Source organism: Planctomycetia bacterium, from assembly GCA_021413845.1.
GTDB lineage: Bacteria > Planctomycetota > Planctomycetia > Pirellulales > PNKZ01 > PNKZ01.
On record JAIOPP010000015.1, the window covers coordinates 1 to 54641 of the forward strand.

Consider the following 54641-nt stretch of genomic DNA (forward strand, 5'->3'; position numbering starts at 1 on the left):
ATGCGAACTATATTGCTCGCTTATTTTGCGCAGTTTATGACTTGCCGATTGCCTAGACCCTAATTGCGGTGTAGTTATTATCTCCACGTTGAGTTTTTCGGATCGGCAAGATCCGTCGGCTCGACGATCGGACACCGCACCCGGTTCTAGGCGTCACAGGCGGCGATTGCCTACGTTCGTCGGTTCGTTGCGGCTCTGTCTCTCGTTCCGGTTCTTCTTTGCGCTTCGCTTCGACCATTCCCCGTCGATGCGAAGCTATTCGAGGTTTGCATGTCGATCCGAGTCGCCCTTCATCATCACACGCGCTACCACTACGATCGCCCGATTCAGATCATGCCGCAGGTCGTGCGGTTGCGCCCCGCGCCGCATTGCCGCACGCCGATCGTCGGCTACTCGCTAAAGGTCACTCCGGAAAAGCACTTCATCAATTGGCAGCAAGACCCGCACGGCAACTTCCTGGCGCGGCTTGTGTTTCCCGAGAAGTCGGATGTGTTCAGCATCGAAGTCGACCTCTTGGCCGAGCTGACGGTCGTGAACCCGTTCGACTTCTTCTTGGAGCCGAGCGCCGAAAAGATTCCGTTTAAGTACGACGCCAACTCGTCGGAAGATCTGCGACCTTATTTGGTTACCGTTCCGCTCGGCCAAAAGATGGCCCAGTTCTTGGGCACGATCTCGCGCGAAGAAATGCGCACCGTCGACTATCTCGTCTATCTCAATAGCTTGGTCAACAAACGCGTCGAGTACGTCGTGCGTATGGATCCGGGCGTGCAAACTCCCGAAGAAACGCTGACGCTCGGTAAAGGCTCCTGTCGCGATTCCGCTTGGCTGCTCGTGCAAGTGCTGCGCGAGCTCGGTCTCGCCGCCCGTTTTTGCAGCGGCTACCTGATTCAACTCACGGCCGACGTGAAATCGCTCGATGGCCCTTCCGGCACCGAGGTCGACTTCACCGATCTCCACGCCTGGACCGAGGTCTTCTTGCCCGGCGCAGGTTGGATCGGGCTCGACCCAACCTCGGGCCTGTTCGCCGGCGAAGGCCACATCCCGCTCGCGGCGACTCCCGACCCGAGCTCGGCGGCCCCTGTGACCGGCTCCGTCGAGCCGTGCGAGACGACCTTCGACTTCGCCATGACGGTGACGCGCATTCACGAAGACCCGCGCGTCACGAAACCGTATACCGAAGAGCAATGGGCCACGATCGAAAAGCTCGGCCATCAGGTCGATGCCGAGATCGCCGCCAACGATATGCGTCTGACGATGGGGGGCGAGCCGACGTTCGTTTCCATCGACGACGTCGAAGGAGACGAATGGAATACGGCGGCGATGGGCCCGCTCAAGCGCAAGCTCTCCGGCCAGCTCATTCGCCGCCTAGCCGATAAGTTCTCGATCGGCCCGTTGATGCATTACGGCCAAGGAAAATGGTATCCCGGCGAACCGCTTCCGCGCTGGTCGCTCAGTTGCTATTGGCGCAAAGACGGCCAAAAAATCTGGAACGATCTCAGCCTGATCGCGGAAGATGAAGCCGGCTTGAAACATACGGAAGCCGATGCCCAAGCGTTCGTCACGGAGCTCGCCGGCCGGCTCGGCGTCGACGCCGACAACGCGGAAGCCGCTTACGAAGACGCTTGGTATTACATGTGGAAGGAACGCAAACTTCCGAGCAACGTCGATCCGCTCAAGTCGAACTTGGCCGATAAGGTCGAGCGCGATCGATTAGCCAAGGTCTTTACGCAAGGCTTGAATAAGGTCGTCGGCTACGCGCTGCCGCTGGCGCGCAACGCGTTCGGCACCGCGCCGGGCTGGCGTAGCGGATCGTGGTTCCTGCGCGACGAACATATGTATCTCTTGCCGGGCGATTCGCCGATGGGCTATCGCTTGCCGCTCGACTCGTTCCCTTGGGTCGCGCCGAAGGACTTCCCGCATGTACTTCCGTCCGATCCGTTTGCGGATCGGGGACCGCTTCCCGGCCGGCTCGATCTTCCGGGGAGCGAGAATTGGTTGAAGGCTTATAAAAGCGCCGGCCAAAACGGCACCACGAACGGCTACGGCGGCCACGCGCCGTTTCCGCAATCACGTGAGTTTCTTGCCCCCGGCATGACCAACTACGCCTCGACCGTCATTCGCCGCCAGATGAACGGCGACGGCGGCTTGGGCGAGCATGGCGCAGGAGCAGGCAACGTCGCACTCGAAACGCCGCGCCTGGCGGAATCGCGTACGTTGCCGTGGCCGCAGAACGCGACGATTCCCGAGAACGTCGTGCTGCTCGAGCAAGGCAAATCGGCGCAGAGTATCGTGCGTACGGCCCTGTGTGTCGAGCCGCGCAACGGCAAGCTCCACATCTTCATGCCGCCGCTCGAGCACGTCGAAGACTATCTCGACCTCGTGGCGAAGCTCGAACAAACGGCCGAGCATCTCAAGCTGCCGATCGTCATCGAAGGCTACTTGCCGCCGCACGATCATCGCTTGACCTACTTGCGAGTGACCCCTGATCCGGGCGTGATCGAAGTCAACTTGCAACCGGCCGCCAGTTGGGACGAGCTCGTCCGCAACACGACCGTGCTCTATGACGAAGCGCGCCAAACGCGGCTCGGCACCGAGAAGTTCATGCTCGACGGGCGTCACACCGGCACCGGCGGCGGCAATCATATCGTGCTCGGCGGGCCAACCGCGGCCGACAGCCCGATCTTACGACGACCGGATCTGCTCCGCAGCTTGGTCGGCTACTGGAACAACCATCCGTCGTTGTCGTATCTGTTCTCGGGCTTGTTCGTCGGACCGACGAGCCAAGCACCGCGTATGGACGAAGCACGCCATGAGGCGGTCTACGAGCTCGAAACGGCGTTCCAACAACTTCCCGACGCGCCGAACTGTCCGCCTTGGATGACCGACCGGTTGTTCCGGCACTTGCTCATCGACGTGACGGGCAACACGCATCGGGCCGAGTTCTGCATCGACAAGCTCTTCTCGCCCGACTCCAGCACCGGACGGCTCGGGCTCGTCGAACTGCGAGCCTTCGAGATGCCGCCGCACGCCCGAATGAGCCTGACGCAGCAGCTTTTGTTGCGCGGCTTGCTCGCCGAGTTCTGGAAGCGGCCTTACCAAAGCCCGCTCGTTCGCTGGGGAACCGGCCTGCACGACCGCTTCATGCTGCCGCACTTCATCGCCGAAGACTTCGTCGACGTGATCGACGACTTGAAATCGGCGGGCTTCGATTTCCAACAAGATTGGTTCGACGCTCACTTCGAGTTCCGCTTTCCGTTCTGCGGAAAGATCGTGCAGCGCGGCGTCGAAGTCGAAATTCGCCAAGCGATCGAGCCGTGGCATGTGTTGGGCGAAGAGTCGAGCGCGTCGGGCACTTCCCGTTTCGTCGATTCTTCGGTCGAGCGGGTGCAAGTGAAAGTCTCCGGCCTGATCGATCCGCGCCACGCGATCACCTGCAACGGACGACGCGTTCCGCTACATCCGACCGGCAAGCTCGGCGAGTATGTCGCCGGAGTTCGCTATCGTGCGTGGCAGCCGCCGTCGTGTCTGCATCCGACGATCGGCGTTCACGCGCCGCTCACGTTCGACGTCGTCGACACCTGGTCGCAGCGTTCGATCGGCGGCTGCATGTGGCACGTCGCGCATCCCGGCGGCTTGAGCTATACGACTTTTCCGATTAACGCCTATGAAGCGGAGACGCGGCGAACATCGCGGTTCTTCGCGATGGGGCACACGCCCGGAAAAATCACGGTGCCGCCCGATGAGCGCAATAAGGACTACCCGATGACGCTCGATCTTCGTCGCGATCCGGTTCGCGAATTCCCGGTCTGAGCGACGCAGCGCGGAAGCGCGAATTTACTTTCCCCGTGAAAGGGATTCGGCACCCCGCTCGCCGGCGTCGTGGTTTACACTCCGGGTCGTAAAGATTAGATTAGTGGGATGCTCGAAGAAGACGTGCGAGCCTTTCCGGTGCAGGAAGTACCGACGGGAGAGGCGGCCCAACTCGTCTTCGTTCGAACGCCGTTCGAACGATCCGGTTTCGGAGGCGGCGATAGGTTCCGAGGCGGCGATTGGAACTCGAACGACGACACGGTAGGCGGAAGATATGAGCGTTTCGACCGAAGCCGCACCGACGCGGCCTCCGGATGACATTCTCGCCGGATACACTCCGCCGGCCGGTGTCTTCGACGAAATGGTCGACGGCTTCGGGCAGTTGCGCCCTTCTTGGAAGCGCTTCATCTCCGCGCTTGGCGAGTCGGGCAGCGAAGGGATGGTGCGCCAAGCCGACCAAGCCCGACGGTTGCTGCGCGACAACGGCGTCACTTACAACGTCTACGGCGAGTCGCACGATGCCGAACGGCCGTGGGAGCTCGACTGCGTTCCGCTGCTGATTTCCAGCAACGAATGGAATACGCTCGCCGACGGCCTCACGCAACGAGCCACGTTGCTGAACCTAATTTTGATCGACCTTTACGGTCGACAAGATTTGCTGAAGCAAGGCCTGCTCCCGGCGGAGCTCGTGCTCGGGCATCCCGGCTACTTGCTCCCCTGCCGCGACTTGCGCGTGCCGAACGATTGCTATCTTCATCTCTATGCGGCGCATCTCGGCCGCCGCTCCGACGGCAGTTGGCTCGTCCTCGCCGACCGGACGCAAGGGCCTTCCGGCGCCGGCTATGCGCTGGAGAATCGACTGGTCGTCTCGCGTGTGTTGGCGGAAAGCTTTCACGAAGCGCGCGTCCGCAGGCTGGCTTCGTTCTTCAAGACGTTGCGCGAGTCGCTCTTCTCGATCGCCACGCGACACCGCGAAAATCCGCGCGTCGTGCTACTTACGCCGGGGCCATCGAGCTCGGCATACTTCGAAGACGCTTATCTCGCGCGCTACCTCGGCTACACGCTCGTCGAAGGGGGCGACCTCACGGTTCGCGACAACTCCGTGTTTCTCAAGACGCTCGGCGGGCTGCTGCCGGTCGATGTCGTCTTGCGTCGCTTACAAGACAACGATTGCGATCCGTTGGAATTACGCAGCGAATCGATGTCGGGAGTCGCCGGGCTGCTGCAAGCGGCGCGTTCGGGCAACGTCGTCATCGCGAACGCGCTCGGCAGCGGCATGCTTGAAGCTCCCGCGCTCGCCGCGTTTCTACCGGAGCTTTGTCGTCGGGTTCTCGGCGAAGAATTGAAACTCTCCTCGGTGCCAACCTGGTGGTGCGGCCGCGAAGAAGACCGCCGTTACGTGCTCGACAACATGTCGAGGCTGCTGATCAAGCCCGCACTGCTGCACCGCAATCGCAAAACGATCCACGGCGGCCAGCTTTCGCCCTCGGAACGGGAACGCTTAGCCGAACAAATTCGCCGCCGTCCGCATGCCTACGCGGCGCAAGAACTGATCGACCGCTCGTCGGCACCGGTCTGGACGCGCGGTGAGCTCCAGCCGCGGCATGTCGCCCTGCGCACGTTCGTCACCGCGGCCGGCGACCACTACGATGCGATGCCCGGCGGCTTGATTCGAGTCTCGGGCGACTCCAACTTGCTCGGCACCTCGATGTCGGCCGGCCAAGGCAGCAAAGACCTGTGGATCTTGTCGGACGGGCCCGTCACGCCGGTCACGCTGCTCCGCGCTCCCGACGTACCGGTCGACCTGCGCCGCAGCGGCAACGATCTACCGAGCCGCGTTGCCGACAATATGTTTTGGTTGGGCCGGCAAATCGAACGGGCCGAAGGAATCGTGCGGCAATGGCGCAGCGTTATTACGCGCTGGATCAGTGAATCGGAACCGGGCGGGATGTCGGAGATTCCGATCTTCTTCGACGCGCTGCTGGCCGACTGGCACGACGAAGAGCCGGCCCGCGTTACCGCGAGCGATCCCTACCATGTCCGGTTTCAAGAGTTGCTGCGGCTGCTCTACGACGAGTCGCGCGCCGATTCCCTGCGCTCGACGATCCACTCCGTACATCGCTTGGCGTCGATCGTCCGCGATCGGCTCTCGGTCGACAGCTACCGCATTCTCAGCCAGCTGGAACGAGAGATCGGCAGCGGCAGGATTCCCGAGCAAAACACGCTGAACGAAGTGCTCGTGCAGCTCAATCAATTGATCTTCCTCCTCTCCAGCTTCAGCGGGATGGGAATGGAGAGCATGACCCGCGGCCCAAGCTGGCGGTTCCTCGACATGGGCCGGCGCATCGAACGGGCGCAGCATACGGTTCGCCTGCTGAAAGGGACACTCGTTCGCAAACTCGTCGAGCCGGTCCCGGTGATCGAAGCCTTGATGGAAATCGCCGACAGCGCGATGACGTATCGAGCTCGCTACCTAACCTCGATTCAGCTCGCACCGGCGCTCGATCTGGTGATGACCGATGAATCCAATCCCCGTTCGGTGGCGTTTCAACTTGCGGCATTGGCCGACCATGTGAAAGGCTTGCCGCACGACGAAGGGAAGCCGCAATCGACGCGCGAACAGCGTGTTATGCTGGCCGTACAAACGGAGCTGCGCCTCACCGATGTCGAAGCCTTATGCTCCGCCGCCGACAACGATGGAGATCATAGGGAACTAGGCGAGTTGCTCCAACGACTCGAAAAGCATCTCACGGCCTTGGCCGAAGCGATCGCCCACACCTATCTCGTTCACGCCGGGCCGTCGCGGCATCTCGGTCGCATCACCGTCTCCGGCGGGAACTTGCCATGAAATATCGAGTGCGCCATTCCACGACCTACAGCTACGACGACACGGTGCCGATCTGCCAGAACGAGGCGCATCTCAAGCCCCGCTCGTGTGCGAATCAAAAGTGCTTATCAAGCACCCTGACGATCTTGCCCGTGCCGGCGCTGATGGTCGAACGAGCCGACTACTTCGGGAATCACATCTCTTTTTTTTCGATTCAAGAAGGGCATCGGCAACTCTCGATCTCGGCCGATAGCCTGGTCGCGATCGCCGAAATTGCGATGCCGAAGGTGGAAGAAACGGCTCCCTGGGAATCGACGCTCGATTTGGTGCGCGGCACCCTCGACGGTCCGCATTTCGAGGCGCGCCACTTCACGTTCCCCTCGCCGTACATCCCCGACACCGACGACTTAGCCGACTACGCTCGTCCGTCGTTCGCGCCGGGCCGCCGGCAGCTCGAGGTCGTGCTCGACCTCACGCATCGGATCTTCACGGAGTTTAAGTTCGACCCCTCGGCGACTTGCATCAACACGCCGCCGAGTGAAGTGTTGCGCGTCCGTCGCGGCGTGTGCCAAGACTTCGCCCATCTGATGATCGGCTGCTTGCGTGCGTTCGGCCTGCCCGCGCGCTACGTCAGCGGCTATCTCTCGACGATTCCTCCGGCAGGCCGGCAGCGCATGGTCGGAGCCGACGTTTCGCATGCCTGGGTCTCGGTTTACTTTCCGAACATCGGTTGGCTCGACTTCGACCCCACGAACGACCTCATCCCTTCGACCCGGCATATCACGCTCGGCTGGGGCCGCGACTACGGCGACATTTGCCCGATCAAAGGGGTCTTCATCGGCGGCGGCTTGCATGCCATGAAAGTTTCCGTCGACGTCGAGCCGATCTAGGCATTCACGGGCTGAGCATTTTGGGATTGCGCATTCGGTGGTTGCGCATTCGCGGCGGCAGCCACGGCACACGTCGGCTCGTTCGTATCCCCCGCCGTTTGAAACAGCGGATTGTCCGCGCGCCCTTGAATCACCAAACGATGAATGTAGCGCAGCTTTTCCACGACCGGCTTCAAAAACACCTCGGGCACCAGATTCAATAACCCCAAGTTGCGATTGATCTCATTCGCCGCGAGCCCGAACGCTTGGTAGCGCGCGATCATCATATCGAGATCGGCGTTCGTCGGATCGGTAATGCCGCCGAAGCCGACGTGCTCGGCCGTGTCGAGCGTGCTCGTCATGTCGAGATAGGTCGCCCAGGTTTCGGCGAAATCTTCCCAAGGATGCATCGTCGCATAGGCGCTGACAAACGTCTCTTGCCACTTCGGAAGCGGCCCGTTTTTGTAGTATCGCTCCAGCGCGACGTCGTAGGTCGGGTTGTTGTGATCGCCGAACACGGCGATGCACTCCGCTTCTCGCTCTGGCCGGCCCTTGATGAGCGCGTCCCAATAAAAGTGGCCGATCTCGTGGCGAAAATGGCCGATCAAAGTTCGATGGGCTTCGTTCATCACGACGCGCAGCTTTTCGCGCTCGACGTCGTCGGCCTCGCGAATGTTGATCGTAATGCGTCCGGCGTCGTGGCCGGTGTAAACCGTTTCCGATTGTCCAGTGGCTCGCCAGTAGTTTCCTTTAGGAATGATGTCGGCTTTAAAGTCGAAGCGGAGCGCCGGCTCGATGCCGTCGGCCGTGGTTCCATAGGGCAAACCGAGTTCGCTCAAGTCGTAAAACAGTCGGCGCTTCGCGGTTTCGAGCGAATACCATTTCGATTTATTGCCCGGCACCGTGAGGTCGGGAATCGTTTCATTGAACCGGCAGCAATCGCAGAGCGCTCCTGCCGGAGCCCCTTCCAGCGCGACGCAGCGATTGCAAACTTGATGCTCGCCGTAGTTGAAGCACTTGATGAGCGCGATGCCGCACTCCGGACGGCCGCAGCGGATGCCGCCGTCGGGCGTCGCGGCAAGCGGGGCCAACGTGCGACAGCCGGGACAGAACCCCAATTCGCTCGAACACTTCAAGCAGATGTTGTTGTCGAAGTAGATCGTGCCGCCGCAGGTACAAACGTAGTTTCGCATGGCCGTGCTTCGTTGCAAGAAAAGAGGTCGCCGAATCGGTATTCACTCAGTATTCCGGCTTCGCCCTAAAAGGCAACGCCCGGCAAATACCAGGTCGAAGAATGTTCACCGCGGTCGATCGGTAGACATACGAACGAGTCGATTTTCTTGATTTACGACGGCCCTCATGCCAAGAAAAGAGGGATTTGCCTCCAACTTACGAGAAGATCGTGGTTCGACTCGCCGAGCACCGGGCACCTATACTATGCACAAAGTTCTTAAAAATTTTACCGTCCACTTGAGTGCGGGATCTTCTGGCGATGTCAAAGACAACACGATTTTGGATGTTCATCGGCATACTTGCATCGTTGGTGCGAATCTCAAGTGCGGTCGGCCAATCGACCAACGCGGAACCGGCCTTCGACCTCACCGTCGAACAGCGACAATGGATGGAAAACCTTCGGCTTGGGAAAGAGGTCGGGCCGTCGGCGGCAAAGCTGTACTACGCACAAGTAAAACCTGCCTATCCGTTGTTCTACGAGGCTTGGTCTCAGGCCGAACCGGCTCTCAAGATCCAACTTCTAGGGTTCATCGCCAATCGCAGAATGCCCCGTTGGGAAGAAGTTTTGCATGTCGCCGCAGCCGACGATCGACGAGAGTTGCGCGTCGAAGCGCTCCGTTATTTCCAGTACCTCGACGCCGACGCCAAGACCATCGGCCGACTACGAACGACGCTCGGAGACGCCGATCGAGAAGTACGTTGGATGGCCGCCAAGGCCCTCGCACAAATGCCGGCGGCAGTGGTCGAACTGCGCGCGGAGGTGAAGTCGTGGATCGAAAACCCCGACGTTCTTTTACGTCAGCCGTTGCTGGCGAACATCGTGCCGAGCGACAAGGTGCTCGATCATGTCGAGCCTTACTGGCTCGCGGCGTTGGCAAACCCCGACGCAATGACGCGCATGTCGGCGGCGGAAGGCCTGCAGCGGTTGAAGACTTTCGCGCCTGCAAGACTTCGAAACGGAGTCGTCGAACCCAGATCGGAAGAGAGAGGCAAACTCTGCGATTCGCTGCTCAACCTCATGATCAAAGATCTCGGGCACGCCGATGCGGCACTTGCCGGTGCTTCGATGTACGCTCTTGTTGCGCTTGGGAGTCCTGCTCTTGAGCAGCGCATCGTCGAGATGCTTAGCAGCGATGAATTGCCCGCGCGAGCCCGTGCCGCGGAGGTGTTGCGTAAGCGGAAAGCGGCTTTCGACCCGTCCTTGCTTTCACCGGTGTTCGAGCGAGGCGACGAAACGCTGCAACTTTTCGTCTGCGGCACTTTAGGACGTGTGCAAACGGCGGCCTGTGCGCCGGTCGCAGCGAAGGGGCTTGCGAGCAAACACCCCTCCGTGCGACAAGCAATGCTCTACACATTGGAAAACTTGCCGGCGAACGTGAGCGGGCCGATCTTGATTCAAGCTTTGAAACACGAGGACCCGAACGTTCGACGACGAACCGCAACGATCCTGGGACGGCGTCGCGATACCGATGCACTAGCGGCGCTCGATCACGTCGCCGAACTCGATGCCGACGTCACGGTTCGCGATGCCGCACGTCGCGCCGCGGCGATCGTCGGCGGGCGCGACCTCGCCAAGATACTCGTCGATCGTAAGCAACTGCTCGAGCAAACATCCGAGCGACCCGTTCGCAAATTCGATCTCGCCCCAGGAGGCATTCCGATCGATGTCGAGGGGGTGATGCAGATCGATTCGCACAAGCAACTCTTCGTCGATGATTTGATCGTCGCGAGCATCGGCACCGCCGAACGGAAGGCGCATTCGTTCCGGAAAGACCCGCGCAATCCGATCTTCGAGCAAGAGTATCCTTGGGAGCGACAAGGGACGCTGACGTTCGTCAGTTCGGTGCATTACGACATCGAGACGAGGCTCTTCATTGCGTGGTATCACTCGATGCTCGGTGCCCCGGACGCGACGAAAGGAGAGCTTGGTCGAACGCCGCTCATCGCTTATAGCGTCGATGGAATTCATTGGCAGCGGCCTCTCATCGGGCAAAAAGCGTGGGTCGGATCGAAAACGAATAACGTCGTCGGCACGTCGAACAATATCGTGCCGATCCCCGCTGCCAAGGATCCGACTAAGCGTTATGCGTCGTACGTTTTTCATCCGGAAAAGAACGCTCTCGCCGTCGCCTACTCGCCGGATGGCATCGGTGAATGGACCGAGTTCAAAGCGGTTTGCGGCGGCGGGCGCGATGTCGTGACCGCGTGTCGCGACGATCTCGGCGGGGGCTATTTCGCGTTTATGAAATGGCGTTTGGGTCCCTGGTCGCGACGGAGTGCCTGGGCCGCTTGGGGGCCGACGCCCGACGCGATGACGCGCGGGCCGATCAACATCACGGCCGACCTCACCGACGACCAAGGCTCGGCAAACCGAATCGCCGCGGCATTTCCGACTCTCGACTACTTCCAACCAAGCCAATTTCACACCGAGATTTACGAAGTAACTCCGTTCATTTACGAAGGACACTACTTCGGGCTCCCGATGCGTTTCGACGTGAGCGGCCGCGGAGGAGGCAACATCGATGGAATTACCGATGTGATGCTCATCGCTTCGCGCGACAAACAGGGGAAACAAGGGTGGCAAAGACCCGCCGGCTCGGAGAGCGCCCCTTTGCTCGCTCTCGGACGCTGGGGAGAGTGGGACTCAGGCCAAATCTACGGCCCGAACGGCTTGCTCGTGGTCGACGATGAAATCGTGTTTTACTATACGGGCGCCTGCTTCGGACACGAGCCCGAAGGAAGCAAATCGGACGGCGAAGGAAACTCGGCTTACCGCGCAGCGATCGGCCGAGCTACGTTGCGACTAGATGGCTTAGTCTCGCTGCATGCGGACGATACCGAAGCCACGATCGCAACCAAGAAGCTCCGTTTCCTCGGCTCGCGATTGCAAGTGAATGCCGCCTGCGCGCAAGGGACGCTGCTCGTCGAAATGTGCGACGCTGCGGGAGCACCGATTCCCGGGTTTACGTTTGCCGACTGCGATCCTTTCATCGGCGATGCGTTACGCCACGTCGTGAGTTGGCGGGGAAAGTCCGATCTGTCGGGCTGGGCCGGCAAGGCGATGCAAGTGCGCTTCAGGCTTCGCAACGGCGATCTCTATGCGATGCAATTTACGATCAGGTGATCCACGAAATCGAGCACTCTAGCGACTCGGCATCCCCCTCTGTAAGATGGAAGCCCTGCCGAGTTCGTCGTTACACCTCTCTCTTGAATGGGCATGTCGGTTATGGTCGCCGAGTGGTTTATTCTCTCGAACGATCACCCCACCGGACCTTATACGCAAGAGGCGCTGCTCGGATTTATGCAGCAAGGGAACGTCGTGCCGGGGAGTTTCGTCCGCAGGCTCGACGGCCCTTGGATGACCGGCGCGCAAGCCTATGCGCAGATCTCGGCGGCAATGGCGCAGATGGCTGCCGCTCAGCAGCCGGCTCCGACTGCTTATGGAGCTCCGCGGGCACCGTCCAACCAATCGGTAGCGAGCACTTTCGCAGCTCGGAATCGGCAGCGGAAATGGTCGAGCATCTTCAGCATGATCATCTCGGTTTGCTCGATCTTGGTCGGTTGCGCGGGTGCCGTATACATCTACAAGAACTTCGGCAGCCTGCTTATTCGGCCTCCTGCGCAGCAAAAGCCGCAGGAGATCATCGTGATTCAACAGCCGCCGAAGGTCCAAGCGACGGGCACGGCGGAGCCGACCACGGTTCCAAGCGGCACCGTTCCGAGCAGCACAGCTCCGAGCGGCACGGCGCCTGCCGGCGCTCAAAACTAACGCTTCTTCTCCGCTCGGCGTCGAACTCAGCGGCTTTTCTCAAGCAGCATTTCCAGGTAGCTGCGTCGTTCGACTTCTTGAAGCCCAAGCTCGTCTTGCAGAGCCAGAATCTTCCCCTTCGCCAACTCGATCTCGTGAGAGTCGACGACGAGCTCGATTTCCAAGAACGTCCCGACCTCGTCGACCTCGTCCCAGACGATCTCGAATTGCGTCCCATTCCGTTGGAGCTCGGCGGCGCTCCGCCGCTTGACCACTTTCGCCGTCGCCCGAAATCCTAAGGCCAGCAGTAACTCCTCGAACCGCGCCGCCGCTTCACTTCCGCCGACGAGCGGCTGCTCCAACTCACGGCGCGTCTTCACCGTCTTATCGAGCTTCGGGCCCTTATACGTCACGAAGTTCTCTTCGCCGACCGTGCGAATGCGGAGCGCTTCATCGGTCGCGGCGAAATCGCGTGCCGGGTGATTGAAGTAAGCATCGACCTGTCGAAACGGCGTAGCAAACGCCACACCAAGTCCTTCCAGCCGAGCGCGAAGCGCCGCCGGATCAACAACGCGAAACTTCTGTTCGACTTCGAGTTTCATCACTGAGCTCTTTGCTGTCCGCTCTGTGCCAACGGTTTCGGTAGCCGCACCGGCGGAAACTCGCCCGATTCGCCGATGCGCGACGGGTCGTCGCGGGTGACTTGCGTTTCCATGACGTGTTGCCTGCGCACTTTGCGCACAAGAAACCGCAGGCCGGAGCTGCGCACGATGTCGCCGCCGCGTACCGGTCGGCCGACGATGTGGCGAATCAGATCGTTGATGTTCCGCACCTCGGCGGGAACGGCCGTCCGCTCGAACTTCACGCCTGCCGCCTGTTCCAACCGCTCCAGCGGAACTCCGCCGCCGGCGACCCAGCCGGAACCGCTGTAGGCGAAGTGGGTCGGTGCCCGATCGAACTCGTCGAGAATATCGCCTACAAGTTCCTCCATGATGTCTTCGAGCGTGAGCATGCCGACGACGAGCTTCGCTTTGTCGCGCACCAGCGCGATATGCGTATGCTCGCGGATCATCGACTCTAAGCCGGCCGAGAGCGTGAGATCGGCGTCGAGATAGTGCAGCGAGCGCACGATCCCGCGCAGCGACGGCATATCGGGGCTCAGTCTCAGCTCCGAAACGATATCCTTGAAATTCACATAGCCGCAGATGGATTGCCGGTCGCCCGAATGTTCGCAGACGGGAAATCGGGTATGCATGTCGGTATGCGCAATCACGAGGCTCTCGGCCATCGTATGGTCGAGATCGAGCGTGACGATTTCATCGATCCGGACCATCACCTCCGCGATCTTGCGAGCCGACAACCGCGCGGCACCGAGAATGATTTTCTCTTCCTGCTTGCCGATCAAGCGCGAGGTGCGTGCGAGCGCCACCACGGCCCGAAGTTCCTGCATTTCGGCGACTTCGTGCTTGTGCCCATCGAGCAATGGCCGCCAGCGGCGCTCGCTCCAATCGAGCAACATCGAGCTGCTCGCCTCCAAGACCCAAACGGCCGGGTACGTGATCTTCGACATGAGATGCATAGCCGGCGAAAGCTTGATGCGGACCCATTCTTTGTTCTTGAGCGCGAAGACTTTGGGAATCAGCTCTCCGGCGACGATCGTCACGGCGCTGAGCGGGACGACGAAGATCGCCAGCGCGCAAACGTTCGACCAGCGCGCGGACATGCCGAATCGTTCTTGCAGATAGGGCCCGATCGTGTCGTCGACCCCTGCTCCGCCGGTCGCCGCGGCGATCGCTCCGACGAGCGTGATACCGAGTTGAATGACGGCGAGACTCGCCTCCATATTCTCCTTCATGTGGAACGCGGTCTTCGCGCCGGGCCGATTCTCGTCGGCCATCACCTTCAACCGACCGAGGCTGACGCTCGCCAGCGCAATCTCATAAGCGGCGAACACGGCATTGAGCGCCACCATGCACCCGATAATCACCCAGACGCCGATCGTCATGAACTCCCCTTGAACCACCACACGTACGAAACCCGACCGCTCGGCCGTCGCATTCTCTGCCGCAAGGCGCTTCGGAATTGTATCGCACCACGGCCGGATCGGCACCGCCTCTTCTCGCGCAACGAAACCGATCGAAACGGCTGGAACGCTCGGCTTAGTCGCCGGCGATTATTTTCCCGGCTTTCGCATGTCATCGAACCGCCTATGATGACGAAGCCTAGGCGGCCGCGCGCCCTTTACTTCGAGAGCCGATTCGATGACTCCTTCCACACGTCGTACGTTTCTGACGCTCGGTCTTTGGGGCTCGCTCGCCTTGCTCGCAGCCTTAGCGTTCCGGCGCTTGGAACGGCCGCGCTCGGCCCCGCCGATCGATGCGCGACTGGAACAACTCGACGTCGTTCCGCTCGCGAACGGTGCGCGGCCTCTCACACGCGCCGAACTCGAAGGCAAAACCGTGTTGATCAACTTCTGGGGAACGTGGTGCCCGCCGTGTCGTGAAGAGTTTCCTCATCTCGCAGCACTTGAGAAACAATACCGCGGCCGAAACGATTTCCTGCTGCTCAGCATCTCGGCGACCGGCAGAATCCCGGAAGATGTCGATGGGCTCCGTGAAGAAACGGAAGCGTTTCTTCGCGGCGGCAACTATGAACTACCGATCTATGCCGACCCGAGCGGCAACACACGCCGCGGGCTCCGAATGGCCGTCGATTCGAGCATCTATCCCGCGACCGTGCTTATCGACCGCTCAGGACGAGTCGCCGGAGCGTGGGAAGGTTTTCTCGTCTCCGAGTTCGACGAGATCAAGCTGAAGATCGCAGGCTTGCTGCAAGCGAAGTAAACTTGCCGGCGATCGGAAACGGGACGCTCGGCGACCCGCTCGCCGAATGCGTTACAGCCGGCAGTTCTTGATTTGCGTCTCGAGGATCGCGCTGGCGCCGAGAGCTTCGAGCCGTTCCATGATCGGGATCACTTCGTTGCGCTTCACCATCGCGCGCACGGCGCACCACTTCGGGTCTTCCAGCGCGCTGACGGTCGGCGAACTGAAGCCCGGCGTGATCTTCTCCGCGTCGGCGAGCTTGGCCCGCGGCACGTTGTATTCCAGCAAAGAATAGGCCCGCGCGATGACGACCCCTTCGAGCCTGCGGACGACGCGATCGGCCGTTTCCGCATGGCGATTGCGATCGTTTTGCACCAGCACGGTTTGGTATTGGCCGATGTCGGTGAGAATCTTCAAGCGATTGGCGGCGAGCGTGCTCCCCGTTTCCACAAGGTCGACGATCGCGTCGGCGACGCCGAGCGCGATCATCACCTCGACCGAACCGCTCAACGTCACCAGATGGGCCGTCGCGCCGTGCTGCTTAAGATAGGTTTCCGTAACGTGCGGAAAGCTCGTGGCGACTCGTTTGCCGTCGAGATCGGCCGGCTTCGAGATCGCCGAGTCTTCCGGAATGCAGATCGAGAGCTTGCATTGGCCGACGCCGAGATCGAGCCGCGGGTTGAGCTCGACACCGCTCTCGGAGATCAAGTCGCCGCCGGTAACGCCCATGTCGATCGCCCCTTCGGCGCACAGCACGGGAATGTCTTCGGTGCGCAGGAACGTGATGTCGACAGGGAGTTCCTTGCAGCGCGCAAACAGGCTCCGCTCTTGTCGGCGGAAGTTGAGGCCGGCTTCCTTCAAAAGTTCGGCCGCTAGTTCCGCCAAGCGGCCTTTGCTCGGCACGCCGATTCGCAAGCTATCCATCATCGTAATTCTCTGGTTGTTATTCGCTCTGCTTCGGAGGCCGTGCGGCCTTCTCGGCCAATCCGGAAAGGCCGAACCGCCGGCCAAGCTCCGCTTCGAGCTCCGCAAGCGCGACCCCGCGGTGCGCCATCATCACGAACAAGTGGTAGACGAGGTCCGCGCATTCGTAAACGAAATGAGACCGGCCGGCGTCGTCAGGTTCGCCGGCCGCCTCGACGACTTCGGTCGCCTCTTCCGTAATCTTCAAGCCGATCTTCGGCACTCCGGCGGCGAGCAACTTCGAGGTGTACGACGTCGCCGACGGATTCGCCTTGCGATCCTCGATCGTCTGCATCAGTTTTGCCAGCACGTCGGACACGTCGCTCATGCGAGCCTTCGTCTCAAGTTCGGTGGGGATTTCAGCGTACGTCGGGCTTACCAAAGTCGCTCGGCTGCCGCAAAATAGCGGCAGGGAATCTTCCATCTTAGATAGCGGCCGAAAATCGGGCAATCGGCTACGGCCCCCCGTCGCGGGCGATTGAGTGCCCGAGAACGTCGCCGGCCCCCGCGAATTCGCTGCAATCGTTATGTCGCAACCCTTTCCCGCCGCATGTGTTTACCTCTCGGGCCCGACGGCGAGCGGCAAGACCGCGATTGCGCTGGAGCTAGCGAAACTGCTCGACGCGGAAATCGTGGCGATGGATTCGATGACGCTTTATCGCAAGCTCGATATCGGCACCGCCAAGCCGACGCCGGCCGAACGGGAAGCCGCCCCGCATCATCTGCTCGACCTCGTGGAGCCCGACGCGGAGTTCAGCCAAGCGGAGTACGTGGCGGCGGCGAAGAACACGGTCGACGCGATTCTCGCGCGCGGGCGGATACCGCTCTTCGTCGGGGGGACACCGCTCTATTTGAAGACGCTGCTCCGCGGCATGTTCGAAGGCCCGCCCGCCGACTGGGAATTGCGACGGGCCCTGGAAGCGGAAGCGCGCAACGGGCCTCCCGGCCGATTGCACGCAATGCTGCACGAAGTCGATCCGATCGCGGCGGCGAAGCTGCATGCGAACGACGAGCGGCGATTGATTCGGGCCTTGGAAGTATATCGCTCGACCGGCATGCCGATCAGCGCACATCAGAGCCAATTCGAGCAGGTGCGCGAAGAGGCGAGGGGGCGGGTCTTCGTGCTCGATCGGCCGCGCGAGAAGCTCTATGAACGCATCAACGCCCGCGTCGATACGATGCTCGCCGACGGGTTGCTCGACGAAGTGCGAAAGCTCATCGCGGAAGGCCAAGCTTTCGGGCGAACGGCAAGCCAAGCGCTCGGCTATCGTGAAGCGCTCGAATATCTCGCCGGCAACACGACGGAAGCGGCCATGGTCGACGCGATCAAGCAGAACACACGGCGATTCGCCAAGCGACAACTGACCTGGTTTCGCAGCTTGCCGGAATGCCGCAGTATTCCGATGGACGACGAGGCGACGCCGGCCGAGGTTGCTGTGCGGATTTTCGAAATCATCTCGGAGTCGGCCGCGAAACCGCAAGCGAACGACGTGCGCGATTAGTTGGTTTCGGCCGCAGCGCTTCGGCGATAGAATCGGAGCCGTACGCGAGTCCTGCATCATCCGACCACTGACCACTGAACACCGACCACTGCCCCACCCATGCAAACACTTCTCAAAGCGGCTCACGACGAGCAAGGTTGGATCACGGCTATTCGTCGTGAGATTCACCGTTTTCCGGAACTCGGCTACCAAGAGGTGCGCACCAGCGCGCTGATCCGCAGCAAGCTCGACGAGCTGAAGATTCCGTATCGCTATCCGGTCGCGGAGACGGGCATCATCGCTACGCTCGGTCGAGCCGATGGTCCCTGCGTAGCGCTGCGCGCCGATATCGATGCGCTGCCGATCGACGAACAAGCCGACGTAACGTTTCGCAGCGAAGTGCCCGGCAAGATGCACGCTTGCGGACACGATGCCCATGCGGCCATGTTGCTCGGTGCGGCGAAGTTGTTGAAGGCGCGCGAATCAGAATTGCCCGGCACGGTGAAACTCTTCTTCCAACCGGCGGAAGAAGGGGGCGCGGGGGGCCGGCAGATGTGCATCGAGGGGGCCCTGGAGGCGCCGCAAGTGCAGCGCGTGTTCGGCGTCCATGTGTGGCCCTATCTCACGACCGGCACCATCGGCGCGCGCGAGGGAACTTTTCTGGCCTCGGCCGGGTCGCTCGCCATCACCATCACCGGCCGCGGCGGTCATGCAGCGATGCCGAATCTTGCGATCGATCCGGTCACGACTGCCGCGAAGCTCGTGTGCGAATTACAAACCATCGTGGCCCGCGAACTCGATCCGCTGGAACCGGGCGTCATCAGCATCACGACGATTCACGCCGGCGAAGTCTACAACGTGATTCCGACCGAAGTGAAGATGACGGGCACGATCCGCTCACTGACTTCGGCCGGAATGAAGTTCCTGCAACAGCGCGTAACCGAAATGGCCGAGCACGTCGCCGCGGCGAATCGCTGCACGGCTTCGGTCACGTTTCCGGGCCACGACTACCCGCCCACTCGCAACGACGGCGATTGCTGGAACCTGGCGCAAGAGATCGGTCGGGAACTGTTGGGAACGGACAACGTCGTCGAACTTCCGCCGACCATGGGGGGCGAAGACTTCGCATACTACACGGAACAAGTCCCCGGCTGTTTCGTGGGGCTCGGCGTTCGCAACGAACAACAAGGGGCGACTTACAGCGTCCACCATCCACGCTTCAAGCTCGACGAATCGGCCCTTCCGATCGGCTCGGCGCTGCACGCGGCGTTTGCGATCCGCTCGCTAGCGGAATTAAAAGTTCGCGGTTCGTAGTTCGTGGGTTGATTTCGTTCCTAGATTTGCGCTGCTGTCTATTTGCCTTGCTGTCGCGAAAGCCCCGCGTAGTCCCTTTATTCCGATCGCAAGGCTTGGGCCGCTGCCGGCCCTATCGAAGCACCGTCGGGTCGTGCTTTTCTGAGCGAACCCACTTTTCCGTTCGGCTCTCATGTCTTACAATTGCCCGTTCCTGACGGACGGACTCGCGGCTATTCAGGTCGCAGGCACCGTTCCGATGCGTGTCGCGCGCGTAGCTCAGTTGGTTAGAGCGCGGCCCTGATAAGGCCGAGGTCCCAAGTTCGAATCTTGGCGCGCGCATTAGGTAAGGAAGCCGTCTTCGAATGCGTTGCCTGAGGCAAAAAGCCTCAGTGCGACGCTCTTCGCGGCACTCTTCCGCCGACATTTTCGGGGACGTAGCTCAATTGGGAGAGCACTGCCTTTGCAAGGCAGGGGTTAGGGGTTCGACCCCCCTCGTCTCCACTCGACGACGCTCGTTGACAGCACTTGTCAGCGAGCGTTTTTCGTTTGCTCCGTCGACACTTGCGACGTTGCGAGGTGCGGCATTCGGCCCCTTGCCGACAGGTGCCGTTTTGTCAGGCGATGACCACGATTTACTCGTTTCGTCAGCAGTTGGTGCAAACGGCGACGAACGGCAATCATGCGTCCCGGTTGCCTTTATGGCGATTCGATCCGTTTGCGGCCTATCCGATAGCGGAAGCGATGGAAGCGAATCGAGCGCCCCGGCCACGTCAAGCAGTTTCGGATCGGTGTAAACGTTCATCGTCAGATCGATCGACGAATGGCGCATCGCCGCTTGCGCCGTGCGAGGTGCGACACCCGCCTTGCTCAACAGCGTGCCGTAGGTGTGCCGCATAGCATGAACGTCGACCGTGCGGCCCCGCTCGTCTTTCTTGGCGATGCCGGCCGCCTTCAGGTCGCGGTCGAGGATGCGAACCAATCCGGTAGGCACATTGAACAACGGAGTTTCGGCAGGCAATCGCGTCGCTGTTGTCTCTTGCTGACATAACCGCCCGTTAAAGGCTACGGCATCAAGCGTGCCGCGTTTCGACGATTGAGCGGCCTCGGTGTCGAACGGGACCGTCGGCGATTGCGTAGCGGCTTCGTAGGCGTTCGCCTTGTCGCTCACCCATGCCCGCAGGTCGTCGGCCAGATCGGACCGGAGCGGTATGTCGGACCCTTGGCGGTTCTTTTCGTCCGCGGCATGCAGCACGACCAGCGGCGTCGGCCCGTCGAGTTCCAACTGCCCGACAGTCAGCGATGACAACTCCCCTTTACGCAGGCCGGTTAGTACCAGCGTTTTATAGATCAGGGCCCTTTCACGGCCGAGGCGTTCTAGTTCGGCCCGCACCACCGGACGCACGTTAGCAGTTAGTTCTCCCGTTCGTTTGCCGCGGCGTATCGTCATCGCATCCATTAACGGCCGCCGGCCGGCAACTTCGAGTAGGCGCACCAATTCGGCCTCGGTCAGGGAACGTCGTTTGCGGTTCTCTCTCCCCCACGGGTCGGCTTTTGCAATCGCGGCGAACGGGTTCGAGATCATCCGACTTGTCTTCACGCACCAGTTCCCTAGCACAACCAATTCCTTCCTAAATTCGTTGCAATTGCCCGGCGACATACCTTCGGACAGCTGCCGGGTCATCCAGTGATCGAACACCGAACCGCTCAGGTCGGATAATTGCTTGAAACAACATTCGTCTGCAACCCGATTGAGCCGTTGGCGTGCATTGCTTCGGCACATTTCGCTCAGTCCGTTCGGCGCTCGCTTAGTTCGTCGGGCGATAAATGCCTCGACATGCGGCCCTAAGGGTGTCGCCTGATGATCGGCGACGGCATCCTCGGCCGAGGTCATCACGCCCGCCTTAACCAATTCCGCTCGGCGTTCGAGGTCCCAGGCCGCGGCGATCGCATCCGGATCGACACCGCCCGTCGTGCGAAAGACAGTCAGCTCGATCTCGAACAGCCTGCGGCAATCCTCGCATGCGAAGTCGGAAGGTAGTAGAATCCCGACGAAGTGTCGCGCGTGTTGCGGGCCTCGCAGCATCGCCGACACGAAGGCAAGTTCGGCCGAGCGATCGAAGTGCGGCGCGGTTTCAAGGCGGTCGGATTCGGTGAGGGGCACGTCCTCGGGCATCGGGTCATTGTCGTTCGGCATCGAAAATCTCCTTGCGAAATCAATCATTTCGTGGCTCCAAATAACTCATCGTGCGTAGTGGGATGTTGCGAGAACCTGACCGATAGGCAACGGCTCGTTGTCATACGAGTGTGGCTCGGATCTTTGTCGCGAGGCGTCTGCAGATCGTGAACGTCGCGCTGCGTCTTCGTGAGTTTGATTGATGCGACTCGCCGCCTCTGCGGGTTCTTCGCCTTGAGATCCAGCTTCGATTTGAGCCAGCCGATCGGGTTGTTCACGGTCGGATCGGTGAGAGCCTTTTCGCGGGCCGCTAACGCGAACTCCTCGTCATCGTCGGAGCGAACGAGCCCTTTGCGGTAGCCGCGCTCACGCACGATCCATGCCCCGAACAGCGCAGGATCTGCGAGAACCTCGGAGGTCAGGTTTCCTTCCCAAGCTTCATCCAAATCGCCAGAGCAGCCAGAGCCGGTTAGCGCAGCGCGCTTGATGCTCTGGTGATTTGCAGAGCGTATTAGCTCTGGGCTCTGGTGTATTTGTGACATCGCCGTTCCGGCTGATTTTGTCACGGCTTTTTTGTTTCCTAAGTCGTGCCGCACCTCGGGTTTCGTATTCGCGCTTCATTCGGTGATTGATGATTGTGACATTGCCGTCCCGAAATGTGACATCGGCCGCAGCCGTGGCCTGGAGTTCGGTCAGCGCCGCCTCGAGTTCGAGGACCGTGCAGCGGCAAAGACGCGCCAGAATTTCTTTGCTACGCGTAGGCAGACCAGTGCGGCCCTCTTCGAACATCATGCAGAGCGCATCGAAATAGATGCCGCGCGTCGCAGGTGAACACGACGATACGGCGGGGTCTTTCAACCAATCGCCTTGATGGAACTGAGTCCAATGCTCCTTAGCCATTCGACGGCCTGCGAATCTCGCCCGTCGAGTGGACCGTGCGATTACCCTTGTGTAACATCATATTGCCCTTGAATTCGCCCGGTGGTCGGCTGATATCGACCACCGGGCCTAATACTTCGCTGTGCTCAACACCAAATATTCAAGTCGCTTCTACCGGCGTATTGCACGATCTGTTCGCGCCTCTCCTCGACATAGCGAGGGACGTTCCACACGTCGGTGCCGAATGCTGCCATTTGATCGTCGAAGGGGACGTCCCCGTAATGCGCGAGGGTCTCAATGATCTCGGCGCGTGTGTCTTGTTCAGTTGTCATAGGTGTCTTTCGCTGAATCAGGGAAGGAGAATAACGCTCAGTCGGCCGCGAGCTCGGCTCGAGCCCGCGCGAGTCGTAATTGCATCTGCTATGGTGTGGCCGGCTTCGGCGGCACAATCATGCTCAGGTCGACCCCAGGGTTCTGTGCTTAGACGAAGTCGCGCACCCATTGACGCGCGCTCAGCAAGCGATTGCCCAGCCGTTTCGCGCCGCCGACGCCCTTGTGTACCCAGCGGCTCAAGACCGCCGGGGCCGGCGCTTGCCCGTAAGGTTTAAGGAGATCGCGAACGGGCTCGAATTGAACGGCGCCGGCGGTTTCGACCGCCTCTGGCTTGGGTATGACGGCCGAGGGGCTAACCCGCACGCGGCACCTCGCTCCCGACGACGGTTCCGGCTTGCGTAATGAACGCGAGGAAGTCGGCACCGTGCACGAACGTGCGATTGCCGATGCGATAGCTGCGAAAGCCTTTGCGGCGGGCTTCGCGCAGGGATGATTTTGTTAGGCCGGCACGCTTAAGAAACGTGTCGATTAGATAGGCGACGTCGGATCGGATTTCGCCCGTATCGCGGCTGCTCTTCTCGGTCGCTTGCATGGCGGTTCCCTTCGGCGTTTGGACCGCATCGGCTTACCGTGCCGTTGCGTAACGCAGGAACCCTATCAAGACCGTCGCCGTTAGAACAAATCTGCTTTTTTCAAAGTGTCCGGTAAGTGTCCGTAAGGTGCCTCTCAATAATTTCGATACCGCTGCTCTGCCTTCATCGCGGCCGCCGGCTCCTTCGGCGTGGCATCGGGCAATATGTCTTGCGCAACATCAGCAATTTCACGTTTCTGATTTTTCGGTTTGGCGAGTTCTAAGATCAGCTTTCTGGTCATGTCATTGCGAGGCAATTTTTTTGTTGATGCTTTTTTTGTGTCCGATGATCTGTCCGCTGTCCGCATCGCGAAATTGGCTTGCAGCGCTTTCTGAATCGTCTGATCAGCCCCGATGTCCCGATACTTCTTTGCGAACGCGGCCACTCCCCCTGCGTCATCGACGATCTTACGCATCAATTCATCGATACTGTGGAGTCCAGCCGTCGAAAGGCTGGTCTGTTCGAATTCCAGGTATTCTTCCGAAGCAACACCGTCGTTTCGTGAGGCGATTCCCGCGAGCAAGCCTTCCCTTTCACGAAGCACCGTCGTCAATTTGAACGCGAAGCCAGCAATCCGACCATCAGGCTCGACGACGTTGTTGAAGAGGCCAGGCAGTAGACCAGCCGGCGGCGAAGTGACCTTCTTGTGAGGCTGCGTCGTCGCATCGCGATGCACGCCATTTACGGAACGTGTCGCAGGTTCGTCGGCAACCGGTTTCGTACGAGCGGCAGTGCGGGTTTTCTTCGCCATCAGAGCCTCAATCGTAAGTGACGAGCCGACCGATCGGAGCCGCGGCGATTGAGAACCGAAGCTCCGATCAGTCGTTCGGCGAGGATCAGTCGCCTACCCGAATCTGAACGCGCAAATTCAACCAAAAGCGCCGACTTTTTTGATTCAGACGGGGAAATCAGCGTCGTTCCGTGGTGAGTCGGCTTAAAGATGATTCACCCCACCCCTCCCTGACAACGCTTCCATTCGCAACGCAACGAGCTCCGATTTCGTTACAAATTCCGCAGCCGTATCTCCCTAATTTCCACCCGACGTTAGGGGAGGCTATAATCGCATCCCATAGTTAACCCGTGGGGAACGATTGATGGCGGTGGCGCTGGCAACGATCGTTAAGCAACTGGAAGACAGCGGCATCGTTGCGCCCGGCAAATTAGAAAACTTCGTACCGCCGAAGGCGCATCCGACGAGCGTGGAAGAGCTCGTTGCCGAACTCGTCAAGCAACATCATCTGACGAAGTTTCAGGCGGCCCAGGTGACGGGCGGTCGCGCCAAATCACTGATCCTCGGGGGCTACACGATCTTGGACAAGATCGGCGCGGGCGGCATGGGGCAAGTCTTCAAGGCCCAGCATCGGCGGATGGATCGCGTCGTGGCGATCAAGATGCTGCCGCCCACCATGACGAAAGACCCGGCGGCCGTGGCGAGATTCGAGCGCGAAGTGCGCGCGGCGGCTAAGCTCGAACACCCGAATATCGTCACTACCTACGACGCCGATCAGGTCAACGGCGTCCACTTCATGGTGATGCAGTACGTCGAGGGGCAAGACCTCTCGCAACTGGTCAAGCAGAACGGGCCGTTCCCGGTCGCGAAGGCAACGAACTATCTGCTGCAGGCGGCACGGGGCTTGGAATTCGCACACGGCGAAGGAGTCGTGCATCGCGACATCAAGCCCGGCAATTTGTTATTAGACAAAAAGGGGACCGTCAAGATTCTCGATATGGGCTTGGCCCGCATCGAGTCGGCGGCGGGAGTCGAAGCGCAAGCGGAGTTGACCGGCACCGGCGCCGTGATGGGAACCGTCGACTACATGGCCCCGGAACAGGCGCTGAGCACCAAGAACGCCGACGCGCGGGCCGATATTTACAGTCTGGGCTGCACGCTTTACTACTTGCTGGTCGGCCGCCCGGCGTACGAAGGAGAAACGATCACGGCGAAACTCGTGGCGCATCAGGCCCATGCGATTCCGGAACTCCGCAAAGCGTGCAGCGAAGCATCTCCGGAACTCGAAGCGATCTTTCAACAGATGCTAGCCAAGCGGATCGCTGAGCGCTATCAGTCGATGAGTGCATTGATCGCCGATTTGGAACGATTGGGAACGAGTTCGACGACGTCTTCCGACGCCGCGCCTACTGTGAGGCCTGTGAATTCGGAGCCCAGCGGCTTCACGGTCGGGCCGAGCATTCAGATCGCCCCGACGGTACGGAAGACCGCCAACACGGTAAAGATACCGGCGCACGACGGCATGGCTTCAGCAGCCGGGCTCGGGGCACTGCGGTGGAATAAGAAGACGGCGGTGATCATCGGCGGCTGGACTTTGGTCTGTGCGGGCCTGATCGCCGGGCTTGTGCTTTCTTCGCGAAAACCGCCGGAGCCGGAAGTCGTCATTTCCGTGCCGATCGCAAAGACCGCGACTCCCCCGCCGCCGCCGCTCATCGATTACGCCCTCGAGTTCGCCGGATCGGGCTATGCGACGACGCCGATTTTCTTCGATGGCAAGCATCCGATCACCGTCGAAGCGTATGTGACACCGGAGATCACCTCCGGCTCGATCATCGGCGACGGCGAGGGAGACCGCGGCATTTCGTTGCACGTCAACGATTCCGGTTGGCAATTCGCAATCCACTATGGGGGCGCTGTTTCGACTTCGATCAAGCCTCCCCTGGCGATGCGGTCCGTGCATTTGGCGGGCGTATGGGACGGCGCGAAAGCGCAGCTGTTCGTCGACGGCATCCCCCAGCCGGAGGTTCGCTCGTCGACGATTTTCGCGACGGGTATGCCGCTCTTGATCGGGGCGAACCCCGACAACGCGGTCAAGGAACCGCCGCACTTTTTGGGAACTCAGATGCGGTTCCGCGGCATCATCAACGAAGTCCGCATCTCGAAAACGGCTCGCTATCGGAAGCACTTCGAGCCCGAGAAGCGGTTCACGCCCGACGCGGACACGCTGGCTCTCTATCACTTCGATGAGAATCGGGGGATGACGGCGCGCGATGCCTCCGCGAACGGCAACCATGCGACGATCTACGGCGCAAGGTGGGTACGAGCCACCGCGCTGCCGGGAAGCAAATCAGCGACTCCGGCAGTCCCCGAACCGACGGCGTCGGCCCCACCGACCGCCACGCAGGGCTCGTAATTTCATACACTCGATCGCACTTCGGCGGTCTAATACCTGTTCGGCGACAACTTCGACGATGCTCAATTTGCTTTTCCTCGTCGTTTTCGTCGTCGTGGGATATCGCTCGGCAACGATTCGTCGAAGCGCCGTCGCCGTTGTAAACCTCGCCTTGCTGGGGCTTGCGATTCAAGCCGCAGCTTTCTCAGCAGTCAACTGGGAGCTGTCGACGAACACGTCGGGCGAATCAAAAGCGTGGTTTCAAACGTTCGCAACCGTTGGGATCGTGGTCGCAGCTGTTGTGTTTCTAGCATTCCTGTTGATTTCGTTTCCTAGCTCGACTTCGTTTTCGAATCGGTCGCTTTCGTTGCTGTCCGGAGCGTCTCTTGCGTTCATGGGGATCTGGTTTTGGTCGGTCTCCCGAATTCCGTGGCTCAACTGGTTTTAGTCGCCTAACAACGTGATCCAGCCGATCCGCAACAGTTCGATATTAGCGTCGTTCGCTTCGGCCGCGTTATACTGCTAATCGATCCCGCTCGGCGTGAGCGGGCGGCTGATCTTTTCGTTCGGCAAAGAAAATGAAAGCCGCACCTTCGGTCTAGAGCATCCTGCTTTACGTTCGAGACCCACGGAAGATCGCTGATTTCTACGTCGAGCATTTTGCCTTCATCCAGAAGCCGCAGGTGCATGACGATTTGATCGAGGTCTCGTCATCGGGCGGAACCTTTTCCTTGCTGATCCACCAAGCATCAAAAGGACACCGTCTCGGCCAATCCTGCATCAAGCTTGTGTTCGATATCGTGGATATCGAAGCCTTCAAGAAGGAATCGGAGAAGAAGGGTTTGAAGTTCGGTATGACCTACAAGGGAAAAGGCTACGAGTTCGCGAATGCCCGCGACCCGGCAAAAAATCCCATTCAGATATCTAGCACGGCATTCCTGAAATGAAGAAAGAGCCGAACTAGTCGCTCCACTTGACGCGGCGGCGTGTACTCGTTTCAAATCATTGACGCACCTGCCGCGGCGCAGGTGAGCAACACGTTAGGCGGTGAGACAATGCCAGCCTTTCTTCTCTCTGCAATGCTGCTTTTTGCAGCCGATCCCACTTCAAAGCCGCCTAGCGTTAACGGCTCATGGGAGTTGGACACCGGCTACTTGGGCGTTACGCTCGCTTTGAAAGGCGACACGTTCGAGTATTGGTTTTATTCCGACGTCATTTCCGACGACGAGCCGAAGTATCCCATTCGCGGGAAGGTGCTTTATCGAAGCAATTCGATAGTGCTCGTGCCCCCGGAGGGACAAAAGGTCTACTCGACGACATGGCGGCTGGTTGTTGACGACGGAGAGATTTGCCTCTTGGCAGACCACGACCTACCGGATCATCGTCCACCGAGATCACCTTCCGGCCGGTTACTGCATAAAGTTGCGGACGACGTGTCGCCGTCACCCACTAAACAGTCACCGACTGGAAAATAGTCTGACCGGGTAGCCTAACCACCCGATGCAGCCGGCCCGCGCTCACGGCAGTTCTACGAGCACGTTCCGCAGTTTCGCTATCGGTTCCGCGGCAGCGGGTTCACGCTGCACACTCTACCGGCCTCCCGCGAGCCAAGGCGATCGGTCAAGTCGCCGGTTAGCGATTCGGCCAATCGGGATACTCCCACAGCCACTTTCCGGCGTCCGGATCAACTGTGGGCAGAGAAAATTTTTCGACCGGAAACGGCTTCGTCGAGAAGAGCAGGCCTTCCCGATACTCTTCCAGATTCAGCACCGCTCGGAAGCCGGCGATGCCTCGCACGAGAAAGCTTCCCGACCAGGGACGATCACCTTTGACCAAGCCTTCGTAAACAACTGCTTGCGATTTGAGCGGCGCGAATCCCACTCCTTCGCTTTCGGATCCGATTTCTGCGATCGGCTTTCGAATCGGGGCGTAGATCACATCTCGGCCGTCGCCGTTATGCTCGCGGCGTTGTGCTCGGAACGTAAAACCATCCGCGTAAAACTGAGTCCGATGTTCCAACACGCCTGCGTTGTAGACCGACATTTCGCGAAGCCGATTGTTTTCACCGAAGCTCACCTGAACGCCGTGAAGGACCTGCTTCCCGTCCTGTTCTTGGTAGGAACGGACGTTGCCGCGGTCAGGGCTCCAGTATCGTATGACGTTCAGCCGCGCCGTCGGGAGCGGAGGTAGAGGCTCGGCATCAAGCAGACCTTCGAATTTACCCGTCAGCGTGCGAAACTCTTCGAGAAATTCCTTCGACGTCCGTTCGGGATATCTCAGATGGATGTAGAGATGGCAATCCAATTTCTTCGAGTACGGGGCCGAGAGATAGAGCTTGAAGTATCGCAGGTCGAACTCTTGCGGAACCGCCGCCGCACCGAGGTAAGCACCTGAACGCAATTCGATGTCGCAGCTAATCCCACCTGGCTGCGGTCCGCTCTCTTCGCGAGCGTCCTGCCATCCCGTTCCACCGCGGCCAGGATCGTGAATCAGGAACTTTCGCGTCTGAAACTCGAAGTGAATCGTGTCGCCTTGGAGGGTGACCGTCGCCTCTGGGTAATGTTTCTCGACGAGTTTCCGCACCTCGCTCAGCAACGGCTTGAGACCTGGTTGAGGAGGGGCCGCTGATAACCGACTCACGGTCGCAGCTAGAAGACAGAAGATGGTCATCGCTGCAATGAAACGCTTGTGCATCAGAGACCTCTTGTATCCGGCTTCAGCCCATGTCGACGCAGGGCTAAGACGCACCTCGGCAAGCGAAAGTTCCAGATTAATCGGGCTCGGCTTGTACGATTGCCGGCGATCCGAACTCGTTGACGAAAAAGAAGCAGGAATACGTCATTACGAAATCGGACATGGGCCCACCGCTACTATTAATCCGACGTTAGGTGCCGACGGCACGGGCATCGGCGATTCGACGACCACTTTCACGCCCGCCATGTTGGCGAAGCAAATCGGCTAGGGCAAGGTGATTCGCCTGTAGCGCCCAATCCAAGGCCGTCCATTCCCCCGGCGCGCCAGGTTGCTTTGGATACGTCGGCACATTCGGATCGGCACCGGCCTCCAGAAGGATGCGGCAGACTTCCAGTTGACCGTGCATCGCCGTAGTCGCAACGGGCGTCACATGGGGATATTCCGGACCGGCATCGCGGAGATTCAGGTCGGCACCGCTGCGAAGCAAGATCCGCACGACTTCGACGCGCCCTTGCTCTGCGGCGGCCGTCAGCGGCGTCTGTCCGTCGGCGTGGTGCCAGCCCCATTTTTTCGGTGTATTCGGATCGACGCCCAACCAGAGGCATAATCGCACCGTGTCGACATCGCCTCGCGCGGCGGCGTGAGTCAAAGTGTTCGGATCGGGCCACGCGAACCGGATCGCGATTCCGATGACTACGACGGGTGCGATAAAAAACCATCGCCGTTGCATGCGTCATTCTCGGGATAGCAGTCGGCGGCATTCCACTTGTACCGAATCGCCTTTGCAAGTCGGCAAATTAGGCCAAGTCCATTTTGCGCCGGCGGCTCGACACTCCGCAACATCTTGTGCGCTGCCGGCCGATCGGAGCGCGGTAGGTTACCGGAATCCACGAACCGGGGGCCCGCGACATGAATTCCAACGATCTTACGAAAGAGGCGTTGCCGCAATTCGCAGCCGACGCGCTGAGTTGCAAGGCGTTCTCTCACAAGCTGATTGCGAGGATGAAGCAGCGAGGCTTTCCGATGCGGCGGGCGATCCAGATGGCAGGTAGTACACCTGATGCGAGTGCCAAGAACCAGCAAGGTATGAGTACGCCATCGATGAGAAGCAGAAGAGGGCCGTCGGCCATCGCACCCGAGACGCGGCTGAAGCCGAGAACGACGTTGGGTTGCGGCACCATGCCGTCGCGTACGGTGAATGCATCAGGATGGATCGTAGATGCATCGCGTTCGTCCCGATCGCCGAGGAAGCCTCTCGGGGAGAGAACCGAGAATCGAATCGAACCGATCCACAACGACCCGCGAAATAGTTGGGCGTCGTAGGAATCGGTGACGATGACGTTTGGCGTCGATTCTCGAACGACCGCCCAACCAAGAGCGTCGGCGGGTGGCGCAGTACGAAACCAACTGATGACCGCGATCACGAAAAACGCGGCGGAAGCTAAGGCAGATATCGGCAGGAAGGAAACTCGACGAAGCATTGGGTTACTCTTCCCACGGTTCATGATCACCCGATCGATTTCGTAGCGATTATTGGCGGCAAAGTCAAAATCATTGTCTCTTCACGCCAGGAGTCTATGGTACGGCGGGATGCGTTGTAAAACGCGGTTACTATTTCGCTCCTCTAATGTATGTTGCGGAATCGGCAGCGTACGCTATCGACCGTGCGCGATGGCGATGAGCGGTCAAGAGTGCGGGACCTTTGCTTCCATCGCACCAGCCCCGATACTGTCGCAGCTTCGATACTCCTTGCTCAATACCGGTGCCTCCATGTTCCGCTCGCTCGTCCTCGCCATACTTCTTTTCGTCGGTTGCTCCAAGCCCGAGGTTGCAAAAGTCGAAGTTCCCGTCGGCGGCAGCGCATCGATCGTACCGCAGTCTACGGAAACCGTCATTCGCGATGATGCGCTCGCCATGCCGATGAGTCGTCTTGAAATCGTCGAGGCATTGCGGGCGCGTGGCTTCGATCTGAAGTTCAATCCGATCGCGCCGGCAGGAGGCGGACGGTTCATGTACTCCCACGACGAGAGCGGGGCAATCGTCACTTTCTTCGACTATTTCGGTAAGACACGCCGTCTTTTTATCGTTACTGAAATCGACAACCCGGCTGAAGGAAAGGTGCCGGGGTCCGTGAGCTTGATCAGCGCGACGTGTGAAATACTCACTAAGCTGCCAGGTAAGACGAGCATGGAATTGCTAAGTCGCGCCATTCAAGAAACGCAAGCGGCCGAAAAAGAGGGAACCGCGCTGCTGCAGCTTTACGGCATCGTCGCTCACGACGTGATCGTGCAAACCAAGTTCGTCGCCGGCATCGGACTTCGGGTCTCGTTCATGCCCGATCCGCAATCTCACAATTGGAACTGATTGGTCCGAATCGTTTCATTCCAGTCCATCGGGATCAAGCCCGACACGCGACGCGGCCCTTCACGAAGTCCCCCGGCCGTCGCCGACGCGAGGCCCAGACGAGATCGATGCCGTATCGAAATGCCGCACTCACCGCCGGCAGCGTCCAGCGCTCGCCGTCGGCACGATGGATCCCGCGGTAAAGCAAGTCTGCGTGAATCGCTCGGAGCGTCTCGCCGTGTTCGACCCGACGGCAGATCTCCCGGATCGTCTCCAGGTCCGGAGCGGGCGGAACAACTTGCTCATCGCGCACGGCCAGCCGAACGGCGGACGGCCGACGCGCTTCCCGGCTGCTCGAGCTACGGCTAAGCCGTCGCGGATCCGCTGCCGATGGTAGTCGTCGAGCGCTTCTTGCCGAATGCGTTCGAGCTCTGCGTTATCGGACCCGGTCGAAAGATCGATCGTCGAATGATCGGACAAGACGACGACGACCCGGGCTTTCAGCTTCGCCACCTGCTCGAAGGTTCGATCGCGCAGACGCCATGTCGGACCGAGTGCGATCGCATCGATCAGGAACTCGACGTCGCCCGGCTCCAGCGTGCGCATGATCCGTCGCCAGCCGGCGCGTTTGAACAGCGGCCGAGCGACCGATGCCGGATCGTCGACGGCCAGCCGAGAACGCTCAATCCCCACCAGCACGTTGCGTAGCCGATCGCGGAGCCTGTCGGCATCGCCGAGCCCATAGAAGAAACAAATGCCCGTCTGCCGCCGGCGATCGAACGGCGGCGCCGCAGCCCGGTCGCGTTTCATCCGGTTCAGTAGTCGGGAGAGAGAACGGCTCATGCTCGGCATTGTAGCAAGCCTCCGGAGACCGCTTACCAGTGGGAGGTAGTGGGTTAGTTTGAATTGGTAGCGTCCGCATCAAGTCAAACTGACCCACTAGCCTCGTCCAGCAAATACCAATAGAAACCGCCGACGAGTCCCATCCAGACCGAAAAGGCCGCAATGACAAACCAAGAAACTCCGAGTCCGCGTATTCTAGCGTTAGCGAGTCCGAGGGCGCAGCAAGTCGGCACTACGAAAACGAAAAACAACGTAGGTACAGGTTCAAGCAACCACCAAGGCGCCGGCGGGGAGGAGATATAGAGCAACGCAAACCAGATGACTGGATAGGCGACGGCCGTTGTCACTAATCGCGCATTGGGGCTCGTCTTTTTTTCGCGTTCCATGTCCGCCATCGTACCGCGCGGCTAGCTCACCCGCTTCTTGTAAGGGCCACGCTTCTTAGCGACCGGTAGCGGCAGCATTTCCACGACATCTTCGATCTTCATGGGCATCGAGGCAATTCCCGCCTTTGTCTCCGGCGCCATCCGCGGCGTGAAGGTCGAGCGTTGCAAATCCGGCGCTTACCTTTTCTTAGCGGATAAAAAGTCGGAAGGGTAGCTACAACACCGGCCACGCGCGTTTCATTTGGGGGCCACCCCGGCGGCCTACCCGTCGCATCGTGCTGCCCGTGCTGCGTCGTTCGATCGTCGATCGATCCCGCGCCTCGTCGCCTGCCGGCACACGGCCTTCGCTCCATCGTCGACACTACGCAAACGCGGCCGCAACGGCATTCGACAAATGCACGAGCCGCCAGGGCGCCCTCGCACGGAGGTAATTCGTGAACACGATACAAAACCCTTTCGTTTCCGGGTCCATCCAAACGACGTTCCCTGCCGATCCGGTATGACCGAACACGCGCCGGCTCAGGAGATCGCCCCAACTTTCCGATGTGCCAGGATGGTTCAAGCGCCAGCCGAGCCCCCACGGCTGCGTACGGCGGACCGATTCCGGCAAGTCGGGTAGGTCGTTCAACCGGTTGGTGGTCATGTTGCGAACCGTTGCCGGCGACAACAGTCGTACATCTCCCCACTTGCCGCCGTCGAGCAGCATGGCGCAGATCACCGCATAGTCCTGCGGCGTGCTGAAGAGGCCACCGGCCGGTGAACCGAACTTCTGCCAATACTCGGTATTCCAGTTGCCGGGATTGCCGATCTGATAGTCGGGGACGGTCGTGCGTACGAGTCGCTCACGAGCGAAACCTTGGGCTCCCAGGCCGGTCGATTTTAGTCCTAGCGGCGTGATGATCTCATCGCGTACGAAATCGCGGATCGAACGCCCCGATAGTCGCTGCACGATTTCGGCCAGAAGGATCGTGCCGGAACTGGAATAGCTGAACTGAGTGCCAGGGGTGAATAGCAATTCCGTCTTAAGAATCTCCTCGACGAACCTCGCCAACGGCACCTGTTGCCGACGCAAATCGGAGTTATGCGGCAATTCGTCAGGCAGACCCGAGGTGTGCGTGAACAAGTTAAGAACCAGCGCCTTCTCTCGACCCTGGCCGGTGAACTCGGGAACGTAGCGCATTACCGGATCGTTCAGGTTGAGTTGTCCGCGCTCGACGAGCAGCATGCCCGCCATGAAGATCACCGGCTTAGTGACCGACGCCATGTAAAACATCGCGTCTTCGCGAAGCGGTTCGGCATCGGGCTCGGGACCCTGCCGCCCGAAGTGCCGAGGCGCCACGATTTTCCCGGCGCGGCCGACCAAGATGGCCCCTCCCGGAACCGGGGCCTTCGGACCGGTCGTCCACTTCGTCATCTGGTCGTAGGCTACTTGAAGACGTCGCGGGTCGATCTGAATCTCTTCCGGAGCGACTTGAGGTAACGCGGTCGCGGCGCTCACTCGAGGAACCGGACCAAGCGCCAAGGCCGACCCGCCGGCGATTGCCGCGGTGCGCAGCAGGCTGCGACGAGAAAAGTGAATCTCTAAACTCATGCCGTCCCTTTCGTGGGCGAGGCGGTTTGCCACAGGGCCGTTCAACATCGATGTCGCGGTTCCTATTAACGACCGAACGGTCATTCGCAACGGCGCTCTCGTTCATCCCGACCGTCGCGGCCATTGTGTGTACCGGGAGCTCCCAAGTCCAGCAGGTTCCTTCGCTTCGATGGCGGTATACTGCTGGTCGATCCCGCTCGGCATGTGTGGGCGACTGCTCCCGAACGTTCGATAATACATAGCGAGCGATTGATGTCCGAGTCGATTAAGGCGATCTGTGTCGCCATGCTGATGGCCGGTGCGATCACCAGCGGGATCGCCTGGACCGAAGAACGGCCGACCGATCTGGTTTGGCTTTGTCGCTTTGGCGGCGCAGCGGCCGCCGTCGCATCATTGGTCGTTTTCCTCTACGTCCATTTTCGTAAAGATAAAGCACCCGATTATCTCCGCGAGGAAGCGGGCGACTATCTCAACCGCAACGGCTTGGCGTTCGTTTGCGGTTGGACTGTCGAATGAGGCATCGCGTATCTCCCCGTCTGTTTTCAGAATCAGTATTCGCGCCCATTAGACATCGGCGCGGCGGTGGCGTATCCCGAGGGAAAAGGAACTCAGCTTCGTTATCATGAGGGGACGACGTTGCGGTGGAACAAGAACTTCCGCAATTCGTTCGGTAGTCTGCTCTCGATCGCTGGGTTGTTCGGCGGAGCCCTCGTGTGGACAAATCGCCACGGCATCGAGTTTTCGCTGCCGTACGACGTCGATGCGATGTTCGACACGGAAGCGCAAGAGGAAACCAAGACCTTGTGGCAACTCGGCGATCCACCGCTATGAGCGAATGATTGAATTCGCAGCGCAGTTCCTCATCAGGCGCCGATGACTGCGAAGAAAGCAGAACGCGCACGCTCGACCTGAAAGTCGGCGGCGCATGCCCGAGCGTTCGTAATGAGGCGATTGCAAAGTTGAGCATCGTCCGTCAACCGCTTGAGGGCCTGCCGTAGAAGCTCGGGATCGGGACGATCGACGATCAGGCCGCATTCATGCTTCTTAAAGTACCAAGCCAAGAACGAGTCGGCCGGAGCGTGCGCGAGAATCGGGCGACCGCTATCCAGGTATTCGCCCAGCTTGCCCGGAGCCGAGGTTTTGATGATCTCCGGATACGGCGAGTCGAATGCCAACGGCAAGAAGAGAATGTCGGCCTCGCGTTGAATCGCTCTCGAAACGGCGAGCGATACGGGTTCGTGCTGCGTGAACGAACGCGTCAGCCCTCCCACGGCGAGGGCCGCCGGTGATTGACTCGTGTAGATGTGCAAACGGACGTTCGGTCGATCCAACGTCTCGAGCGCCACGATCAGATTGCGAAAGGCATCGAACTGCGCTTGATAAACGGAGCCGGTATAAACTATGCGAACTTCGCGCGATACGTCGCGCCGCTCAGTCGTAGAACGCCTTTCACAGGCGGCGTTCGTCGAGGTCGATGTCGGCGTGGGTGCATCGATTGGATTGCGCACGATCACGGGATCGACGCGATACCGGCTTCTGTATTCGTCGCGCAAAAACTCATTGGGAACGATGACTCCGTTGGACCACGTCAGGATGAAATGTTCTAAGTACGTGAGAACCCTATGAGGCGTGGAATAGACGACGTCTTCTTGAAATGAATATAAATCAAAAGTGTACGCATAGAACGGAAGTCGCAATCGGCACGCCGCCAGGAATGCCGCCGGAAGATCAAGGATATCGCCGGTGCAGCCGATCACAGAGTCGCAGTGCTCGGCCCGAGCGACGGCACAAATGCAAGTCGAACGCCCGATCACGGCGGAGATGAACTCGATCGTGGACCAGACCCTCCGCGGAATATATCGCGGGCATGATCGAAACCTAGCGGGAACGGGCAGCGGGTACAACGGCGTCGAAAGCCTGCGATCCGCCGTATCGAGATCGGCCGTGGCGGAGTCGCGGTCGGTCGAGATGAGGCAATAAGCATTGCCCGGGAGACCATTCAAAAGCCGATAAAGGACGATCGCTTGTCCCGAAGTAGCCGGCGGCACTGCGCAACTCACGATAGCGGGCTTCACACGCAGCGAGGCTGCCGAGAGATTGTCGCCGTGAGAGCGCTGTATGGAAACTTCGACGTCATGCACGAGCGAGTTCACGGGGCGTCGTCTCGGCAAGAATTACTAAGTCGTGCTCCGCGGCGCACGGTTGCGGCAAAGTTATAAAACATGCCCCGGAGCGCTCCCTAGATCAATTCGCAGCCGCCGTGATCAAACAAGTCGGAACGAGATAGCCGTTGTGGGGGCACGTGCGGCATGACTGCGATAGCTGCTGAGATGCACGGAAACAGGCATCGCCGGCATTCTGCAGGACGGAGGCGATTCGCGGCCTCGGTCGCTCACCTTGTCGCTTTCGGCCCAGTCTGTTACAAGCCGCGTGAGCAAAACTCGTACTCGGAAAAACGAGTATCGACCGCACATCGACTGCGGTCTTGAATCAATCACCAATGCGCGAATGATCGGAATGCGAATGTGCGTTGCTTAGTTCTCGGCGGCGGCGGAATGCTCGGCCATCAACTCCTACTCCGCTTGCAGTCGCGCCATGAGACTCGCGTTACCTTACGCGGCAGGCCCGACAAGTATGGTGAGTTCGGATTGTTTCATTCGGGCAACTCGTTTTTCGGAGTCGATGCCCGCGACCTAGAACGGTTAAGCCGCATCTTCGCTGAGTATCGTCCGGAAGCGGTCGTCAACGCGACCGGCATCATCAAGCAGAGGACGGAGTCGCGAGATATTTTGCCGAGTCTCGAAGTGAACGCGATCTTACCGCATCGGCTTCGCTTGCTTTGTGAAGAGTTCGCTGCGCGGCTGGTGCAGATCAGCACCGACTGCGTCTTCAGCGGCCGCCGCGGCAACTACACCGAAACGGATACGCCTGATGCGGAGGATCATTACGGCCGTACTAAGCACTTGGGTGAAGTAAGCGAAGCCCCCGCCGTCACGTTGCGCTGCTCCCTGATCGGCTTGGAGTTGAGCCATAAGCAGAGCTTGGTCGAATGGTTTCTTGCCCAGCGCGGGGAGGTTCGCGGTTATACGAAGGCCATTTTTTCCGGACTCACCACAGCGGAGTTCGCGCGAGTGGTCGAGCGAGTGCTGTCGGGCCATCCCGCTCTCACCGGTATTTGGCATGTCGCCGCTGCGCCGATCGATAAGTACGGATTGCTCACGAGGCTGGCCGACCGCCTGGGACGTAACGATATTACGGTAGTGCCTGACGATACTTTCAGCATCGACCGAAGCTTGTCGGCAGACGCCTTCGCCCGCCGCACCGAATATCGAGCACCCAGCTGGGATGAAATGCTCGACGAGCTCACCGACGAAATTCATGGGCGGAGTATGCAACATGACGCAGCCTAACGATTCGAAGTTGCTGACGGGTAAGCGAGTTCTCGTCACAGGCGGAACCGGATCGCTGGGCAAGGTCTTGGTCCGGCGACTCCTGTCGGGCGAACTGGGCCTTCCGCAGAAAGTCATCGTCCTTTCGCGCGACGAAGGAAAGCAGCACGATATGCGGCTGTTCTACCTGCAGCGCCGCGTAACGACGGATGAAGTGATCTACCGCAACTTTCTTCGCACTTTGGAGTTTCGGCTCGGCGATGTGCGCAACTACGCCGACGTGGCCGTGGCGCTTCGCGATGCCGATGTCGTCGTCAATGCGGCGGCTTTGAAGCAAGTGCCGAACTGCGAATACTTTCCCGACCAAGCGATCCTGACGAACTGCATCGGCCCGATGAATATCGTCCGGGCGATTCGCGAGCACGATTTGCCGATCGAAACCGTCGTCGGCATCAGCACCGATAAGGCTTGCAAGCCGGTCTCGGTAATGGGAATGACGAAGTCGATCCACGAGCGCATCTTCACTTCGGCGAACGTTCAAAACAAAAAGACCCGCTTCGTCTGTTGTCGCTACGGAAACGTATTGGCATCGCGAGGCTCCGTGATTCCGCTGTTCCACGACCAAATTCGGCAGGGGGGACCCGTCACGATCACGGTGCCGAGCATGACTCGCTTCCTCATGAGCCTGGACGATGCCGTCGATTGCGTTTTTCAAACGCTTCGCGCAGCACGACCGGGCGAGACGTTCGTGCCGTTGACCCCCGCAGCCACGATCTTAGACTTGGCGAAGGCGCTCATCGGATCGCGTAAGATAAAAATCAGCGTCACCGGCATTCGCCCCGGCGAAAAGCTGCATGAGATCATGATCTCTCAAGAGGAGTGTCATCAAACCGTTCGTCGCGGCGATTACTACGGCATTCGATCGATGCTGCCCGAACTCGCGAACATGGACGAAGAGCCGACGATGGGCCTGACGCGCGAGTACAGTTCCGCGGATACGGTTCTGAATCTCGAACAAACGACGCAACTTTTAGAACGCCATCATTTGCTCATCGGCCAGACCCAACAAGTGAACGGAATCGAGTTGTTCGAGTCGGCCGCGGCGGCATAGGGCTGCACCGGGCGAATCCGCCTCCACGAGAAAGCACGCGGCTATGTCACGCTTGAAGGTCATGACCATCGTCGGCACGCGGCCGGAACTGATCAAGCTCAGCCGTGTGATCGCCGAATTGGATCGGCATACCAATCATATTCTCGTTCACTCCGGCCAAAATTACGACTTCGAGCTCAATCGAATTTTCTTCGACGAGCTTCGGATTCGCACGCCCGATCACTTCCTGGAAGCGGTCGGCGAAACGACGGCGCAAACGATCGGGAACGTGATCGCTCGTTCCGATGCCGTCATGGCGAGCGAGAATCCCGACGCCGTCTTGATTTACGGCGACACCAACACCGGGCTGGCTGCGCTGTCGGCCAAGCGTCGCAAGATTCCGGTGTTTCACATGGAAGCCGGCAACCGGTGCTTCGATCAGCGTGTTCCGGAAGAGATCAACCGCAAGATCCTCGACCACATCAGCGATATCAACATGCCGCTCACCGAGCATGCCCGTCGTTATCTCTTGGCCGAGGGATTAAGGCCTGAAACGGTGATCAAAACCGGCTCGACGATGAAAGAAGTCCTACGCCACTACCGGCCCGACATCGAAAAGTCGGACGTGTTGAATCGACTCGGTCTGCGACCGCGCGAGTATTTCGTCGTCAGCGCGCATCGCGAAGAGAACGTCGATTCGCCCGCGCATCTCCTGCGGCTATTCGACGCTCTCCACGGCTTAGCGGAGCGTCACGCGCTCCCGATCATCGTTTCCGTCCACCCACGTACGCGCAGCCGACTTGAATCTCGAGAGCAAGCGGAAAGCGTGCCGCTACATCCGCTCATACGTTGCTGTCGGCCGTTCGGATTCTTCGACTATATTCAGCTGCAGAAAAACGCACTATGCGTGTTATCGGACAGCGGCACGATCACCGAGGAGTCGTCGCTGCTGAACTTTCCGGCCGTCATGCTGCGCGAAGCCCATGAACGGCCCGAGGGCATGGACGAAGGAACATCGGTCCTGTGCGGCTTGGAGCGGGAGCGCGTGTTGCAGGCCGTCGACCTCGTGACGGCACAATGCGCCGGAGAACAATGCTCGGACGAGCGACGCGTGTTTCGTGTCGTCGAAGACTACGACGTGGATCACGTCTCGCTGAAGGTCGTGCGAATCATCCTGAGCTACGTCGACTACGTGAACCGAACCGTGTGGCGCAAGCCCACCGGCTCGACTCCTGAAGCGGATCGCATAGCCGTCGCATGAAGCCTCGGCGATCGCGCAGGTTTTTCTTCTGCGACGAGCAATCCGGATAGTAGACAGTATCGTCGGTCAAACATCCAAGACGTTCAAACGCAACAAGAAAAAACAACTTCGAGATCCAGTGAGCTGGAGTGCTCACTTTGGGTCGATATTAAGCGATTGAATTCCGGTTAGCCGGGAACCAACAGAATTTGCTCGTCGGCACTGATGGCCTCAGGCCACTGACGTCTGCAGCGTCGTGATCGAGAACCGGTCGCGATCTGAAGCAAACTACCAAAAAGAGTCGTCTGCGCGTTCACTCACCGCCTGAAGACGGCACTCCGCGATCTTGCGCACCAGATCTTCCGGCAGGGGCTTATCGTAGGGTAGTTGAAGGATCCCCTGCTTGGTCGTCTTGTACGGCTTCAATTCTTCGCGAAACGGTTCCAACCCTGCGGCCGTCGGTGTGAAACCGAGATGTGCTTTGTGCGCGGAGAACGCGAACAAGAACCTGGGCTCCACGAAGAAAGGGGTTCCCCACTTGATCGCTTCCTCGGCCTCGGGCGCGACGCTCTTGAGGATCGCATATACCCGGCGTAAATGCGGCCGGCCTTCGCGCGGGGCAGCTCGGATATACTCGGCGATCGTCGTCGGACTCTTGCTTGCCATCTCTGGGGTCTCCATCACGGACGCATGCCGCCGCATACTTTCACCACGCAATTGACCAGCGGAGACCCTATGAAGATTAACCATCCGAGTAGTCCGGTTAAAGCTCATCTACGCGGCGGTAGATTGACCATTCAACGATAGCCGACACTATCATCGGTGTATCGCCCCGCAGAAAAATCGGAAATCGGCTGTAAGAAGGGGCGTAGCCGCCGGTATTTTCTGTTAGATGCGGTTCCAAGGTTTCACATCCGAGGAGGTTACCATGAGCCAGTCCAGTAAAGTTTTGTATACGGCGAAGACACACACCACCGGCGGTCGCGACGGTAGTTCGCGTAGTTCCGATGGGCATCTCGAAGTGAAGTTGTCGACGCCCGGCACCTCGGGTGTCGGCACGAATCCGGAACAGTTGTTCGCGGCCGGTTGGTCGGCCTGTTTCGAAGGGGCGATGGGGCTCGCGGCTCGCAAGCTGAAGATCGCGCTCCCGGCCGATACGGCCATCGATGCGGAAGTGGATCTTTGCTTGGCCGACGGTGCTTACTCGCTTCAAGCCCGACTCAACGTCAGCCTACCGGGCTTGGAACGTGACGTCGCGCAAGCCATCGTAGACGCCGCCCACGAAACCTGCCCCTACTCGAAGGCCACGCGCGGCAACATCGATGTCACGATCAATCTTGTGTAGTTAGAAGGAGCATAATCATGAATGCGCCGCATAAAGTCGTCGTCGTCACCGGGGCATCGCAAGGAATCGGGGAGGGTTTGGTCCGTGGGTTTCTCGACCAAGGCTACCAGGTCGTCGCCAACTCGCGATCGATTAAGCCGGATTCCTCGGCCGATGTACTGGCCGTTGCGGGCGACATCGCCGACCCGGCGGTCGCCGAGCGGGTAATCGCGAGCGCGATCGAGAAGTTCGGCAGAGTCGATTCGCTGATCAACAACGCGGGGATTTTCATTTCCAAGCCCTTCACCGAGTACACCGCAGACGACTTCGCTCGCGTGTTGTCGGTGAACCTCGCCGGGTTCTTCCACATCTCACAGCGGGCCGTGAGACAGATGTTGACGCAAGGGGGCGGTCATATCGTCAACCTCACGACAACGCTCGTCGATCAGCCGGTGAAAGGGGTTCCCTCGGCGTTGGCGAACCTGACTAAAGGCGGCCTCGACTCCGTAACGCGAGCGCTCGCGATCGAGTATGCAGACAAGGGCATTCGCGTCAATGCAGTGGCGCCGGGTGTGATTAAGACGCCGATGCACGCACCCGAGACTCATCCCTTCCTCGCCGGGCTTCACCCGATGGGGCGGATGGGCGAAGTCCGCGAAGTGGTCGAGGCGGTCTTATACTTGGAATCGGCCACGTTCGTAACCGGTGAGACACTCAACCTCGACGGCGGCGCGCATGCGGGCCGCTGGTAAATAGCGAAGGAGATTCATCATGCCTCCATCTCGCTTCGCAGGCGCGCCATCAACTCGGCCGCGGGAAGCGCTCGGGCGAGCGGCGCGCCTTGACCGGCCCATTGCGCGCCGTAGCCGAATTCGCCGGCCGTCTTCGCTGCTGCGTGCAGCGCTTTCCCGGCATCGTAAGCGGTCGGATAGCTCGGGATCGCTTCTTGTTCGATGTCCGATCCGAGTGCCGTGAAACGGTTGGCAAGACAGCGCGCCGGGCGGCCCGAGATCGCCGAGGTCACGACGGTGTGCTCGGCGGCAGGGCTGAAGAGCGCGGCTCGGAAGCCTGCGTCGGCAGAAGATTCGGGACAAGCGATGAACGCAGTTCCCAATTGCGCGGCGGCCGCTCCGAGCGCCAGCGACGCGACGACTCCGCCACCGTTCATGATCCCGCCGGCGGCGATCACCGGAACATCGAGCTTCTGCGCGAGGAGTTGGGTCAGAGCCAACGTTCCAAGTCGATCGTCGGGCGCATCGGGATCGAACATTCCGCGATGTCCGCCGGCTTCGTACCCTTGAGCGACGACGGCATCGACACCTACGGCAACCGTGGCCCTCCCCTCAGTAAGATTCGTCGCCGTCGCTAAGAGCAGGATACCCGCGGCGCGCAGCGCTTCGATCCGCTCGCGGGCCGGCAAGCCGAAGTGGAAGCTGACGACCGCCGGGCGCTCCGCGAGCAGAACGGCGAGCTTCGCATCGTCCGTTAGAAACGAGGTATAAATCTCGGTCAGGCGGCTCGGCGGCTGCACACCGTACCGAGCAAACTCGGGCTCAAGCCGAGCAATCCACGCCGCCTCGCGGGCGGAGTTCGCGACGGCCGGCTGGTGGCAGAACACGTTGACGTTGAACGGACGATCCGTCTTCGATCGGACGGCGACGATCATCCGCCGTGTGGTTTCCGCGTCGACCGACCCGACGCCGATGGAGCCGAGCCCGCCGGCGTTCGACACCGCCGCAGCCATCTCCGGCGTGGAGATGCCCGCCATCGGGGCCTGAATGATCGGCAACTCGATCCCGAGCGTGTGGAGGAGCGTGTTCACAGAAATTCTCTCGCGGCGCAACGACAGCGGTCGCATTGTACTTGGATCTTCACTGCCGTTTGGATCTTCACAGTCATAAGATGCAATTCATTGACTGTCACTTATGGGTCCTTTACCATTTGCATATGGGGATTTTCCCGGAACTCCCACTTGGCGCTAAGGTGCTCTGCTTCTGAGTCTTTTTAGAATTATCCCCTAAAGCGACCTGCGATCGAAGGGAGGCTCACGATGAGACACACCCAACTTCCGCGTCGTAGTCTGTTGCAAATCGGGCTCTTCGGAACTCTCGGCCTATCGTTGCCGGAATGTTTACGACGGCAAACGCAAGCCGCACCGGCCGGCGGCAAGAAGCTTAGCGCAATCTTCGTCTGGCTGGGTGGCGGTCCTTCGCATCACGACACCTTCGACCCCAAGCCCGACGCCACAGCCGAAATCCGCGGCATGTTTCGCCCGATCGCGACGTCGGTACCAGGCATCCGAGTCGCCGAATCGCTCCCTCGATTGGCTCCGAGGATGGAGCAGCTGGCCGTGATCCGCTCCGTCACGCATGCCGATGCAGCCCACGAGCCGGGTGTTGCGCTCATGCAGACGGGATATCACTCCCGTCCGGGAACCAACTTTCCGAGCATGGGTGCGATCGTCGGTTACGAACGCCGCAGCCGATCGCAGGAAAACGGCCTTCCCGCTCACATCGCCGTTCCGAACGGCGACCTCGGCGCGGGGCATCTGGGGAGCAGTTACAATCCGTTTCGGGTCGGAGGAAACCCTAGCGCTCCGGATTTCCAGGTTCAAGACCTCGGCAACCCCGGCGGCTTGTCGGTCGCACAGCTTCACCAACGTCATGAGTTGCTGCGGCGCGTCAACAACGATTTCCGTGTACTGAAAAATTCGGACGTGCAGCAATCCGTGGACCGGTTCGGCGAACAGGCCTTCAAGCTGATGGTCACTCCCGAAGCCCGCACGGCCTTCGATCTGACCCGTGAAAGCGCCGCGACACGCGATCGATATGGCCGCACGCAGGTGGGCCAAAGCATGCTGATGGCTCGACGTCTGATCGAAGCAAACGTCCCTTTCGTTACGGTCAACGACGACGAATGGGATCATCACAGCAACATTTTTCCTCGGCTTAAAGAGAAGTTGCCGCCGGTCGATCAGGGGCTCGCCGCTCTCGTCGGCGATCTTGCCGATCGCGGTCTGCTCGACCATACGCTGGTCGTGATGATGGGTGAATTCGGGCGGACGCCGAAGATCAACACCATGGGAGGCCGCGATCATTGGTCGCGTGCGTTCTCGGTCGTGCTCACCGGCGCAGGGGTTCGCGGCGGACAAGTCATCGGGGCTTCCGATGCAGACGGGGCGTTTCCCGCCGATCGCCCGGTAACGCCCGCCGATCTCGCGCACTCGATTTATAAGCTGCTCGGCCTCGATCCCGATCGCGAGCTTCCGACCACCTCGGGCCGACCGGTTCAGATCGTACGCGACGGAACTTTCATACGTGAACTTTTGGGTTAACGACGCCTCGTCGTCGCAGCGCGCACTCCCCGATCATTATGAGAGGATGGCTTATGTTGCCGGCGATCGCCAAAGTAGGCGGCATTTTTCATCCGCTGCTTGAGGCATCGGTCGCGCCGCTATTCCTGTTTACCACTTTCGGCCATGCGCTCATTGCGATGGCCGCTCCTCCCGAGCTCGATTTGATCGTCCCCCAGCATTTCACTCGCGGCAAGACGACCATCGTCCGTTGCTTCGGCAAGAACATGGGGCCGAAAGCACAACTTGTATTGCCGTTTGCCGCAGAGGTGCGCGAAACGTCCGCGTCGGATAGCAGCCCCAGCTTCTCGGTGACCCCTGCGCCCGATGCCTTGCTGGGAGTTCATCCGATCCGGCTGCGGACGACGGAAGGAATCTCGAACCTCCGTCTTACGGCTGTCTCGGACATGCCGGTGGTCGTCGAGCAGGAACCGAACGATCGCGAGGAGCAAGCTCAACGTATCGAGGTCCCCGTCGTCGTGACGGGTCCGCTCGACCATCCGGCGCGCGATACGGAACTGTTTCGCTTTTCCGCCGTCGCAGGTCAGCGTCTTACGTTCGTCACGCAGACACGCCAGCTCGGCCTTTCGCCCGATCTACGCATGTCGCTCTACGACGCACACAGGCACATGCTCGCGACCGCGGAGGGAACGCCCGGCATGTTTGAAGACGAACGGATCGACTACACGTTTCCGACGGCAGGCGAATATTTTCTAAAAGTTCACGATGCCGACTACAACAACGTCGGCTGGACGAATCACTACAACGTAAAGATCGGGCCGATGAACTACGTTCGCACGGTGTTCCCGCTCGGCGGACGACGGGGCGAGCCGATTCGGGTCGCGGTGTTCGATCGCGATGGCGAGCAAACGATGATCGAGACGCGAGTTCCTGCAAACCCGATCGTCGACTATTGGCGGATGCCGCTGGACGATTTTCCGGGCTCGCTCCCTTGGCCTCTCGCCGCCGGGGAGCATCCCGAGGTATTGGAAGCCGACCTTTCGAGCGTAACGGATCAGAGCATCGATGCCCGACACGTCGACTGGCCGACGACCATCAACGGTCGGATCGAACAGCCGGAGGAGCAAGACAGTTACCTCTTGAAGGTCAAGCCGGGGCAAAAGATTCGGGCCGTGGTCGATGCCTATTATCTCGGCTCTCCGTTGGACGGTCACTTGCTGGCTTACGATCCGCTCGGCAAGAAGCTCCTGGCACAGAACAACGACATGCACTTACGGGGCAACGTCGACCCGGGCCTCTGGTTCGAAGTGCCGGCCGGCGTGACCTCGGTGGTCGTCTCGTTGCGGGATGTCTTCGGTCGCGGTGGGCGCGAGTATCCGTACCGGTTGACGATCGAAACCGGCGGCCCTGACTTTCTCCTCTCGCTCGGCAAGGAGAATTTCCGCTCGGAGAACGACAAGTCGCGACTTTACGATCGGGCCGACACGCTCAACCTACGCCTCGGCAAAACCGAGACGCTCCCGATCAGCGTTGCGCGCGGACCCGAACAGGCTCCCTACCATTTCGGCCCTCTACAGGGCTTCACGGGTCCGATCACGGTTCGCTGCCTCAACGCTCCACCCGGCATTACGATCGAGTCGATCACGATCGCCGCAGGCAAGACCGAAGGAGCGCTCACGGTTCTCGCCGCAGACAATGCTCCGCGAACTCCGTTCGAGCTGACGATCATCGGCGAAGCCTTGCGCGACGACGGCACGAAGATTTTTCGGGTTGCCGAACGACGACTATTCCTCTGCGAGCCGGCGTTCGGAAACATGAAATGGAATTACGTCTCGCGGCAACTCACTTGCCTTGTGCTCGATCCGCAAACCGTTTCGGCGAAGCCTGCCTCTGAGGAACCCGTTTCTAAGGGAACCGTGAAATGATTTCCCGAGCACGACTTCCTCTATTGCCGGCGTTGGCGTTTTTACTGGTGATCGCAAGCGGCGCCCGCGGCGCTCCGCCGCCGATGGTTGCGATCCCCAACATGCCCACGGACATCGTGCGGCTCAAGATTCTGCCCGACAAGATCGTGCTGCGCGATCGGCGCAGCCGGCAACAACTGGTCGTCATGGCGACCGATCGAAACGGCTATGAATACGACGTATCGCAACTCGCGCAGTGGCAGACCGGCTCGGACGCAGTGAGCATTGATTCAACCGGCGTCGTTCGTCCGCTCCATCTCGGCGCTGCGCAACTCACGGCGCAGGTAGGAGACGCCGCCGTCGAGTGTTCGATCTCGGTCGATGCTCTTGCGCAGTCGCAGCCCGTCAGCTTCGTCAACGACGTGATGGCCGTGCTCGGTAAGTCGGGCTGCAACGCCGGGGCATGTCATGGGCATGCGTCGGGCAAAGGGGGATTCAAGCTGAGCTTGCGCGGATACGATCCAGCGGCCGATCACCAATCGCTGCTGCGTCAGCATTTCGGCCGCCGAATCGACTTGCAATCGCCCGAGCAGAGCCTGATTCTTCGCAAACCGATGGGCGAGTTGCCCCACGGCGGAGGCCGACGGCTTGAGCCCGGCTCGGAGTCCGTCGCGTTGCTGCGGCAGTGGATCAACGACGGCGCGCAGGAAGACCTCGGGCGCGCAGCCAAACTGGAAAGGCTCGAAGTCCTCCCCGGCGATCGACTCTTCGCCCAACCGGGACTGACGCAACAACTCATCGTTCGCGCCTACTTCGCCGATGGCGCCACTCGCGACGTCACGGCTCAAGCGATCTACGAACTCACCAACGACGACGGCGTCGCTCGCGTCGATGAGCAAGGGCGTGTCACTGCCGAGCGCGAAGGAGAGACCGCCGTATTGATTCGCTTCCTGGGAAAGATGGCGCTCAGTCGAGTTCTCGTCATTCGTCGCAAGCCCGAGTTCGTTTGGAAGGATTTAACTGCGCACAATTTCATCGATGAGCATGTGTTTCGTAAACTGCGCGCCATCCAAGTGCTTCCGTCCGAGCTGTCGACCGATGTCGAATTTCTCCGACGCGTGAGCATCGATACGATCGGCGTCCCCCCGACGAGCGAAGACGTTCGCACGTTCCTCGCCGATCGCAGCCTAGACAAACGGGCACGGAAGATCGATCAACTCCTGGCCGACGATCAATTCGGCGAGCAATGGGCGCTGTACTGGCTCGAGCTCTCCGGCGCGACCGAGTCGGGTGCGTCCGTCGGTCGGAGCGGCATGTGGGCTTTGTATGGCTGGCTGCGAGACGCGTTCAATCAAAACCTCCCCTACGATCGCTTTCTGCGGGAGATCGTAGCGGGCAAGGGAAGCGTGATCGATTCGCCGCCGGCCGCGTTCGGCTTCAGCATTCCCCGGGTCGAGGCGATCCCGCAAGCGTTTCTCGGAATGCGCGTGCAATGCGCACAATGCCACGATCATCCATTCGATGTTTGGACGCAACACGACTACAACTCATTGGCTCGCTTCTTCACCAACACGATCAAGAAGGACGGGCCGCGGTTCTACGTCGATGGTCAGACGCTCGTTCCGCCCGATAAGTTTCTGCCGTGGCTCCAAACCAAACGAGATGCATTGCGGCACCTCGATGGCTCCGTGGTCGAAGTCGCCGCGACTAAGGACTATCGCGAAGCGCTGGCTGATTGGATGCTCGGGCCCGCCCGCCGCTGGACGGCCCGTGCGATCGCGAATCGAGTTTGGGGCAAGTATCTCGGCCGCGGTATCGTCGAACCGGTCGACGATATGCGGTTCAGCAATCCTCCGGTGAACGAACCGTTGTTGGATGCCTTAGCCGACGAAATGATCGAACATCGGTACGACTTCAAACACCTAGCGCGAGTCATTCTTAACTCACACGCTTATCAAGCGAGTTCGAGCGCAAACGCCACGAACGCCGATGACTTGATGAACTTTTCGCACGCCCCGTTGCGAAGGCTTACCGCCGAGCAATTGCTCGATGCCTTATCGCTAGCGACCGGCATCGAAGAGGAAATTCCCGGCGCACCCCAAGGAACACGGGCAGCGCAATGGGCACCGCTGAATACGGGCTCGCGCTTCCTCGAAACATTCGGTCGCCCCGTCCGCAGAGTCACGGCTTGCACTTGCGAGCGCACGGCGGAAACGACGCTCTCTCAGAGCCTGCACTTGATGAACGGAACGACGGTAGAGACGAAACTACGCTCCGAGCAGGGAGCTATTCAAGAACTATGGAAGCAAGCCGGCCCGGACTCGCAAAAGATCGAGGAATTGTATTTGCGTATTCTCTCGCGCTCTGCGACACGGAGCGAACTCAAATCCGCCGAAGACTATTTGCGCCGAGCGACTCAGCCCAGAGAAGGATTTCTCGACCTAGCTTGGGCTTTCCTGAATAGTCAGGAATTCCTCTTCAATCACTGACGCGATTACAACCACGCCGGCACTACCTCCGTTCCCGATGCGATATTGGCCGATCGAGCGTGTTATTCGGCGCGATGGAGAGCCGGCGGGCGGGGGAATTCCGCAGGGGGTTGAATTATCGAGATCCGCTAGCCGGCACCCCTAAATCTATGTAACCTAGAGCGGTGCCCCCCCGCCCGTTGCATCAGCACCGCAGTATCAGCTTCGCCGAGGCAGCAAACACGCTCGTAGCGAATCGCGCAACTACTCACGCCTAGCGGTTTTCATTTATGAATCGCACCGACTTCGTCGAGTTCATCACAACCGTCGGTATCGTCTCTTCGGACGAAGTGACGACGGTCGTAAAAAATAATCCGCAAGTAGAGTTGGACGACGCGCAAGCCCTGGCGAAGCTCTTGGTGCAACAAGAGAAGCTGACGAAGTACCAAGCGGCCGCGATTTACCAAGGCAAAGGGAAGTCGCTGGTCTACGGCGAGTATCTGGTGCTCGATCGGATCGGCGCCGGCGGGATCTACGGCGAGTATCTGGTGCTCGATCGGATCGGCGCCGGCGGGATGGGCCAGGTCTTCAAAGCGCGACACTTGCGGATGGACCGCATCGTTGCGCTCAAGGTCATGTCGCAAGCGGCGATCAAAAGCGCGGATGCGATCAAGCGGTTCGAGCGCGAAGTCCGCGCGGCAGCCAAGCTCACGCATCCGAACATCGTGCATGCCTACGACGCCGGCGTGCAAGACGGCGCGCGCTATCTCGTCATGGAATACGTCGAAGGGTGCGACCTCTCGGCCATGTTGCGGCAGCACGTGAAGTTCGAAATCAAGCAAGCGTGCGGCTTCATCGAGCAAGCCGCGCGAGGCTTCGCCGCCGCGCATGCCAAAGGGGTCGTCCATCGGGACGTGAAGCCCGGCAACTTGCTGCTCGATAAGAGCGGCACGGTGAAGGTGCTCGACATGGGCCTGGCCCGTTTCGAAGACGGCGCGGTCGGCGGCGCGCTGCACGAAGGGGAGCTCACGCAGACCGGCAACGTGATGGGCACGGTCGACTACATGGCCCCCGAGCAAGCGCTCAACACGCATCATGCCGACGCGAAGTCCGACGTCTACGGCCTCGGCTGCACCTTCTATCGCGTCCTCACCGGCGAGCCGGTCTACGGCGGCCAGACGCTCGTCGAGAAGATTCTCGCGCATCGCGAGCATCCGATCCCGACCGTCCGCAAGCTCCGGCCCGAAGCGCCCCCGGCCCTCGACTTGCTGCTGACCCGCATGCTCGCCAAGAGCCCGACCGATCGGCCGACGATGCAAGAGGTCGCCGACACGTTGGCGGAACTCGACTACGCAGCCGACGGCAGCGGCGGCGGCGGTTACGCCGTGTCACAGGAAGCGCCCGCTCCCGCGATGTCGTTTCCGCCTCAGACGTTCGGCCAGTCGCTTCCCCCCTCGACCACGATCGGGCCCGGTGTCCTCTCGAAGGCCGCGGTGGTGCCGAAGACTACGAAGAAATCCAACGCGCCGCTGCTCATCGGCGCAGGCAGCGCCGCCGTCGTCGTCGTCGGAATCGCCTCCTTCCGCAACGCGCGCTGCGACCTCGCCCCCTCCCTCGGTATCCATTTCCAACGTGACATCGACGTCGAACACGACGAACTCCAATTCGAATTCGCCGCCGCGAGTGAACAGTCCACCGGTCTTCACAGGGGTCGTGACCAGCACTCCGGAAGTTCGAGTCGCCGATCCGGAGATCGAACGCCGAGCGGCGATCAAAGTGTTGGAGTTGGGGGGGAGCGTCTTCGTCATGGCTCCCAACAGGTCCGGCGTTCAAGTTCAAAGTCTCGCGAACCTTCCTACCTATCAGTTTGCCGTCAACTCCATCAATCTGAATCGGAGCCAAGCGACCGACAAGGATCTGGAGAGTTTTCTCGGCTTGGCGCACCTCTATTCGCTCGACCTTTATTACACGTCGGTCTCGGATGCAGGTCTGGATACGATCAAGACGCTGACCACGCTCCACGTCTTAAATCTCAATGGCGGCGCCGATCGCATTACCGACGCCGGCGTGCAAAAGCTCGATACTTTGCGAAGGCTCACTTCGCTGATGTTGAACAACACGAAGGCGACGGGAGCGGCTGCGCGCGAGCTTCATAAGAAGATTCCCAACTGCCGAATCACTTGGACCGGCGGCATACTCGAGGGGGGGCCGAGTTCTTCTCCGTCGGTCACGCTGACGTTTAAGTCGCCGCCGACCGGAACGTCGGTCGCCGCCAGGTCGACGATCGACCAAGCGATCATCGCCGCAGGAACGCCGACATCGGAAACGCCGACCACTTCGACTACCACGACCGGAACGCCATCTACTGCAACAACTTCCACCACGACATCTACGACCATGCCTTCGACGGCGGTCGACGTTGCGACTGGTGCGAGCAGCGGACCGAAGAAGCTCGCGGTGCCTGCTACCGATGCCCAACAGGCGGCGCTCAAAACGATCAAGGAAATCTTCGCCGACGACTATACGGCAGCGAAAACTCCGGATCAAAAGGGAGCGTTGGCGGTGAAGTTGCTCGAGCAAGCGAAGCAAACGTTCGACGATCCGACCTCGCGCTATCTCTTGCTCAGCGAGGCCCGCGCGCTGGCGACCGAGGCCTCGTCGCTCGAAACGCTCCGCGATGCGCTGACGCCGCTGGTCGAAGAGTACGACGTCAACGAAGTGACGACGCTCATCGACGCCTGGACCGCGTTGCAAAAGCGTCCGCGGATCGAGTCGGCGACGATCCAGCAATTGTTCAAGGAAGCCAATGCGCGCTTCGACCAAGCGGTCATGGATGCGCGCTTCGACGATGCGAAACACTACGGCGAATTCGGTCTCACGACGGCCCGCCGCATTCCGAACTCCGCCGCGTCGGTCAAGCTGATGATGGAAAAGAACACGGCTTTGGCCGCACGACAAACCGAGTGGCCGGCGTTGAAAGCCCTGGCCGACACGCTCAAAGCGAATCCGGACGACGCCGCAGCGAACCTCGCGGTCGCTCGTTATCAAGCGCTGGTCGCGGAAGACTGGGCGAGCGCGTTTCCGTTGTATGCGAAAAGCGGCGATGAATTGTTGGTCAAGCTCGCGGCCAAAAGCATCGGCGACATGAACAACCCCACGGCGCAAGCCGCCGCGGGCGACGCTTGGTGGGACGCCGCGCAAGCCGCGAAGCCCCCGCAAAAATCCGAGTTTCTCGCCGCCGCTCAATATTGGTACGAGTTGGCCGGGCCCCTCCTGACCGGTCTGCCGAAGACGCGAGTCGAGAAGCGTCGCACCGAACTGAACACGACCGTGGCCGCGAGAAAAATTCCCGCCACGACCTTGCCCGGCTTCGTGCAAGCTTCGTCGCTCGCCTCGAACGACACCTCGACGAATGCCATGCCGAATCGCAACTTCGGCGACCCGACCTCGACCGTTCGCCGCACCACGACGAACACGGCAGCCCGCAACGGCGCGCCCGTCGACGAACGCCAAATCGCGCAAGCCCTCATCGCGTCCGGCGGCACCGTCAATCTGCGAATACCGACCCCGTCCGGCTCGTGGAACTACTTCAGCGTAACGCCGCGCGGGATTCTGCCGGCCGATAAATTCACGATCGAAAGCGTGACCTTCATGAATATGGGGGGGGTCGCGGATCCGGTCGAAGAAAACGACCTCATACCCTTGCTCTCGATTCCGAATTTACGGTCGCTGAGCATCCATATCCGAGTCGACTCCAGAGCCCTGCGGGTACTCAGAGGACTTCAAAATCTCGAGAGCTTGAGTTTCTTAAATACGCCGCTTACCGACGAAGACACGATCCACGTGCGCGGCCTCGTCAATCTTCAAAACCTGACGTTCTCTTATTGCCAGATCACCGATGCCGCTTTGAGCAACTTCAGGGAGCTGACCAATCTCAGAACGTTGAATCTGACCTCGACGCAAATCACCGGCGTCGGGTTCAGTCAGTTGAACGGGCTCACGCAACTACGTTCCCTCAACTTATTCAATTCTCCGATCACCGATGCCGGCCTGCTTCAAATTCAGCGTCTAAGCTCTTCGGTAAGAACATTGGATGTGACGGGCAGCGCCGTTACCGATTCCGGGATGGCGAACTTCCGAGGCTTGACCGACTTGGAAAACCTCACCTTGCGAAATACGAGTACGACCGACGCCACGCTGCGGACGCTCGAAGGACGCACGCGGCTGCAACGGGTTGTAGTCAGCAAGAACATGACGACGGCGGGGGCTCAAGCTTTGCAGAAAGCGATCCCCAGCTGCCGCATCGAATTCCCGCAATAACCGCTCGTTCGCTATCTTCGCTCCGCGTCTTCCAATCGACGGTCGCCTACTTCGCGTCTACTTCACATCGCGCACAGGGCGCATTGCCGGGAGCGTGATCATCTTCTTCTCGTCAGCGGCTTCGCGCGCCCGCAAGACGAGATCGGTGGCGTAAAAGCAATCGTCGGCCGTGATGCGCGGCACGGGTCCGCCGCGCAAAAACTTGGCGAACTCGGCGAACAGCGGCTCGGTCGTGCCGAAGGGAATTCGCTCGACCTTCCCCCCCGCGATGAGCGTGATCGCGTCATCCCCTTCGTTCACTTCCACGATCCCTTTCGAGCCGACGATCCGGAGCCGTTCGTCGGCCTTCGTCGGCGCCTCGGCGGGCCGCAGATAATCGAGCCGAGCGGTGAACGACGCTCCGTTCGACAGCTGCGCGAGAATCGAGGCCTGGCTCTCCGTTCGGCCCATCTCCGGCCGGCCGATGTTGCCGTGCAACGCGGCCAGCTGCGTGAACTCCAAGCCCGTGATCCAGCGAATGATGTCGAGCGAATGAATCCCGATATAGGGAATGGTGCCGCCGAACCTCTCGCGACTGCGAAACCACTCCGCGCGCTCGCCCCAAATGTAAGAACGTTGCGTCGAGACCTGAGATACCTCGCCGATATCGCCGCGCCGAATGATCTCCCGGAGCCGGACGTTTTTCGCCTGATGCCGCAGTTCGAGCAGCATCGTGAGCTGCGACTTCGACGCGGCGAAAGCGGTGCGCAGCCGGTCCAAATCGGCCGGCGTCGTCGCCAGCGGCTTCTCCGCCACGACATGCACGCCGCGCTCGAGCAACGCCCCGATCTGCTCCGCGCGCAGGCCCGGCTCGTCCGCCACGCAACAGACGTCGGGCATCGTGTGTTCTAAGAGCTGTCGCCAATGGGCATACGTTTGCACGCCGCCGAGCAAGGGATCCTTCTCGACGAACGCCTTCAACGCCTCCGGATCCGCTTCCGAGATCGCCACGACCTCCACGTCCCCCAGCGCGCGCGCTCCGCCGAGCACGTTCCGCGCGTTCCCTTTCAAGCCGATGATCGCCAATTTCATATTCGAAAGACGTCCATAAGAAGGTCTCAGGCTTCGTCGCGGCATCCGCGCGACAAATCGACGCGGCCACGCTTGCGAAAAGTCTAGCGGCAGATCCGCCGTGAAGCGAATCTCCCTTCCGATACTCTGCTTTCCCGATTCGGAGCCGGGCAGAGTCGTATGCTCTGCTTTGCCTGTCGCTGTAGTCGGCTTTATGAATTGTAATGCTTGTGCAAGTAGGTGATGAAATGGGCCCGATCGGCAAACGCCGTAGGGGGGAGCGCGACAACGAGAATCTCGGCCGTTCGGGTCGTTCCGACTGCCCCGAAAGCAGCATAAGCAAATTCGGCAGCGACTCGCAGCGGAACCCTTTGTGGGTGAGGCGGCTTGCCTTAAAGTAGTTCGTGAGCTGGAGGTTCCGAGGTCTGCGGGCGAAGCGGCGGTTGCGCGCGCCGGCGACGCCGACGTTCGGCCTCCTTCCGGCAGTTCCCAACCCGA

42 protein-coding genes, 2 tRNA genes and 1 pseudogene are annotated in these 54641 nt (G+C 60.2%); 24 read left to right on the forward strand and 21 right to left on the reverse strand.

Annotation, left to right across the window (positions count from 1 at the left end):
• Nucleotides 1-270 precede the first annotated feature (270 nt).
• From K8U03_02965 to K8U03_02975, 3 genes are all read left to right on the forward strand, one after another.
• Nucleotides 271-3810, forward strand: coding sequence for a transglutaminase family protein (locus K8U03_02965; protein ID MCE9603845.1), 3540 nt, complete (start codon nt 271-273; stop codon nt 3808-3810).
• Between the two features lie 274 nt (nt 3811-4084).
• Nucleotides 4085-6658 carry a circularly permuted type 2 ATP-grasp protein gene (locus K8U03_02970; protein ID MCE9603846.1) on the forward strand — a complete coding sequence of 858 codons (2574 nt, stop codon included), beginning with the start codon at nt 4085-4087 and terminating at the stop codon, nt 6656-6658.
• Nucleotides 6655-7527 carry a transglutaminase family protein gene (locus tag K8U03_02975; GenBank protein MCE9603847.1) on the forward strand — a complete coding sequence of 291 codons (873 nt, stop codon included), beginning with the start codon at nt 6655-6657 and terminating at the stop codon, nt 7525-7527. Before K8U03_02970 ends, K8U03_02975 begins: the two co-directional genes overlap by 4 nt.
• On the opposite strand, the gene K8U03_02980 is transcribed toward K8U03_02975, so the two are convergent.
• Nucleotides 7524-8699 carry a putative zinc-binding peptidase gene (locus tag K8U03_02980; protein MCE9603848.1) on the reverse strand — a complete coding sequence of 392 codons (1176 nt, stop codon included), beginning with the start codon at nt 8697-8699 and terminating at the stop codon, nt 7524-7526. The genes K8U03_02975 and K8U03_02980 overlap by 4 nt on opposite strands.
• 299 nt (nt 8700-8998) lie before the next feature.
• Between K8U03_02980 and K8U03_02985 the strand changes: the two genes are divergently transcribed.
• Together K8U03_02985 and K8U03_02990 are read left to right on the forward strand one after the other, a co-directional pair.
• Complete coding sequence (locus K8U03_02985; protein ID MCE9603849.1) at nt 8999-11863, forward strand: HEAT repeat domain-containing protein; 2865 nt, start codon at nt 8999-9001, stop codon at nt 11861-11863.
• Nucleotides 11864-11950: 87 nt separating this feature from the next.
• Complete coding sequence (locus tag K8U03_02990) at nt 11951-12508, forward strand: DUF4339 domain-containing protein (protein MCE9603850.1); 558 nt, start codon at nt 11951-11953, stop codon at nt 12506-12508.
• Nucleotides 12509-12534: 26 nt separating this feature from the next.
• Here K8U03_02990 and cyaB read toward each other — a convergent pair whose 3' ends face one another.
• Together cyaB and K8U03_03000 are read right to left on the reverse strand one after the other, a co-directional pair.
• Nucleotides 12535-13089 carry a class IV adenylate cyclase gene (cyaB, locus tag K8U03_02995; GenBank protein ID MCE9603851.1) on the reverse strand — a complete coding sequence of 185 codons (555 nt, stop codon included), beginning with the start codon at nt 13087-13089 and terminating at the stop codon, nt 12535-12537.
• A complete protein-coding gene (locus tag K8U03_03000) occupies nt 13089-14492 on the reverse strand; it encodes a hemolysin family protein (protein MCE9603852.1) in 1404 nt (467 codons plus the stop codon). Before K8U03_03000 ends, cyaB begins: the two co-directional genes overlap by 1 nt.
• Before the next feature lie 256 nt (nt 14493-14748).
• On the opposite strand from K8U03_03000, the gene K8U03_03005 reads away from it, so the two are divergent.
• A complete protein-coding gene (locus K8U03_03005; GenBank protein ID MCE9603853.1) occupies nt 14749-15330 on the forward strand; it encodes a TlpA family protein disulfide reductase in 582 nt (193 codons plus the stop codon).
• Nucleotides 15331-15381: 51 nt separating this feature from the next.
• Here K8U03_03005 and hisG read toward each other — a convergent pair whose 3' ends face one another.
• Both hisG and K8U03_03015 read right to left on the reverse strand, forming a co-directional pair.
• A complete protein-coding gene (hisG, locus tag K8U03_03010; GenBank protein MCE9603854.1) occupies nt 15382-16233 on the reverse strand; it encodes an ATP phosphoribosyltransferase in 852 nt (283 codons plus the stop codon).
• Between the two features lie 19 nt (nt 16234-16252).
• A complete protein-coding gene (locus K8U03_03015) occupies nt 16253-16600 on the reverse strand; it encodes a phosphoribosyl-ATP diphosphatase (protein MCE9603855.1) in 348 nt (115 codons plus the stop codon).
• Between the two features lie 199 nt (nt 16601-16799).
• Between K8U03_03015 and miaA the strand changes: the two genes are divergently transcribed.
• The 4 genes from miaA to K8U03_03035 all read left to right on the forward strand — a co-directional run bounded on the left by miaA (nt 16800) and on the right by K8U03_03035 (nt 19550).
• Nucleotides 16800-17774, forward strand: a complete 975-nt coding sequence (gene miaA, locus K8U03_03020; protein ID MCE9603856.1) for a tRNA (adenosine(37)-N6)-dimethylallyltransferase MiaA — start codon at nt 16800-16802, stop codon at nt 17772-17774.
• Nucleotides 17775-17873: 99 nt separating this feature from the next.
• Complete coding sequence (locus tag K8U03_03025) at nt 17874-19067, forward strand: amidohydrolase (GenBank protein MCE9603857.1); 1194 nt, start codon at nt 17874-17876, stop codon at nt 19065-19067.
• A 247-nt stretch (nt 19068-19314) separates the two neighbouring features.
• Nucleotides 19315-19388, forward strand: a tRNA-Ile gene (locus K8U03_03030).
• 89 nt (nt 19389-19477) lie between these two features.
• A tRNA-Ala gene (locus K8U03_03035) sits at nt 19478-19550 on the forward strand.
• A 361-nt stretch (nt 19551-19911) separates the two neighbouring features.
• On the opposite strand, the pseudogene K8U03_03040 reads toward K8U03_03035, so the two are convergent.
• The 7 genes and pseudogenes from K8U03_03040 to K8U03_03070 form a co-directional block, all read right to left on the reverse strand.
• A pseudogene (locus K8U03_03040) lies at nt 19912-21270 on the reverse strand (tyrosine-type recombinase/integrase).
• Nucleotides 21267-21668, reverse strand: coding sequence for a hypothetical protein (locus K8U03_03045; protein ID MCE9603858.1), 402 nt, complete (start codon nt 21666-21668; stop codon nt 21267-21269). Before K8U03_03045 ends, K8U03_03040 begins: the two are co-directional and overlap by 4 nt.
• The gene (locus K8U03_03050) at nt 21661-22122 is read right to left on the reverse strand and encodes a YdaU family protein (GenBank protein MCE9603859.1); all 462 of its coding nucleotides are present in this window, start codon (nt 22120-22122) and stop codon (nt 21661-21663) included. The genes K8U03_03045 and K8U03_03050 overlap by 8 nt, the downstream gene beginning before the upstream one ends.
• 125 nt (nt 22123-22247) lie before the next feature.
• Nucleotides 22248-22433: a hypothetical protein gene (locus K8U03_03055; GenBank protein MCE9603860.1), complete on the reverse strand. Its 186-nt coding sequence runs from the start codon at nt 22431-22433 to the stop codon at nt 22248-22250.
• A gap of 148 nt (nt 22434-22581) precedes the next feature.
• Nucleotides 22582-22797, reverse strand: coding sequence for a hypothetical protein (locus tag K8U03_03060; GenBank protein MCE9603861.1), 216 nt, complete (start codon nt 22795-22797; stop codon nt 22582-22584).
• The gene (locus tag K8U03_03065) at nt 22787-23026 is read right to left on the reverse strand and encodes a hypothetical protein (GenBank protein MCE9603862.1); all 240 of its coding nucleotides are present in this window, start codon (nt 23024-23026) and stop codon (nt 22787-22789) included. The genes K8U03_03060 and K8U03_03065 overlap by 11 nt, the downstream gene beginning before the upstream one ends.
• Before the next feature lie 134 nt (nt 23027-23160).
• Nucleotides 23161-23817, reverse strand: a complete 657-nt coding sequence (locus tag K8U03_03070; protein MCE9603863.1) for a hypothetical protein — start codon at nt 23815-23817, stop codon at nt 23161-23163.
• Nucleotides 23818-24160: 343 nt separating this feature from the next.
• Here K8U03_03070 and K8U03_03075 point away from each other — a divergent pair, with 343 nt between their 5' ends.
• Both K8U03_03075 and K8U03_03080 read left to right on the forward strand, forming a co-directional pair.
• The gene (locus K8U03_03075) at nt 24161-26209 is read left to right on the forward strand and encodes a protein kinase (protein ID MCE9603864.1); all 2049 of its coding nucleotides are present in this window, start codon (nt 24161-24163) and stop codon (nt 26207-26209) included.
• A 584-nt stretch (nt 26210-26793) separates the two neighbouring features.
• Nucleotides 26794-27135 carry a VOC family protein gene (locus K8U03_03080; protein ID MCE9603865.1) on the forward strand — a complete coding sequence of 114 codons (342 nt, stop codon included), beginning with the start codon at nt 26794-26796 and terminating at the stop codon, nt 27133-27135.
• A gap of 685 nt (nt 27136-27820) precedes the next feature.
• Here the strand turns inward: K8U03_03080 and K8U03_03085 are convergent.
• The 3 genes from K8U03_03085 to K8U03_03095 all read right to left on the reverse strand — a co-directional run bounded on the left by K8U03_03085 (nt 27821) and on the right by K8U03_03095 (nt 30363).
• Nucleotides 27821-28588: a hypothetical protein gene (locus K8U03_03085; protein MCE9603866.1), complete on the reverse strand. Its 768-nt coding sequence runs from the start codon at nt 28586-28588 to the stop codon at nt 27821-27823.
• A 484-nt stretch (nt 28589-29072) separates the two neighbouring features.
• Nucleotides 29073-29612 (reverse strand): ankyrin repeat domain-containing protein, encoded by a 540-nt coding sequence (locus K8U03_03090; protein MCE9603867.1) that lies wholly within the window; start codon nt 29610-29612, stop codon nt 29073-29075.
• 253 nt (nt 29613-29865) lie between these two features.
• Complete coding sequence (locus K8U03_03095; GenBank protein ID MCE9603868.1) at nt 29866-30363, reverse strand: hypothetical protein; 498 nt, start codon at nt 30361-30363, stop codon at nt 29866-29868.
• Nucleotides 30364-30436: 73 nt separating this feature from the next.
• Here K8U03_03095 and K8U03_03100 point away from each other — a divergent pair, with 73 nt between their 5' ends.
• Complete coding sequence (locus K8U03_03100; GenBank protein ID MCE9603869.1) at nt 30437-31246, forward strand: hypothetical protein; 810 nt, start codon at nt 30437-30439, stop codon at nt 31244-31246.
• A 129-nt stretch (nt 31247-31375) separates the two neighbouring features.
• Here the strand turns inward: K8U03_03100 and K8U03_03105 are convergent, their stop codons facing one another.
• Nucleotides 31376-32068, reverse strand: coding sequence for a hypothetical protein (locus tag K8U03_03105; GenBank protein MCE9603870.1), 693 nt, complete (start codon nt 32066-32068; stop codon nt 31376-31378).
• Between the two features lie 747 nt (nt 32069-32815).
• Entirely contained in the window at nt 32816-34045 is a 1230-nt protein-coding gene (locus tag K8U03_03110) for a beta-lactamase family protein (GenBank protein MCE9603871.1), read from the reverse strand.
• 252 nt (nt 34046-34297) lie between these two features.
• Between K8U03_03110 and K8U03_03115 the strand changes: the two genes are divergently transcribed.
• A complete protein-coding gene (locus K8U03_03115) occupies nt 34298-34561 on the forward strand; it encodes a hypothetical protein (protein ID MCE9603872.1) in 264 nt (87 codons plus the stop codon).
• 66 nt (nt 34562-34627) lie between these two features.
• Nucleotides 34628-34876 carry a hypothetical protein gene (locus tag K8U03_03120; protein ID MCE9603873.1) on the forward strand — a complete coding sequence of 83 codons (249 nt, stop codon included), beginning with the start codon at nt 34628-34630 and terminating at the stop codon, nt 34874-34876.
• A gap of 32 nt (nt 34877-34908) precedes the next feature.
• On the opposite strand, the gene K8U03_03125 is transcribed toward K8U03_03120, so the two are convergent.
• Complete coding sequence (locus K8U03_03125) at nt 34909-36198, reverse strand: glycosyltransferase (protein MCE9603874.1); 1290 nt, start codon at nt 36196-36198, stop codon at nt 34909-34911.
• Between the two features lie 372 nt (nt 36199-36570).
• Between K8U03_03125 and K8U03_03130 the strand changes: the two genes are divergently transcribed.
• From K8U03_03130 to wecB, 3 genes are read left to right on the forward strand one after another with little or no spacing between them, the layout of a single operon-like run.
• The gene (locus K8U03_03130) at nt 36571-37455 is read left to right on the forward strand and encodes an SDR family oxidoreductase (protein MCE9603875.1); all 885 of its coding nucleotides are present in this window, start codon (nt 36571-36573) and stop codon (nt 37453-37455) included.
• The gene (locus K8U03_03135) at nt 37442-38545 is read left to right on the forward strand and encodes a polysaccharide biosynthesis protein (GenBank protein MCE9603876.1); all 1104 of its coding nucleotides are present in this window, start codon (nt 37442-37444) and stop codon (nt 38543-38545) included. Before K8U03_03130 ends, K8U03_03135 begins: the two co-directional genes overlap by 14 nt.
• 43 nt (nt 38546-38588) lie before the next feature.
• Complete coding sequence (gene wecB, locus K8U03_03140) at nt 38589-39785, forward strand: UDP-N-acetylglucosamine 2-epimerase (non-hydrolyzing) (protein MCE9603877.1); 1197 nt, start codon at nt 38589-38591, stop codon at nt 39783-39785.
• A 267-nt stretch (nt 39786-40052) separates the two neighbouring features.
• Here wecB and K8U03_03145 read toward each other — a convergent pair whose 3' ends face one another.
• Nucleotides 40053-40430, reverse strand: a complete 378-nt coding sequence (locus K8U03_03145; protein ID MCE9603878.1) for a DUF1801 domain-containing protein — start codon at nt 40428-40430, stop codon at nt 40053-40055.
• Nucleotides 40431-40692: 262 nt separating this feature from the next.
• Between K8U03_03145 and K8U03_03150 the strand changes: the two genes are divergently transcribed.
• On the forward strand, nt 40693-41109 hold the full coding sequence (locus tag K8U03_03150; GenBank protein MCE9603879.1) for an organic hydroperoxide resistance protein: 417 nt from the start codon (nt 40693-40695) through the stop codon (nt 41107-41109).
• 17 nt (nt 41110-41126) lie between these two features.
• Nucleotides 41127-41840, forward strand: coding sequence for an SDR family oxidoreductase (locus K8U03_03155; protein MCE9603880.1), 714 nt, complete (start codon nt 41127-41129; stop codon nt 41838-41840).
• A gap of 17 nt (nt 41841-41857) precedes the next feature.
• Here the strand turns inward: K8U03_03155 and K8U03_03160 are convergent, their stop codons facing one another.
• Nucleotides 41858-42946 (reverse strand): nitronate monooxygenase, encoded by a 1089-nt coding sequence (locus K8U03_03160; GenBank protein ID MCE9603881.1) that lies wholly within the window; start codon nt 42944-42946, stop codon nt 41858-41860.
• A 192-nt stretch (nt 42947-43138) separates the two neighbouring features.
• On the opposite strand from K8U03_03160, the gene K8U03_03165 reads away from it, so the two are divergent.
• From K8U03_03165 to K8U03_03180, 4 genes are all read left to right on the forward strand, one after another.
• Nucleotides 43139-44422 (forward strand): DUF1501 domain-containing protein, encoded by a 1284-nt coding sequence (locus tag K8U03_03165; protein MCE9603882.1) that lies wholly within the window; start codon nt 43139-43141, stop codon nt 44420-44422.
• 53 nt (nt 44423-44475) lie between these two features.
• Nucleotides 44476-46326: a PPC domain-containing protein gene (locus K8U03_03170; GenBank protein MCE9603883.1), complete on the forward strand. Its 1851-nt coding sequence runs from the start codon at nt 44476-44478 to the stop codon at nt 46324-46326.
• The gene (locus K8U03_03175) at nt 46323-48794 is read left to right on the forward strand and encodes a DUF1549 and DUF1553 domain-containing protein (protein MCE9603884.1); all 2472 of its coding nucleotides are present in this window, start codon (nt 46323-46325) and stop codon (nt 48792-48794) included. The genes K8U03_03170 and K8U03_03175 overlap by 4 nt, the downstream gene beginning before the upstream one ends.
• Nucleotides 48795-50708: 1914 nt before the next feature.
• Nucleotides 50709-53093: a leucine-rich repeat domain-containing protein gene (locus tag K8U03_03180; GenBank protein MCE9603885.1), complete on the forward strand. Its 2385-nt coding sequence runs from the start codon at nt 50709-50711 to the stop codon at nt 53091-53093.
• 57 nt (nt 53094-53150) lie between these two features.
• Here the strand turns inward: K8U03_03180 and K8U03_03185 are convergent, their stop codons facing one another.
• Entirely contained in the window at nt 53151-54164 is a 1014-nt protein-coding gene (locus tag K8U03_03185) for a Gfo/Idh/MocA family oxidoreductase (protein ID MCE9603886.1), read from the reverse strand.
• Nucleotides 54165-54641 lie beyond the last annotated feature (477 nt).

Coding starts and splice junctions, on each gene's coding strand:
- K8U03_02965 (MCE9603845.1), top strand. CDS start 271: ATGTCGATCCGAGTCGCCCTTCATCATCACACGCGCTACCACTACGAT.
- K8U03_02970 (MCE9603846.1), top strand. CDS start 4,085: ATGAGCGTTTCGACCGAAGCCGCACCGACGCGGCCTCCGGATGACATT.
- K8U03_02975 (MCE9603847.1), top strand. CDS start 6,655: ATGAAATATCGAGTGCGCCATTCCACGACCTACAGCTACGACGACACG.
- K8U03_02980 (MCE9603848.1), bottom strand. CDS start 8,699: ATGCGAAACTACGTTTGTACCTGCGGCGGCACGATCTACTTCGACAAC.
- K8U03_02985 (MCE9603849.1), top strand. CDS start 8,999: ATGTCAAAGACAACACGATTTTGGATGTTCATCGGCATACTTGCATCG.
- K8U03_02990 (MCE9603850.1), top strand. CDS start 11,951: ATGGGCATGTCGGTTATGGTCGCCGAGTGGTTTATTCTCTCGAACGAT.
- cyaB (MCE9603851.1), bottom strand. CDS start 13,089: ATGAAACTCGAAGTCGAACAGAAGTTTCGCGTTGTTGATCCGGCGGCG.
- K8U03_03000 (MCE9603852.1), bottom strand. CDS start 14,492: ATGACGATCGGCGTCTGGGTGATTATCGGGTGCATGGTGGCGCTCAAT.
- K8U03_03005 (MCE9603853.1), top strand. CDS start 14,749: ATGACTCCTTCCACACGTCGTACGTTTCTGACGCTCGGTCTTTGGGGC.
- hisG (MCE9603854.1), bottom strand. CDS start 16,233: ATGGATAGCTTGCGAATCGGCGTGCCGAGCAAAGGCCGCTTGGCGGAA.
- K8U03_03015 (MCE9603855.1), bottom strand. CDS start 16,600: ATGAGCGACGTGTCCGACGTGCTGGCAAAACTGATGCAGACGATCGAG.
- miaA (MCE9603856.1), top strand. CDS start 16,800: ATGTCGCAACCCTTTCCCGCCGCATGTGTTTACCTCTCGGGCCCGACG.
- K8U03_03025 (MCE9603857.1), top strand. CDS start 17,874: ATGCAAACACTTCTCAAAGCGGCTCACGACGAGCAAGGTTGGATCACG.
- K8U03_03050 (MCE9603859.1), bottom strand. CDS start 22,122: ATGGCTAAGGAGCATTGGACTCAGTTCCATCAAGGCGATTGGTTGAAA.
- K8U03_03055 (MCE9603860.1), bottom strand. CDS start 22,433: ATGACAACTGAACAAGACACACGCGCCGAGATCATTGAGACCCTCGCG.
- K8U03_03065 (MCE9603862.1), bottom strand. CDS start 23,026: ATGCAAGCGACCGAGAAGAGCAGCCGCGATACGGGCGAAATCCGATCC.
- K8U03_03070 (MCE9603863.1), bottom strand. CDS start 23,817: ATGGCGAAGAAAACCCGCACTGCCGCTCGTACGAAACCGGTTGCCGAC.
- K8U03_03075 (MCE9603864.1), top strand. CDS start 24,161: ATGGCGGTGGCGCTGGCAACGATCGTTAAGCAACTGGAAGACAGCGGC.
- K8U03_03090 (MCE9603867.1), bottom strand. CDS start 29,612: ATGCAACGGCGATGGTTTTTTATCGCACCCGTCGTAGTCATCGGAATC.
- K8U03_03095 (MCE9603868.1), bottom strand. CDS start 30,363: ATGCTTCGTCGAGTTTCCTTCCTGCCGATATCTGCCTTAGCTTCCGCC.
- K8U03_03105 (MCE9603870.1), bottom strand. CDS start 32,068: ATGAGCCGTTCTCTCTCCCGACTACTGAACCGGATGAAACGCGACCGG.
- K8U03_03110 (MCE9603871.1), bottom strand. CDS start 34,045: ATGAGTTTAGAGATTCACTTTTCTCGTCGCAGCCTGCTGCGCACCGCG.
- K8U03_03115 (MCE9603872.1), top strand. CDS start 34,298: ATGTCCGAGTCGATTAAGGCGATCTGTGTCGCCATGCTGATGGCCGGT.
- K8U03_03135 (MCE9603876.1), top strand. CDS start 37,442: ATGACGCAGCCTAACGATTCGAAGTTGCTGACGGGTAAGCGAGTTCTC.
- wecB (MCE9603877.1), top strand. CDS start 38,589: ATGTCACGCTTGAAGGTCATGACCATCGTCGGCACGCGGCCGGAACTG.
- K8U03_03145 (MCE9603878.1), bottom strand. CDS start 40,430: ATGGCAAGCAAGAGTCCGACGACGATCGCCGAGTATATCCGAGCTGCC.
- K8U03_03150 (MCE9603879.1), top strand. CDS start 40,693: ATGAGCCAGTCCAGTAAAGTTTTGTATACGGCGAAGACACACACCACC.
- K8U03_03155 (MCE9603880.1), top strand. CDS start 41,127: ATGAATGCGCCGCATAAAGTCGTCGTCGTCACCGGGGCATCGCAAGGA.
- K8U03_03160 (MCE9603881.1), bottom strand. CDS start 42,946: ATGCGACCGCTGTCGTTGCGCCGCGAGAGAATTTCTGTGAACACGCTC.
- K8U03_03165 (MCE9603882.1), top strand. CDS start 43,139: ATGAGACACACCCAACTTCCGCGTCGTAGTCTGTTGCAAATCGGGCTC.
- K8U03_03170 (MCE9603883.1), top strand. CDS start 44,476: ATGTTGCCGGCGATCGCCAAAGTAGGCGGCATTTTTCATCCGCTGCTT.
- K8U03_03175 (MCE9603884.1), top strand. CDS start 46,323: ATGATTTCCCGAGCACGACTTCCTCTATTGCCGGCGTTGGCGTTTTTA.
- K8U03_03185 (MCE9603886.1), bottom strand. CDS start 54,164: ATGAAATTGGCGATCATCGGCTTGAAAGGGAACGCGCGGAACGTGCTC.